Consider the following 56,519-nt stretch of genomic DNA (forward strand, 5'->3'; position numbering starts at 1 on the left):
GATGGTTCTTCTTGGTCGAACAACCCATCTACCAGGGGCTTCACCAGTTCGTCAGCCCAACTGCCAAGCTGACGCAGCAGGTTGGAAAAGCCTCACTGCAATGAACATCGACTCGATCAACACCGACCGCGCACCCGAAAATTGGTTGCCGGCTCCGCCTGGCCGCTGCCCGTTCTGTTTGGATCCACACGGCCAGCCCACGGACGAAGACATCTACCCCAAGTGGCTCGTGCGCGAAATGAAGCGACACGGCATTCGAAATACGGATCCACAGCGACGACGTATCCACTGGCCCACGACACCGGTATGTCAGCACTGCAACAACACGTGGATGTCAGCATTGGAAAACGACATCAAAGAAATCCTCACCCCCATGTTCTTCCAGGTGAGGTCGCTGGACGAGCATGCCCAAAGCCGACTCGCTCTGTGGGCTGCCAAGATGGCCGTCCTCATGGACGCGGTGGGCGGCAACGTCGTCCCGCACGGAGCAGGCCAGGGCCTGGAGATCTATCGCCGCCCCCATCACGGCATGCGAGTTTGGATCGCCGCTTACCACGACCTGAACCCGTTGGCTCTGGTGTCGCGCCCGATCTACATGCCTCCTGGGAAGGATCAGAAACAGGAGTTGCTCGGCTTGTGCGTCACGTTCTCAGTCGTCAAGGTCGCATTCCAAGTCCTCATCCCCTTCTTCGACGGGGACCTCGCCCCACTCGAAGACTTTCGCAGTTCCGTCCTGCAGATATGGCCCTCGACCAGTCCCCTTCTGGACTGGCCGCCTCCGTTCCGATTCGACCACTCGTCTATCCAAGCGCTCGCAGCGCGAATCAACGACAACCGCGAGGACATAACGATGGAGGTGAACCTCAGCGCGGCGGTGCGGACGAGGCAAGCACCTTCGGAAGATCGCGTGTGAAGACCCTCGTCCAGATCCTCGAACGGCATGCAAGTCGAGGGACACCCGAGTCTGGTAAGGCGTCACCCCGCTGGGAGCCAGCCCCCCGAGCCCCTTCGAGACCAGTCGCGACCATCTCACCCCAAGGCCCTGACCAGGCAAAACAGCAGACTGCCCGGCGGCGATCTCGACCGAACATCATTCGGGACGAAGAGGCCGTGGGTTCAAATCCCGCCACCCCGACAGCCGTAACACCAGGTCAGGCCCGGTGCTGAGAGATCAGCACCGGGCCTGACCTGCTGCATGCCTCCGCTGTGGGAGCAACCTCCAACTCGCTCACCCAGGTGCCGAGATCCGCAAGCTCTCCCCCGCCGAGCGCCGCTTCACCGGCCCGCAGCAGCTGACCGGCGCAGCCGCTTCCGGTTGCGGCCGACGTACGGTTGAACTACCGAGGGCATCACGCACTCCGGCCGCCACGCCGGGTCGTCCTCGGCGAGAGACGAATCCGGGCCGCCTAGTGGTCGGCGCGGAGACGGGTCGGCATCATGTCCGCCGCAGTCGAAGCAACTCCGCGCGAGCTCATCATGGCTGGGGCCGCGCTGAGCACCCGCGCGGGTCCGCGCCCCCACCAAGGGGAGGCGTGATGACCCTTTCCCGGCTGGACATTCATAGGCGGAACCGTGGGGAGCGGACGTTCGTCACGCTTGCCGGTGACATCGGGCCGGCCACGACGCCGCTGCTGCGGGCCGCGTTGGAGCAGTGTCTGCTGGACGGTGTCGCCGTGATCGACATCGACCTGACCACGGTCGGCTCCTGCGACGCGGGGGGCCTGGATGTCCTCCGGTCGGCATCACTGCGCGCCGGCCGGGTCCACGCCTGCCTGAGGCTGCAGCACCCGTGCGCGCAGATCACCCGGCTCCTCGACGTCACCGGATCCACTTCGCTGCTCCATACGGCCCCCGTGAGCCCCGTCGCATCCGGCGACCTCCTGAGTACCGCGACGCGGACGCCCGGGGACCCCGCTCGTCGGGGGCCGGTCCTCAAGGATGGGATCCGGCTTCGCCGGCTGACCCGCTGGCAGGCCGAAGACATGCGCGAGGACATCGCGGACCTGGCTGCGGCGTCCGTCGCCGGCACCCCAGGTGAGGCGTACCACGACCGTGGAGACTTCCTGCACCGCCTGGCGGTCACCGCCCACCGCCCCGGCTTCGCCCTGCTGGTCGCGGAGACGACGGTGCTGGTCGGTTGCGCCTTCGGTTTTCCGGTGGGTCCTGACGGTTCGGGCCGCCGGGGGTTCGACGGAACGCTCCAGGGGATCATCCATCGGCTCACCTCCCGCGCACGGTTCGTCGTCCTCACCCAGGTGGTGGCCCATCCGCACGCTCAGCACCGCGATATCGGCCGCCGCCTGCAACAGCGTCTGCTCACAGACCTGCACTCCTGCCTCGGGATCACCCTGCTGCATCCTGCCGACCAGGCAGGACAAGCCGCCTTCTCGTCCTGGGGCTGGCAGAACATGGGTGAGGTCGTCGGGCTGCCCGGCCCCGTCGCCCCTTGCGTGTTGACCCTGTCTGTCGAAGGGCTGCCCTTGGCATGCCGATGATTCGGCAGAGGGGCGATGAGCCAGCGGTCGTACCGGCCCGGGCGGGGGCGGGCACACCCCCTTCGTCCGCCGTACCGACGTGTCTCCACGCGCTGGCTGTCTGCCTCTCCGCCATGGCTGCGCACCAGGCCGCCCTCCACGGCCGGGAGTAGCCTGACAGGTACCGAGAGCTTTCGGGCGCACGACCACGGCGGCGCCGTTCCCGGCGAGTGACAGACTCGGGCGGCCGGAAGTCGCCCGGAACGGGATCGCACGATGAACGCCATCGCAGAGCCCGCCGAAGGCACGGCACCGGGTGAAGGCCGCTCCTACCGGATGCCCTTGCCCCGGCTGCGCCTCACGCCGGGCGTCAGCCATGGCCCGCTGGACGGCGCGTGGTGGCCGCGCTGCGACGCGCTGGAACTGGAGCTGCCCGCGCTGGTCGGCTCCTTGGATCCGAGCATCGGCACCGTCACCCACGTCACCGTGGGGACCGCCGCCTGGCCCGGTGCCCCGCACGAGGTGATGGCGCCCGGCCATGTGATCGAGGTGGTCCTGACCGATCTTGCCGCCGAGGCGCATGCCATCACCGTGGACTGCGGCACCGTGGGACGCTGGGAACTGCTGGTGATCCCCCCGGACGAGCCGGCCGGAGCCGCCAGCCGGCTGCTGATCGCCGCCGCCGACCCCGGGAACCCACTGTCGGCTCCGCGCCTGCTGGCACTCACCGAGAGCGGCCTCGACGGACAGGACACATGGGAGTCGGAAGGAGGGTCCGGACTCAGGTGAGAGGCCCGATCCGGAGGGGGCCTGGGTGACGGGGCCAGTCCCGGAGCGTCTACGACCCCTCGACGGAGCGATGAGACTGGCAGACCCTCCGCCGTCCCCGCCCGCCGCTCCGATCGGCTCGGATCATGGCGGGTGAGGGGATGACGGCCGGACAGCGCGCGGACCGCTCCGAGAGCTTCGGGGAAGCTCTGCTGGGAGAGGTCCTCGATCGCGCGCATGAACTGCCGCCCCATCTCATCGGGCCATTGGTCGCTGACGTGGTGGAGCGGCTCGGGGGCCGCCGGCCGCAGGTGCTGCTGCAGGACTACGGCCAACTGCTGCTCGTACCGCTGCCCGGCGACGGCCTCACGGACGGCGAACCGCAGGTGATCGACGGCTCCGAGGCGGGCCGCTGCTTTCTCGACGCTCAGCCCGTCGAGCTGCCCGAGGACGACGGCGTGCGAATCCTCCTGCCGTTGCTGGACGGCGGCGATCAGGTCGGGGTCATGGCAGTGACGTTGGACAGCGTCGATGAACACGACCGCCGCCTACTGCGCAGGGTCGCCGGCCTGGTGGCCGACCTGCTGGTGACCAAGCACAGCTACTCCGACCTTTTCTTCGGTGTCCGACGCGGTGAACCGATGAGCGTCGCCGCCGAGATCCAGTGGGCCCTGCTCCCACCGCTGGCGATGATCATGCCTCGGGTCGCCGTGGCCGGGATCCTGGAACCCGCCTATGACGTGGCGGGTGACAGCTTCGACTATTCCCTCAACGAAGACGTCCTCCACGTGGCCATGATCGACGCGATGGGACACGGCCTGGACGCGGCCACGATGGCGACCGTGGCCATCGGCGCCTACCGCCACGCCCGCCGCGCCGGCACCGGACTGCCGGAGATCTACGCCTTCATGGACCGCGCAGTGGCGGACCAGTTCGGCCCCGAGCACTTCGTCACCGCGCAGATGCTGCAGCTGGACACCACGACGGGGCATCTTCAGTGGGTCAACGCCGGGCACCCGTCACCGATGCTCGTCCGCGATCACCGCGTCACACTCCGGCTGACCGGTCCGACGACCCTCCCTGTCGGCCTCGGCGGTCCGGAGCCGCAGACGAGCGAGATGAAGCTGGAGCCGGGGGACCGCCTCCTCTGCTTCACCGACGGACTGATCGAGGAGCACTATGCCGGGGAGGAGGAGTTCGGGGAGGACCAGATGATCGACTGGGTGAACCAGTTGGAGAGAACCGGCCGCGGAATCCGGGCGATGGCGCGCTCCCTGTCCCACACGCTCATGCAGGCGCGGGGCGGACACACCACGGATGACGCGACGCTGCTCCTGGTGGAGTGGCGCGGCTGACCTCACTCCGGCGGTACCTCGGCGCTTCCGGTGTCGATGAGGATCTGATTCGCCTGGGTGACGTTGTCGGCCCGGACGGCCTGGGCCATCGCGGCGCGGGCGGCCTCGGGCGCTGTGTCCGGCGGAACCACCAGCAGCGAGAAGATGTCCTGGTCGCCTCGGGTGATCAGTACGGTGTCGTCGCCCAGCGGAAAGGAATCGATGTGCACCACCCGCTCGTCGACGACGATCCGCGTCGGGAGCCCTTCCCAGGCCGTGGTGTCCAGCCCGACGCGCGTGAGGGGGCCGAGGTGGCCGGTGAGGGCACTGAGCAGCGCGGGCAGCTCGGCGGCGATGTCGCGCGACCGCGGCCACCACGCACCGTCGAGGACACCTTCGCGCGACTCCGTGGTCTCCAGCCGGAGCAACGCACACCCCGGCTGCACGGCCTCGTGAACACCGCTGGGCAGATGCCAGGAAACAGGCCGTGCATCGGAGCCGGTCATGAGGATCACCCGTCTTCGGTAATCGGGGCGATCACGGGACTCGCCTCGCCTTTTACACGCTACTCCTCGTGCCACGGGCGCCGATTTTCCGGATTCGCCCCGTCCCGGGCAAGCCAGCCGACCAGAACGGATTCGGCACACATGAGGCCGGAAAACCCTTCCAGGGAAATCCTCAAGCGGGTGTCGCAGGTTCGAATCCTGCTGAGGTGCGATGCAAGACGCCAAGACGCCTCTCCTCCCACCTGCCGCACCACCCTCCGGAAGGCCCCCCGTCGCACCGTCGGTTGGGTTGGATCAGCAAGTCCACGCTCTCCCACAGATCGGGGCATCGCTCACCCAGATTCCGAACACTGCGGCGTGCCGCTCAACGACCGTGGTTCAGCTGCGACCTGCCGATGTGCCGATGCCGCCCGCGGTTCCGGACTCGTTGCCTGTCGGTGAAGTGCCTGCTCGCGTGCACGCTCCGGGACCTCGGAACGGCGTAGAGTGAAAGGAGCGGGAGCACTTCGCACATCGGCCGCCATGCCGGTGTCGTTCCCGGCGAGCAGCAACACCGGCCTCCGGGAGGAGGCTCGGGGACAGGTCCGCGTCATGACCGCGACCATCGAACCTACGATCATCAAAGAGCGCCTGCCTTCGGCGTCGGCCCGGCTGTCCCTGACCCCGACCGGCTCAGTCCCAGGTCTTCTGGACGGCGCCTGGTGGCCCCGCTCCCGTGATCTCCTCCGGGAGATCCCCACTCTGACGGACGCGCTGGACGCGTGCTGGGGCCGGATCACCCACGTCACCGTGAACCCGGCCCACTGGCCCGTCATCCCGCACAAGGTCCCCGTCACGGGGCACACGGTGCATGTCGGCTGGTTCGCCGACGAGCAGGACCCGAACAAGGTGATGCTCCTTTCCTACACCGTGGGCCGCCTGGACCTGCTGGTGATCCCTCCGGAGACGGAGTCGGCCGCCGCCGCCCGGCTGATGGCAGAGGCAACCGTTCCGGAAGGTATCCGCACCGCCAGCGGTCTGATGGCCGACGAGGCCATCAGCCACGATGCGACAGAGGCTCGGACCCGGGAAGAGGAATGGGAGACCGACGGCGGAGCCGCTTCGGCGGCCGGAGCCGCGATCGGGATCTCGACTTCCGCCCCGAGGAGGTGAGACGTGGAGACCGCCGTCACCGCCGCCGTGATCATCTTCGTGATCGTCGCGGGAATGTTCCTGATCCACCGGCTCAACGCGCAGCATGACGACAGGATCGGGGCGTTCCACTACAGCGACGTCCTACCGGGAATCGGCCGGCGGACCCGTAAGAGCCCGCGTGCCACCGTGCCGAAGGATCCTCCTGCCGACGCCACACGCCGTGAGCATCGAGAGGGGAGCCGCCGATGACGCCGACCTGCTTCCGGCCAGGGTCGGGTGTGGGGCCACGGCCGTCACCCACCTGCACGTCGCCCCGGACGCACGTCGCCGTCGGAGAGCAAGGGGTCACCATGAAGTCACCGGAACTGCCGTCGGCCGGGCACGCGAAGGTTCGTATCGTCGCCGCGGACCCGGAGACGGCTCGCCATGTCGCGGAGACTCTCCGCCGTTGTTTCGCCGCCACCGAAGCGCGCAGCTACCCCGCGGGCACCGACGGCGGAACACGCCTCCACCTCACCGTGGACACCACGCGCATGGCGGAGCCGGTGCGCTCCTGGCTGATGACCAGCCAGTCCTCCCGGGACGATCACACGCAGCCGGACGAAATCTGAGGAGGATGCCCCTCAGCGGGGAAGGAGGACACCGCCCCAGACGTACGGGTTTCCGTCAGTGCCGGCACGAGAGGCAGGCGATCATGGCGACACTGCACGAGCGGCAGCACTACCGCGAGGCGATCATGAAGACCCTGTACGAGGCCATCGAAGGCAATCGCCTCCTCGGCCTCACCGGGGCGCAGCTGCGCGAGGATCCCGCCCTGCCCGAGGAGGACCTGGCCGCCGCCTGCACGTACTTGGCGGCCGAGGGACTGATCCAGGTCGACTGGGCGCGAGGAAACACACCCGCGATGGTCACACTGACGCACAAGGGGATCCAGTTCATGGAGACCGAGGAGGAGGACAGTGGCTGACACGGCGCGCACCGTCCGCAGGAGGGAAGGGACCCGGCAGACCACCTGTGCCTCGGAATGAGGTGAGCGAAGGTGGCGGATACCGGACTGCCGAACCGGAGCTGACCGTTCGAATCCTCCGGTCAGCCAGAACCCGTTTCTCGTGAACAGAACCAGATGCGGGTGACCACCTGCTGGGCACGGGGTCAGCTCGGTCGAGGTGAGGTGCTTCTGTCCGAGGAACCTGAGCTGGGCATGGCGGGTGCGGTCATGTCGAGCAGGAGCAGGGCGTCGTGGTCGGGAGTTCCGGGTTCGGCGGTGTAGACGCCGATGCGCTGGCCTGGAGTGCCCTCGACGTGCAGGGACTGGGATGTGAGGGTGAGCATGCCGACCTGGGGGTGCTGGAACGTCTTGTGGGCGGGCTTGCGTCCGGTGACTTCGTAGCGTTCCCAGAGCCCTGCGAAGTCGGGGCTTTTGAGGAGGAGTTCGCCGACGAGGTTGGTGAGGTCGGGGGCGTCGGGGGCTGTTCCGGCAATGGCGCGCAGGCGGGCGACGCAGGCGGTGATCTGCCGGTCCCAGTCGGTGAAGAGGTCGCGGGCTGCGGGGTGGAGGAAGAGGTAGCGGGCGAGGTTGCGCTGTTTGACGGGCCAGTCGTCGAGGCCCGCGTACAGGGCGAGGCCGCCGGGGTTCCAGGCCAGCATGTCCATACTGCGGCTGATGACGTAGGCCGGGTTGGGGCGCAGTGATTCCAGCAGCAGCTTGAGGTGGGGGCGGACCGTACGGCTGGGGGCGGGCGGGGGTTCGGGGGCGTAGCGGGCGGCGCGGGCGGCGAGCTCGCGCAGGTGCTGGTGTTCCTGGTCGTCCATGTGCAGGGCGCGGGCGAGCGCGTCGAGGACGGCGGGGCTGGGGCGGGTCTCCTTGCCGCGTTCCAGGCGTACGTAGTAGTCGATGCTGATGCCGGCGAGGGTGGCCAGCTCCTCGCGGCGCAGCCCGGGGGTGCGTCGGATGCCGGCGCCGACGGTGAGGCCAACGTGTTCGGGGCTGGTCTGGGTACGGCGGGCGCGCAGGTAGCGGCCCAGCTCGGCTCCCTCGCTGTTCGCACTCTCGGATGCCATGACTCCAGTCTCGCCCGCTGGGCACCCGCTGCGCGGGTCAGTGAGGGGCCCTGCCATTACCCCTGAAGAGCCCGCCCTGCCACCCGCGCGCAATCCGGGCCAAGGTGAATGAGCAGGACACCGGCACCCGGCCGCCGCCCGAACCGCAGCAGGCACGACCTGCCGGGCCGGGCGAGAGTGCGGGGCCGGGCAACGACACGAACCGGAGAGAGCGAGATGCGGTACATCAAGCTGCGGGACCTGGAGGTTTCCCGGATCGGCCTGGGCGCGATGGGGATGTCCCATGGCTACACCGGTTCCGGCACCAATGAGGCTGAGTCGATCAGGACCGTGCACCGGGCGCTGGAGCTGGGCGTCACGCTCATCGACACCGCCGAGATCTACGGCCCCTACACCAATGAGGAACTGCTGGGCCGGGCGCTGAAGGGGCGCCGGGGCCAGGTGGTGCTGGCCACGAAGTTCGGCCTGGTCTCCCACGGCGGCGACGGCGTCTGGAACCTGGACTCCGGCCCGGCCAACATCTGCGCCGCCGTCGAGGGCTCCCTGAAGCGATTGGGCACCGATCACATTGACCTGTACTACCAGCACCGGGTGGACCCGAACACGCCGATCGAGGAGACCGCGGGCGCTGAAGCCGAGCTGATCGCCGAGGGCAAGGTGCGCGCCTTCGGTCTCTCGGAGGCCGGACCGGACACGATCCGCCGCGCTCATGCCGTCCAGCCGGTCACCGCGGTGCAGTCGGAGTACTCCCTGTGGACGCGCGGCATCGAGGAGCGCGTCCTGCCCGTCCTGCGGGAGCTGAACATCGGCCTGGTGCCGTTCTCCCCACTGGGCCGCGGTTTCCTGACGGGCACCGTCCGCTCCACCGACCAGTTCGACGCATCCGACTTCCGACGCGACAACCCGCGCTTCACCGGCGAGAACTTCCAACGCAACCTCGCGGTCGCCGACGAGGTGCAGACCCTGGCCGCCGACGTCGGCGCCACGCCCGCGCAGGTGGCGCTGGCCTGGCTGCTCGCCCAGGGCGACGACATCGCCCCGATCCCCGGCACCAAGCGGGTCAGCCGCGTCGAGGAGAACACCGCCGCCGGCGCCGTCACGCTGACCGACGAGCAGATCGACAAGCTCAGCAGCCTGCCGCCCGCCGCCGGCGACACCCACACCGAAGCCCAAGCGCAGATGCTCGAACGCTGATCTCGTCCCCGGCGCGACAGCCCCCCCGTTTGGAGTAACCCCCTCTCATGCATGCAGCAGTGATGTACGGAGCCAGAGACGTCCGCGTCGAGGACCGGCCCGACCCGAAGATCGTCAAGCCGACCGACGCCGTGGTGCGCACGGTGGCCGCATGCGTGTGCGGCAGCGACCTGTGGCCCTACCAGTCGATGCCCGCCACCGACACCGGCCGCCCCATGGGGCATGAGTTCCTCGGCGTCGTCGAAGAGACCGGCGCGGACGTGACCGGCCTGACGACGGGCGACCTGGTCATCGCCCCGTTCACCTACAGCGACAACACCTGCGACTACTGCGCCAAGGGCCTGCACATCTCGTGCCGCAACGGTGGCCGGTACGGCTTCGACGGCGTCGACGGCGGGCAGGGCGAAGCCGTCCGAGTTCCGCATGCGGACGGCACCCTGGTGAAGCTGCCGGTGGCCGCCGACTCCGCGCTGCTGCCATCCTTGCTGGCACTGTCGGACGTGATGACCACCGGCCACCACGGTGCGGTCACCGCCGGCGTCGGACGCGGGGACGCGGTACTGGTCGTCGGGGACGGCGCGGTCGGCCTGTGCGCGGTGATCGCCGCCGAGCGGCTGGGCGCCGAGCGGATCGTGCTCGCGGGCCGCCACGAGGCGCGCACCGGCCTGGGCCGCGAGTTCGGCGCCACCGACGTCGTCGCCGAGCGCGGCGAGGAGGGCATCGCCCGCATCCGCGAGCTGACCGGCGGCGTGCACAAGGTGATCGAGGCCGTCGGCACCCGCCAGGCCCTGGACACCGCCCTGGGCGCGGTCCTGGACGGCGGCACCATCAGCCGCCTGGGCGTCCCGCAGTACGAGCAGGGGCCGATCGGCCCGGCCGAGTTCATGCGGAACATCACCCTGACCGGCGGGGCCAGCCCGGCCCGCGCCTACATCGAGCAACTGCTGCCCGACGTCCTCGACGGCACCATCACTCCCGGCCGCGTCTTCGACCGTACTTTCGCCCTCGACCGGACCCCGGACGCCTACCGGACCATGGCCGACCGCCAGGTCCTCAAGGCCCTCATCCGCCCCTGAAACTTCCCCTCCCACCGCACCGCGAAGGACTTCCCGCTCATGCAGTACATGACCTTGAACAACGGTGTCGAGATGCCGCTCCTCGGCTTCGGCGTCTACCAGATCCCCGCCGAGGACACCGAGCGCGCCGTCTCCGAGGCGCTGGCCGCCGGCTACCGCCTGCTGGACACCGCCGCCGCCTACGGCAACGAAGAGGCCGTAGGCCGCGCCATCAAGGCCGGCGGCATCGCCCGCGAGGACCTGTTCGTCACCACCAAGCTGTGGGTGCAGGACGCCCCTGCCGAGGACAACACCCGCCGTGCCTTCGAGACGTCCCTGAACAAGCTGGGCCTGGACCACCTCGACCTGTACCTGATGCACCAGCCCTACGGCGACGTCTACGGCCAGTGGCGCGCCATGGAGGCTCTCAACCGCGAGGGCCGGGCCAAGGCGATCGGCGTGGCCAACTTCTACCCCGACCGGCTGCTCGACCTGATCGTCAACAACGAGATCACCCCGGCGGTCAACCAGATCGAGACCCACCCGTTCTTCCAGCGCACCGACTACCAGGCCCTGATGCGCGAGCACGGGGTGCAGATCCAGTCCTGGGGCGGCTTCGCCGAGGGCAAGAACGACCTGTTCACCAACCCGCTGCTGGCCGAGATCGGCAAGGAGTACGGCAAGTCGGTCGCCCAGGTCGTGCTGCGCTGGCTCACCCAGCGCGGCGTCATCGCCATCCCCAAGTCCGTGCGGCCCGAGCGCATGGCGGAGAACATCGACGCCTTCGACTTCGAGCTCACCGACGACCAGATGGCGCAGATCGCCACCTTGGACACTGGCAGCTCGCTGTTCTTCGACCACCACGACCCCGAGATCGTCACCTGGCTCGCGGGGCGCCGCCTCGACGCCTGAACCGGACAGACCCCGAACAGAGCCAGCCCGCACAGGGCAGCAGAACTGGGAGCCATCTGGGAGCCAACCCGCTCCCCAAGCCCCTTCGAGACCATCCGAGACCACCGCACCCCAACGCCCTGACCAGGCAAGACAGCAAACCGCCCGGTGGCGATCATGACCGAACCTCATTCGGGACGAAGAGGTCGTGGGTTCAAATCCCGCCACCCCGACAGTGCAGTACAGATCAGGGGCCTGATCCGCTCAGCGGATCAGGCCCCTGATGCGTTCCCGAAGATCGTTTGGGAGAAATCTGGGAGAGGATCTTGGTCGGAGGTCTCCCAGGTGACTGCGTCTCTGGCAGCTGATCCGTGGCGCAGCCAGCCCGCAAGGCCTGTGCGTTCGCCAACGGCCTCGGACTGACCGGCGATTCACGGCGCGGCATGCAGCGCGTCGCTCCGCCGACGGTCGGCTCGCTTCCGCCGCTCGATGCGGCTTGGCGCACCTGAGCCGACTGTCCGGAAACTTCCCGATGGCGGTCGAAGCCGCAGGGACGCCGGGCTGGGAGGGACGGCACCATCGCGTGCTGGGAGACGTGTGGTGGGTGCAGGGCGACATGGAGCGGGCGGTAGCCGCCTTACCTGGCAACCCGGAGCGAAGCTGAGGAGCACGGTGTGGTCGGCGAGACCGCCATGGTCCAGGCACATCTCGCCTTCGCCGTTTCCTTCTCCGACCCGCTTCGGGCCGATGACGAACTCGACCGGGCAGACGGGCTGCTGTCGCGCCTCAGCCTGCGTTCCAGCGAGATGACCGCTCGCATCGCCGTGCTCGTACGCGACGCCGGGATCGCCGCAGACGTGCCCGACCGGGCGGCCGTACTACTCGCCGAAATCGGTGTCTCCGGCATTTCCTACGCAGCGGCGAAACTGCAGCCGGCCCTGTGCTTCCACCACGCCGTTCTCGACGCCCAGGACGACCTCGCCACCGTGATCACCCGCCTGCGCGAACTCACGCAGAGCGGCGCCTACGCCTACTACGTCGACATCGCGCACTTCATGGCCGACCTTCCGCTCCCCGAGTAAACGGCTGATACCGCAGGGGGACGCCGATTCGACAGCTGGAAGCTCCGTCTCGAGGGACCTTAGGGCCACGGCTCATGGCCGGTCATTACTCAGGGTGTCCCCTGCGACCACGCCCATGCCCTCACCCTTTCCACATATGCGCAGATCGCTGTGCGACGAGGCACGACTACGATCGCCGGTCATGGACTGGCTGGAGCGCACCGCGAGGCTGAGGCAGTGGACCAGAAGCGGGACCCGCGCTCCGCACAAGCCACTGCTGTTGCTGTACGCCCTCGGCCGGTTCCAGCAGGATGCCGTCGGCGAACTGCGGTACAGCGCGGTGGAGGAGGATCTGCAGCGTCTGCTGACCGAGTACGGTCCGCCCAACAGGACGACGCCCGCCTACCCGTTCCACCATCTGGTGAGCGACGGCGTGTGGGAAGTGCGCACCGACCGAGGACCGGGCAGTCCCGGCAGTAGCGTGCGGGAGCTGCGGGCCGTCGGTACCGCCGGGCGGCTGGCGCCGGAGCCGCGGGCTGCGCTGCGGCGAGAGCCGTCGCTGCTCGGCCGGATGGCACGGGTCCTGCTCGACCTGCACTTCCCGCCTTCGCTCCACGGCGACCTGTGCGAAGCCGTCGGCCTGGAACTGGAACCGACGGAGACCGGACAGCTCCCGGCCGTGCGGAGGCGGCGGGATCCGCGGATGCGGGAGCTGGTCCTGACGGCCTACGAGTACCGGTGCGCCTTCTGCGGCTACGACGGCCGGATCGGCGCCGTGCCGGTCGGACTGGAGGCCGCGCACGTACCGGGTGCCCACTCCGTCGCGGCGATCCACCGCTCCTGGCACACCAGCCAGGTCTTCCACGGCAGCCCACGCCCCGCCACGGCCGCCTGATCGCCGAGCGTCGATCACGTGACCCACTGGTAAGGAGTGGGATACCAGGAGTATGGTCACTTGTATGGCGACAAAGAAGGTAACCGTGACGATTCCCGAGGATCTCCTGGACGAGATCCGCGCGGACGCGGCAGAGCGGGGCCTGTCGGCGTACGTCGCCGAGGCGCTGCGCTTCAAGCGTGACCGGGACCGGCTCCGGGAACTGGTCGACTGGCTGCAGGAAGAACACGGCCCCGTCACTGACGACGAGCATGCGGCAGCGCTCAACGAGCTGGAGGAACTCGACGCCGAACACGAACGACGTCGAACCACCGGGAAGCACAACGCCGGAGAGGCTGCGTGAAGAAGCGAGCCGGTGAGCGCGGACAAAGGCCGCTCCGTGTCTTCGTCCTGGATTGTGAAGCCCTCTCCCTAGCAGTGCGCGGCGACCGGAAGATGATCGCCTGGCTCGACCTCGCGGCCCAGGGTGAGGCCGAGGTCGTGACGTCCCCGATGACCTTGGTCGAGGCGTACGACGGCAGGACGACCGAACAGCGCTGGGACTGGGTACTGTCCCGGCTCCAGGTCGTCGATATCGGGAAGGACGAGGCCCGCCAGGCACGGCGGCTCCTGGCTGACGCCAAGTTGCACGGCCACAAGTACGCGATCGACGCAGTGCTCGCCGTCATTGCGCGACAGCAGAAGGGACAGGTCACCGTCTTCACCTCGGACGTCGACGACCTGGAGAAGCTGCTCCCGGACACGATCGTCGTCAAGAAGGTGTGACTCGACCCTCGCCCCTCCAGCGCCCACTCCGTCGCAGGTCAGAACGGTCCCGTCCCGCCCGAACCCCCAGACGAACCTGTAGAAAACGTGTTGGGGTCAGCCCCAGCCGATGAGTTCCAGCCGGTGCAACCGGCGCACACTGGCCCATCGGCGGCTCGAACCGCTCCAACGCCGCCGACAGCAGGATGGGGAGGCGCGGACAGAATCCTCACCTCCAGTGGTCCAACCGCTTGCCGAGTAGCGGGGCGGCCTCACAGTCGCCCCGCTCGCGACGGCAACCCTGGCACCACTGCCACGTGGGACACCCGGGCTGTCGTACGTGCGCAGGAGCGGGCCGGCACGGGGGGGACCAGCCCGCTCCTGCGGTCGGCGCCCGCGTACCTCCCCATGAGAGCGGGCGCCTCGATAACCCACATGATCGGGTCACTCCGTCCAGCGCACCCGGACCCTGCAGCATCACCGGCGGCGGTAGAAGTTCACTGACCCAACGCTCTTGTGAAGAACGGACCTTGAGACCGTCACGGCTCAGCCGCGGACCATGCACGGCATCCTTTGGCACCGTCGCGGGGCCGGTACGCTGGAGCCGCTGCGGCACCCTCCACCTTGATCTCAGCCTTCGCGGCGAGTCATGGCCTGCGGCGATCGAGACGTCTTTGGGCATGAGGATGAGGCACAGGTGCTGATAGCGGGCCGGTACCGGCTGCGGGACGCGATCGGGCGAGGCGCGATGGGGGAGGTCTGGCGGGCCTTCGACGAGACGCTCGGCAGACCTGTGGCCGTGAAACTCCTGCTTGCCCAGAACTCCGACGCCACCGCGCTCTCCCGATTCCGCCTGGAGGCGCAGACCGCGGGCAGCCTCAGCCACCCGCACGTCGTCAGCGTCCTCGACTTCGGCGAGTACCAGGACCGCCTCTTCCTGGTGATGGAGCTGGTTGATGGCGACAGCCTCGCCCGGGTGCTCACCGGCTCCGGTCCGCTGCCCGCCGAGCATGTGGCCCGTATCGCCGCCGAGGCTGCCGCCGGACTCGCCGCCGCCCACCGGCAGGGCATCGTCCACCGGGACATCAAGCCCGCCAACCTTCTGCTGGACGCCGACAGCACTGTGAAGATAGGCGACTTCGGGATCGCCCGCTTCCTCGATGATCCCGGCGCGGCGCTCACCGCCACCGGGCAGATCGTCGGCACCAGCCTCTACCTCGCGCCTGAACGGGCCTTGGGCCGCACCGCGGGCCCGGCCTCCGATGTCTACTCGCTGGGCTGCGTGCTCTACCAACTCCTCACCGGCCGGCCGCCGTTCCAGGCGGACACCTCGCTCGCGATCCTCCACCAGCACCTCGACACGTCCCCGGTGCCGCCCCGGCAGCTCAGCGTCGACCTTTCGCCGGCCTTCGAGAGCTATCTGCTCGGCCTCCTGGCCAAGGAACCTGACAACCGGCCCACGGCCCAGGAAGTAGCCGACTGGTTCGGGCGCGGAGCCTGGCGCGGGGCGCCGGAGCCCCTGCCGAGCGAGCACCAGGGCCACAGGCATCCGGGCGGCCCGACTCTCGCCGGTCCGGCGGCGACGGTCTCTGCCACCTCGATGCCGAGTACGTCCGAGCCCGCCTTCGTCGCGGTGGCGGACACCGGGTGGAAGACGAGTGTGCACCGAGCCGCGCCCCGCCGCTCGCGGCTGCCGTTCCTCGGCCGTTCCCGCCTGCCGGCGGTACTGGGTGGCACCGCCCTGTTCACCGTGGCGCTGCTCGTCGGCCTGGCCTGGTTCTCGCCCGGCACCGGCTCGGCGCAGGGGCCGCACGCTGAGCCGTCCACGAGCACCGCGACGTCCCCGTCCTCCACGCAGGACAGCACCGCCTCCTCACCCTCGCCGTCACTTTCCTCATCCCCGGCGCAACCCGCCGGCCAAGAGAACGAGGCGACCAACGGCCGACCAGGCGCCGGGAAGGTTGACAAACACGGAGGCAAGGGCAAGCACTGACCGGAGTTCGGAGCCCTCGCACATGGTCGTGTCCCGCCGCAGACCTGCCACCGCCCGAGTGACAGGGCTCCTTGGGAGCCATCTGGGAGCCAACCCGCTCCCCGAGCCCCTGCGAGACCACCCGAGACCATGACAGCCAGACGCCCTGACCAGGGAAAACGTCATCCACACTGGCAAGATCAGCAACCGAACCTCGTACGGGACGAAGAGGTCGTGGGTTCAAATCCCTCCACCCCGACGTCTCTTGAGAGCCATTCGGAATCCGGTGCGTGCGCTCCATCAGTGATCTGAGCTTGGCTCGGCAGTGCCGTCCGAGGTCGTTTCGGGCTTCGCGAAGAGGACCTCGCGGGCCTGCTCCGCGGCGCGGATCATGCTCTCGCCGACGAAGTCGACGAAGCGGGCGATGTTCTCGAGGCGGACGGCGGCCGGGGTGTCGGGGCCGAGGAGGCTGACGCCCTGCCGTGCGGTCTGGGCGAGTTGGGCGTGGGATCGGGCGCTGGCGATCATCCCCTGGTACCAGACGTCGTTGTCGACGACGTAACGCTCGCGGCGGCCTTCGGCGCGTTCCCGGCGGATGAGGCCCTGGCTTTCGAGGAGCGTGGTCGCTTTGGAGATGGACGCCGGGCTGACCTGAAGGTGCTGGGCGAGTTCGGACGCGGTGTGACTGCCCGTGTCGGAGGTGTAGAGGCAGGTCAGGACCCGGGACATCATCTTGGGCAGGCCCGATTGCATGAGGAGGGTGGTGAACGCCTCCTCGTACTCGCGTACCGCCTCGGGGTCGCGCCCGTGGGCCTGCGGGGGTGTCGTCGATTCCCGGGGTGTGGTCTGCCTGCGGCGGTGGGCGCGGCGTTCGGTGGCGCGGTGGGCCAGGTCGGCGCGGTAGGCGGTGGGGCCGCCGTTGCGCATCACCTCGCGCGTGATGGTCGAGGTGGGGCGGTCGAGGCGTCTGGCGATCTCCGCGTAGGCGAGGCCGTCGGCCAGTCCCAGCGCGATCTGCTGGCGTTCCGGCTGAGTGAGTCTGCCTCCCGGCATCGCGGTCTCCTTCGTGGTCCGTGGTGTCTCCAGCATAGCGTTCACTTCCAATTCATTGCAACGAACAGAGTGGGTTTGTTGCGTTAGATTCAGAACCGTTGCAACGATTTCTCTGCTTCTACCTGCGATGATGTAAATCTTGCGCAACGAGCGTGTTGCCCAATCCATGAACGCAACGTAGCTTTTCCAATGTCAGAAACGACGAGCCGAAGGAGAGCACGATGCAGAAGTTCGACACCACCACCCCGGTGACCACCGTCCTCGACATCCCCGCCGGACGCGTCCAGTTCATCGGCGCCGACCGGTCCGACACCACGGTCGAAGTCCTGCCCGTCAACGCCGCCAAGAGCCGCGACGTGAAGGCGGCGGAGCAGATCGAGGTCACGTACAGCGACGGCGTCCTGCGGATCGTGGCCCCGGAGGCGAAGAACCAGCTCTTCGGCCCCTCCGGATCCGTCGAGGTGACGGTCCAGCTGCCCGCCGGCTCCCGTATCGAGGGCAAGGCCGCCAGTGCCGAGCTCCGCGGCGTCGGCCGCCTCGGCGACGTCGTCTTCGACGGCGCGTACCGCCAGATCAAGATCGACGAGGCCGCGAGCCTCCGCCTCACCGCGATCGACGGCGACGTCGAGGTCGGCCGGCTGGGCGGCCCCGCGGAGATCAGCACCGCAAGGGGCGACATCCGGATCAGCGAGGCCGTGCGCGGCACGGTCGTGCTCCGCACCCAGTCCGGCGACATTTCGGTCGTCGCCGCCGCAGGCGTCTCGGCCGCCCTGGACGCCGGCACCAGCTACGGCCGCATCAGCAACGCCCTCAAGAACGATGGCACCGCCGAACTCGACATCCGCGCCACCACCTCCCAGGGCGACATCACCGCCCGCAGCCTGTAGACACCCGCAGCCACTAAAAAAAGGGGGGCACCTCTCATGACCGACCTGGCCATCGCGGCGAACGGGCTGCGCAAGTCCTACGGCGACAAGACCGTCCTGGACGGCGTCGACCTGGCCGTCGGGGAAGGAACGATCTTCTCCCTGCTCGGCCCGAACGGCGCCGGCAAGACCACCGCCGTCAAGATCCTCTCCACCCTCATCTCCCCCGACCCCGCCAGTGGCCAGATCCGCGTCGGCGGTCACGACCTCGCCACCGACCCGCAGGCCGTGCGCGCCGCGATCGGCGTCACCGGGCAGTTCTCCGCCGTAGACGGCCTGATCACCGGCGAGGAGAACATGCTCCTCATGGCGGACCTGCACCACCTGTCCAAGCGCGAGGGACGACAGGTCACCGCCGGGCTGCTGGAGCGCTTCGACCTCACCGAGGCCGCGAAGAAGCCCGCCTCCACCTACTCCGGCGGCATGAAGCGCCGCCTCGACATCGCCATGACCCTGGTCGGCAACCCGCGGATCATCTTCCTCGACGAGCCGACCACCGGCCTCGACCCGCGCTCCCGGCACAACATGTGGCAGATCATCCGCGAGCTCGTCTCCGACGGCGTCACCGTCTTCCTCACCACCCAGTACCTGGAGGAGGCCGACGAGCTCGCCGACCGCATCGCCGTGCTCCACGACGGCAGGATCGCCGCCCAGGGCACCGCCGAGGAGCTGAAGCGGATCGTCCCCGGCGGACACGTCCGGCTCCGCTTCACCGACCCGGCCGCCTACCGGAGCGCCGCCGCCGCCCTGAGCGAGGCCTCCCGGGACGACGCATCCCTCGCCCTGCAGCTCCCCAGCGACGGCAGCCAGCGCGAGCTGCGCTCCATCCTCGACTGGCTGGACGCGGCCGGCGTCGAGGCCGACGAGCTGACCGTGCACACCCCCGACCTCGACGACGTCTTCTTCGCCCTGACCGGCGGCACCGGCATCCCCAACCAGCCCAAGGAGGCTGTCCGATGAGCTCCCTTTCTCTGGCCGTACGCGACGCCTCCACGATGCTGCGCCGCAACCTCCTGCACGCCCGGCGCTACCCGTCGCTCACGCTGAACCTGCTGCTCACCCCGATCATGCTGTTGCTGCTCTTCGTCTACATCTTCGGCGACACCATGAGCGCGGGCATCGGCGGCGGCGGTCCGGACCGCTCCAGGTACATCGCCTACATCGTCCCGGGGCTCCTGCTGATGACCATCGGCAGCACCACGATCGGGACCGCGGTCTCCGTCTCCAACGACATGACCGAGGGCATCATCGCCCGCTTCCGCACGATGGCGATCCACCGCGGCTCCGTGCTCATCGGACACGTCATCGGCAGCGTGCTGCAGTCGATCGCCAGCGTGGTCCTCGTCGGCGCCGTCGCCGTGGCCATCGGCTTCCGTTCCACCGATGCCGGTGTCCTGGAGTGGCTCGCGGCGTTCGGACTGCTCGTGCTCTTCGCCACGGCGCTCACCTGGATCGCGGTCGGCATGGGCCTGGTCAGCCCGAACGCCGAGGCCGCCAGCAACAACGCCATGCCCTTGATCCTGCTGCCGCTCCTGTCCAGCGCCTTCGTCCCCCTCCACTCGATGCCGGGCTGGTTCCAGCCGGTCGCCGAGTACCAGCCGTTCACGCCGGCCATCGAGACCCTGCGCGGCCTGCTGCTCGGCACCGAGATCGGCAACAACGGCTGGCTCGCCGTCGCCTGGTGCCTGGGCCTCGCGGTACTCGGCTACTTCTGGTCGGCCTCGAAGTTCAACGCCGACCCGAAGTAACCGCCATGACAACGCGGGGCCACCTCCCGCAACTCGTCCCACCCGAGGGCGGCGTACACCGACAACCCGTCGGCGTACGCCGCCCGTTCGTGTGTGCTCAGGGCTGACGTCCCTGCTCCTCGCGCCAGTTGCGCTGGTCGCTGGCGATTTCCTGGAGGGTGGTCTTGAAGGCGGCGTACCGCTCGGCGCCGAGGGTCTGGTGGTGGCGCTGCTCCATGGCCGAGAGGATGTTGCGGGCCTTGTCGATCTCGTCGAGGCCGTGTGCGGTGGGGACGACGAGTTTGGCGCGGCGGTCGGTGGGATCGGGTTCGCGGGTGACGTAGCCGAGGGCGACCAGTTCGTCGACGATCGTGCCGACGATCTGCTTGTGCTGCCCGGAGCGGACCGCCAGGTCGGTGGGCCGCATCCCCTCGGGCGGCAGGAAGGCGAGCACCGAGCCGTGCCGCGGGCTCACATCGGGGTGTCCCTGCTCATTGAGGGTTCCGAAGAGCTCGTCCTGGATGGCGCGCATCAGCTGCCCGGTGAGCATGCCCAGGTCGTCCGTGTTCTCTGGGGTTTCCATGGTCGCCTTCACCTTCACCGCGTATGTAGTCAGGATCTTTGACTATACGTAGGGTCAGCGGGCCGCTGGGTCGTACGGGAGCAGGACGACGTCGAGGATGATGTCGATGGCGTCGGCGATGCCGGGGATGGAGAGGCCGGGCAGGAGCTGGGGCCGGATGCCGTAGTCGGCCAGCGAGATCCGGGCGGTGGCGGAGAAGGCGAGGTGCTCCGCGTCGGAGAGCGGGTCCGGGGCGGCTCCCTGCCAGGACACGTCCAGGGTCACCGGGTGGGTGCTGCCCCGGAGGGTGAGGGCTCCATGCAGACGCCCGGTCCGTTCCGTCTCCTGGTCGAGCCGGTGTGCGGTGAACCGCATCTGCGGGTGGCGCTCGGTGTCCAGGAAGTCGGCGGTGCGCAGGTGCCCGTCGCGCAGGGCGTTGCCGGTGGACAGCGAGGCCGTGGCGATGACGATGTCGGCGCCGATGTCGTCCAGGGGCAGGGTGAGCGTGCCGCTGACCTCGTCGAAGCGGCCACGGACGCGCCCGGCCGCCCGGTTCACGGCGGCGAAGTGCACGCCGGTGTGGAACGGGTCGATGTGCCACACGCCGGTGCGGGCCAGAAGCTCGGCCGGGGAGAGGGACGTGGTCACTGGTGGCTCGCCTTCTGTACGTCGGTACGGTGCTGGAGGAGGTCGCGGACCGCGGGGGCGACCTCGTGGGCGAAGCGGTGGAGCTGTTCGGGGGTGGCCTGTTCGGGCCAGTAGAGGAAGGTCGTGAACGGCTGCTCGGTGGCGAGCCGGGCGATCAGCCGGGCCCACTGCTCCGGGGTGCCGCGCACGGGCGCCGCTCCGGTACGGGCGTCGGCCTCGCCGGGGTGGTCGGTGATGGTGCCGACGAGCTGGGCCATGCGCATGATCCGGCCGGGGTCGCGGCCGGCGTCACGGGCCGCGGCGTCGATGATCCGGTTGGCCTCGTCCCACTTCTCGTACGGGAGATAGCTGGGGATGGGAGCCGCCCAGCCGTCGGCGATCCGGCCGGTCTGCCGGAGCGCCCGTGGGCCCTGGGCGCCGAGCCAGATGCCGATCGGATGCGCGGGGGCAGGGCCGGCCTGCACGCCGTCGATGCGGTAGTGCTCGCCGTCGAAACGGACCGCGTGGTTCGGGCGCCACAGCTCGCGCAGCAGGTGAACGGCCTCTTCCAGCGCTTCGATCGCCTCACCCGGAGTGCGCCGGGCGACGCCCATCGAAGCGATGCCGTCCCAGTAGCCGCCGGCGCCGAGCGCGAGCTCGAACCGCCCGCCGGACAGCAGATCCAGCGTCGAGGCCGCCTTGGCCAGCATCGCCGGCGGACGCAGCGGCAGGCTCGCCACGTCCGGGAAGAACCTCAACCGCTCGGTGCGGGCCATCAGTTGGCCGATGAGAGCGAACGTGTCGACCAGGGCGGGCACGTAGGGATGGTCCTGCACGCCGACCAGGTCCAGGCCTCCGGCCTCGGCCACGTCGACCAGTTCGCGGTGCAGCCCCAAGTCGGTGGTCGGCACCAGCGAGAACCCGAACTCCAGCTGGGACATCACGCGTTCCTCCGCTCCGTCGAGAGCCAGCCGCGCAGCGCCCTGCTCAGGGCCGGCATCGTCACGTAGGTCATGGCGGCGCTGAAGGTCACCGCGATCACCGCGTCCCGTACCGCCATGGGCAGCCCGCCCAGCTCGGGCAGCAGCACCGACTCGGCCGCCAGCGAGATCGGATAGACCGCTCCGGTGGCCAGCACGGTCATCTTCCAGCGCGGGACTTTCGTCTCCGGCATCAGAACCCCCCGGGTTTTCGGAGACGTTCGACTGTTACGACTGCTTGCCGTAGAACTCGCGGAGCTGGCCGTTGAGGACCCCGAAGTCCATGTCCAGCGCGGCGTAGACCTCGGCGGCCTTGGGGTGGGCGTTGTCGGCGAGCATCTCGACCGCCACCGACGAGTAGTCCGTGACGATCACGCCGGCCTGCTGCATGCGCAGGATGCCGGTCGTCCGCTTGGTCTCGTTGAAGGTGCCCGACGCGTCGATGACGCCGTAGACGTCGTAGCCGTCCGCCGTCGCCGACAGCGCGGGCAGCGCGAGGCACACCTCGATGGAGATCCCCGCGACGATCAGCTTCCTGCGGCCCGTCGCCGCGACCGCCTCCCGTACGCGCGCATCGTTCCAGGCGTTGACCGTGCTGCGGTCGATGACCTCCAGACCCTCCGGCAGGGCCTCGGCGAGCTCCGGGGCGAGCGGGCCCCACAGCGAATCGGCGGCGGTGGTGGTCGCCACGATCGGAACGCCCAGCGCCTTGGCGGCCTTGGTCAGTCCGACCACGTTGTGCTTCAACTCGCCAACGCTGTAGTCGCGTACGGCGGCGAACAGCCCGATCTGGTGGTCCACCAGCAGCAGCGCCGCGTTGTCCGCGGTCAGCTGCTCGGTGAACCGGCCGGCGCGCTCGACTGCGGTGATCTGATTCATGATCTTTCCTCCCCTGGTCACTGCCGGTCCCCTCCGAACCGGCAGTAGTCACGATACTTGACAGTCACGATTCTTGACAAGTTTTTCTGCGCAGAAAGTCCGCAGGGCCCTTACCAACTCGGTAAGGGCCCTGCGGAGTTGCTGCGTGCGTGACCTACCGGCTTGCGGTGGGCTACTCGTTGACCAGTACGGGGATGGAGACGGCCGCGGCGGCGGGGGTGCCGGTGAGGTGCTTCGCGGGGACGGTGAAGTCGATGCCGTCGCCCGCGGCGCGCGGGCCCTTGTGCTGTTCGTTGCCCTGCGCGTCCTCGCCTTCCTCCTGGTACTGGAAGGTGCCGGTGCCCAGCAGGCGGCCGTGGGAGTCGTAGTAGGCGGCGCGGAGTTCCAGCGCGAGGACGTCGCTGACGTCGGAGGTGATGACCAGGTGCCCGGTGACCGCGGGCTTGTCCGTGAGCGTCAGGCTCTTGAGGCGCAGCCGGTCGGTGAACGGGCCGTCCTCGATGCGGACTTCGCCCTTGCGTGGGGCCGGGGAGAGCGTGGGCGCCGGGGCCGGCTCGGTGCGCGGGGCGGGCAGGGCGACTCCGGCGGCGGAGGCGCGCGGCTTCGGGTCGCCCGGGTGGTCCGAGTGGCCGCTGCAGCCGGCGAGCGCCACCAGGGCGGGGACGAGGAGGCCGAGCGCGGCGGCCTTGGTGCGGGTGAGCGGGCTCATCGGGCTTACTCCCGGGGCGTCGTCGGCGTCCGGAACGGTCCGTGCGGTCCGTGACGTCGGTCCATGCGGTACGTCGGTACGGGCGCGGGGCCGGGCGTGGGACGTGTGCCCGGCCCCGCGAGTGGCGTCAGCTGGTGCGCGGAGCCATGCCGAACAGAGAGCGGAACATCTTGCCGTACAGCTCGGTGTTGTTCTGGCTGGTGGCGAAGCGCTTGCCGCCGGGGCCGTACGCGTAGATCGGCACGTCGGCGCCGGTGTGGTTGCCGGAGAGGTAGGACAGCCACAGGCTGGCCTCGGGGCTGCCGTCCTTGACGTCCGCCGGGTCGTCGGGCGTACGGAACGTGGCGGGGCCGAAGTTCTTCGGGTCGCCCGCGCCGGCGCCGTTGACGATGCCCGAGGAGCGGGCCGGGTCCTTGACGTTGGCCGCGGCCGAACGCGACGGGGCGGAGTTGTTGGCCGGGTTGCCCGCGTCCATGTTGGCCGGCGGGGCCGCCGCCTCGGCGTTGGTGAAGGAGCCCTTCTCGATGATGTTGAAGCCGGCGCACTCGTGGTCCGCCGTCACGACGACCAGGGTGTGGCCGTCCTTCTTGGCGAAGTCGACCGCGGCCTTCACGGCGTCGTCGAACGCCTTGACCTCGGCGAGGGTCTGCGCGGCGTCGTTGGCGTGCGAGCGCTTGTCGATCTGGGCGCCCTCGACCTGGAGCAGGAAGCCCTTCTTGGAACGGCCGTTGAGCAGGGAGATCGACTTCTGGGTCATCTCCGCCAGGGTCGGCTCCTGCTGCTGCGGGGCGTCCGCGGGCAGCTGGGCCTTGGCCTGCTCGACGGTCAGGTTGCCGCGGTTGAACAGGCCGACGACCTTGCCGCTCTTGACGTTCGCCAGGTCCGCCTTGGTGGCGACCTTCTGGCTGGCGGCGGTCTGCGCGGGCAGCGACGGGTCACCGAAGCTGCCGAGCACCTGGTAGCCCTGCGACTGCAGCGCCTTCTGGTCGTCCGGCTCGAAACGGGCCAGGCCGCCGCCGAGGATCACGTCGGCGGTGCCGTTGCGGGCGATCTGCTCGGCGATCGGCGTGATCAGGGTCTGGTCGGCGGGCTTGTCCTCGAGGCTGCCGTCGGCCTTCTTGGGCAGGCAGGAGGCGTCCGAGTAGACCGGGCCCTGGCAGCCGCGCAGCAGCGCGTGGCTGAACTGGGCGGCCGGGGTCGCGTCGGTGATCTCGGCGGTGGAGACGTTGCCGGTGGCGAAGCCCGCGGTGTGGGCCTGCTCCATCAGCGTCGTCACCTTCTTCTCGTTGGTGTCGACACCGATGGCGGCGTTGTACGTCTTCACACCGGACGACCAGGCGGTAGCCGAGCTGGCGGAGTCGGTCACCAGCGACGGCTGGTTGGTGCCCTTCTCCACGGCGTACGTGGCGACGGCGCCGTAGTTCGGCAGCTGCTCCATGTTCAGCTTGCCGTTCGCGCCGTAGTAGCGCTCCCGGGCGGCGGTGACATGGGTGCGGCCCATGCCGTCGCCGAGCAGGTAGATGACGTTGTGGATCTCGTGGTCCTGACCCCCCTGCTGAGGCGTCGAGTTGGCCGCCACGGCCGTACCGGCGGCGAGCGCGCCGGTCGTGGCGAGGACCGTCAGGAGCCTGACGGATCTGCGCATGCGGATGCTCCTAGGAGGCTGGGCGCCACGACCCGACCCCCCTGTTGCGTGCCGGTCGCGAGCGCGCCCGGACTGGCCGGGCGGAGCGAAGGTAAGAGCAGGGTATGAACACGCCGCGATCTCAACATGTCGCCCAGGGGAACACGTTGACGGTCGGCGGCGATCAGCAGCTGCCCGCCGGGAGCCCGCGCACCCGGCGCTCGATCTCGTCCCGGACCGGCCGGACCGGAGCGCGGCAGCCGCCAGCCGCCAGCCGCCAGCCGCCAGCCGCGCCAGGGCGCCCACCGTCTGCCGGGAGACGGAGGGCGCCCTGGGCACGGCCGTGGTTCAGCGGTCGGTGGCCCGGAAGCGGCGCAGGCGCAGGCTGTTGCCGACGACGAAGACCGAGGAGAAGGCCATCGCGGCGCCCGCGATCATCGGGTTGAGCAGTCCGGCCGCGGCCAGCGGCAGCGCGGCGATGTTGTAGACGAAGGCCCAGAACAGGTTGGAGCGGATGGTGCCGAGGGTCTTGCGGGCGAGCCGGATGGCGTCGGCCGCGACCCTCAGGTCCCCGCGGACCAGGGTCAGGTCGCCGGCCTCGATCGCGGCGTCCGTGCCGGTGCCCATCGCCAGGCCCAGGTCGGCCTGGGCGAGGGCCGCGGCGTCGTTCACGCCGTCGCCGACCATGGCGACCGAACGCCCCTCGCCCTGAAGGCGCTTGACGACGTCGACCTTGTCCTGCGGCAGGACCTCGGCGATCACGTGCTCGGGGGCGATGCCCACCTCGGCGGCGACGGCCTCGGCGACCGCCCGGTTGTCTCCGGTCAGCAGCATCGGGGTCAGGCCGAGGGCGCGCAGCCGGCGGATGGCCTCGGGGCTGGTCTCCTTGATGGCGTCGGCGACTTCGAGGACCGCGCGGGCCTCGCCGTCCCAGGCGACCGCGATGGCCGTACGGCCGGCGGCTTCGGCGGCGGACTTCGCCCGCTTGAGGTCGTCCGGCAGGGACATCGCCCAGTCTGCGAGCAGCTGCTCGCGTCCGACGAGGACCGCGTGTCCGTCGACGATGCCCTGGACACCGAGGCCGGGGATGCTGGCGAAGTCCTCGGGGGCGGGCAGGGTGCCGACGCGGGCGGCGGCTCCGGTGGCGACGGCCTGGGCGATGGGGTGCTCGGAGGAGTGCTCCAGGGCGCCGGCCAGGCGCAGGACGTCCCTCTCCGCGGTGCCCTCGGCGGTGTGCACGGCCAGCAGGGTCATCTTGCCGGTGGTGACGGTGCCGGTCTTGTCCAGGACGATGGTGTCGGCCTTGCGCGTGCTCTCCAGCACCTCGGGGCCCTTGATGAGGATGCCGAGCTGGGCGCCGCGCCCGGTGCCGACCATCAGCGCGGTCGGCGTGGCGAGGCCCAGGGCGCAGGGGCAGGCGATGATCAGGACGGCGACCGCGGCGGTGAAGGCGGCGGTCAGGCCGGCGCCGTTGCCGAGCCAGAAGCCGAGGGTGGCGATCGCCAGGGCGATCACGACGGGGACGAAGACCGCGGAGATCCTGTCGGCGAGCCGCTGGGCGGCGGCCTTGCCGTTCTGGGCGTCCTCCACCATCTTCGCCATGCGGGCGAGCTGGGTGTCGGCGCCGACCCGGGTGGCCTCCACGACCAGCCGGCCGCCGGCGTTCAGGGTGGCACCGGTGACCGGGTCGCCGACGCTCACCTCGACGGGCACGGACTCACCGGTGAGCATGGAGGCGTCCACGGCCGAGGAGCCCTCGACGACCGTGCCGTCGGTGGCGATCTTCTCACCGGGACGGACGAGGAAGCGGTCGCCGACCTTCAACTCCGCGACGGGCACGAGTTCTTCGCGGTCGCCGCGCAGTACGGTGACCTCCTTGGCGCCCAGTTCCAGCAGGGCCTTGAGCGCCGCGCCGGCCCTTCGCTTGGAGCGGGCTTCGAAGTACCGGCCGGCCAGGATGAAGGCGGTCACTCCGGCCGCGGCCTCCAGGTAGATGTTCCCGGCGCCGTCGCTGCGGGCGATGGTCAGCTCGAAGGAGTGCGTCATGCCGGGCATGCCGGCCGTCCCGAAGAACAGCGCCCACAGCGACCACAGGAACGCGGCCGACGTACCGACCGAGATCAGCGTGTCCATGGTGGCGGCGCCGTGCCGGGCGTTGGTCCAGGCGGCCTTGTGGAAGGGCCAGGCGGCGTACGTCACCACGGGCGCCGCCAGCGTCAGCGACAGCCACTGCCAGTACTCGAACTGCAGCGCCGGGACCATCGCCATCGCGATCACCGGCACGGCGAGCACCACCGCCGTGATCAGCCGCTCCCGCAGGGGCCGCAGCTCGTCGGCCTCCGTCGCGGCGGAACCGCCGCCGGACTCCGCCTCGGTGCGGGCGGCGGGCTGGGGCTCGCGGGCGGTGTAGCCGGTGGCCTCGACGGTCGCGATCAGGTCGGCGACGGCTATGTCCTCGCGGAAGGTGACCTTGGCCTTCTCGGTGGCGTAGTTGACGGTGGCCTCGACGCCGTCCATGCGGTTGAGCTTCTTCTCGATGCGGGCGGCGCAGGAGGCGCAGGTCATGCCGCCGATGGCGAGTTCGACCTCGGCGGCACCGGGTGTCGTGGTGGTGGTCATGTCTGCTCCTCGCGTCGGTCTCGGACCGGACGGACTCGAATACCCATGGGGGGTATCCGGCGAACGACTCCATGTATACCCCCCAGCCGTATGCGGCGCAAGGGAATCGCAGGCTTGACTTAATACCCCCTAGGGGTATGTTGAAGTGCGTCGAGCCGCCAGCGGACGGCCGAGAGGCCAAGAGTCGAGGAGTGCCCCATGAACACCGGACTGCGGATCGCCGTCTTCACCGCCGCGCTCGCCGCCACCTTCGGCACCGCCTACGGCGTGGGCAACGGCGTCGGCGAGATCAGCCCCCAGACCAAGCACGCGGCACATGGGAAGCACGCAAGCGCCACGCACGGTGAACACGGTGAGCACGGTGAACACGGTGAACACGGCGGAGGCCACACCTCAGCCGCGCTCCCCGGAGGCCTCCAGATCTCCGACGGCGGCTACACCCTCGCCCTGAAGACCCCCACCCTCAAGCCGGGCAAGAACACCGACCTGCGTTTCACGATCACCCAGGACTCCACCGGCCGCGCGCTCACCGCCTACCAGCGCGAGCACACCAAGGAACTGCACCTGATCGTCGCCTCACGCGACCTGACCTTCTACCGCCACCTGCACCCCACCCGCGCCGCCGACGGCACCTGGTCCACCCCCGTGAACCTCCCCAGGGCCGGCACCTACCGCGTCTTCACCGACTTCGCCCCTCGCGGCGGCGAAGGCCTCACCCTCGGCGCCGACCTCACCGCAGCGGGCACCTACACCCCCGCCCAGCTCCCCACGGCCAAGACTACGGCCGAGGTGGACGGATACGCGGTCACCCTCCGCGGACACCTCACCACCGCCCAGGCCGGCCGGCTGACCCTGACCGTGACCCGCAACGGCAACCCCGTCCGCGACCTCCAGCCCTACCTCGGCGCCTACGGCCACCTCGTCGCCCTGCGCGCCGGAGACCTCGCCTACCTCCACGTCCACCCGACCGGCGAACCCGGCGACGGCACCACCACCCCCGGCCCGGACATCACCTTCACCACCACCGCACCCAGCACCGGGACCTACCGGCTCTTCCTCGACTTCAAGCACGCCGGCAAGGTCCACACCGCAGCCTTCACGGTCCAGACGAGCGAGCCGGCCCCGCACGGTAGTTGAGAGCCGGGGCGGTCTGCCTACAGGCCCACGTCGCGGCTGCGCAGGTCCTCCAGGGACTCCCGGCGGATCAGCAGGCGTGCCGTGCCGTCGCGTACGGCGACGACCGGGGGGCGGCCGAGCATGTTGTAGGCGGAGGCCATGGAGAGGTGGTAGGCGCCGGCGACGGGGACGGCGAGCAGGTCGCCCGGGTGTACGTCGGCGGGGAGCGCCACGTCCGCCGCGAGGACGTCGCCCGCCGCGCAGTGCCGGCCCACCACGGTCACCCGGGCCGGGGCCGCACCGGAGTGCCGGCCGACCAGGAGGGGGGCGTACCGGACGCCGTACAGGGCCGGGCGCGGATTGTCGCTCATGCCGCCGTCCACGGCCACGAACACGCGCTCGCCGCTGTGTTTCACGGAGAGGACGCGGTACAGGGCGATGCCCGCGGGCCCCGCGATCGCCCGGCCCGGCTCGATGATCAGGCGGGGCACGGGGATCCCGGCCGCGACGCACGCCTCGGCGAGTTCCAGGCGCACCCTGCGGGCCAACTCGGTGAGGTCGAGGGCCGGTTCGCCGGGGCGGTAGGCGATGCCGTGGCCACCGCCGAGGTCGAGCTCGGGCAGGACCAGGCCGTGCTGCTCGTGGAGCCGGGCCATCAGGCCCACCAAACGGCGTATGGCGCCGAGGTACGGCTTGACACTGCTGATCTGGGATCCCAAGTGGCAGTGCAGACCCATGAGTTGGAGTTGCGGCTGGTCGAGTATGCGGGCGATGGCGTGCTGGGCGTAGCCGTCGGAGATCGTCAGGCCGAACTTCTGGTCGTCGGTGCCGGTGCGGATCTTCTCGTGGCCGCCCGCGCTGATGCCGGGGACGACCCGGACCATCACCTTCTGGTGCCCGTCGGGTCCGACGGCGGCGGCCAGCCGGGCGATCTCCGAGGGGCTGTCGATGACGATGCGGCCGACGCCGAGGCGCAGCGCGGTGTCCAGGTCGCGCGGGGACTTGGCGTTGCCGTGCAGCACGATCCGCTCGGGCGGGAAGCCGGTGGTGACGGCCAGTTCGAGTTCGCCGGCGGAGCAGACGTCGAGGCCTAGGCCTTCCTCGTCCATCCAGTGGGCCATGGCCCGGCACAGGAACGCCTTGGCGGCGTACAGGACTTCGGCGTCCGGGAAGGCGTCCCGGTAGGTGCGGCAGCGGTCGCGGACCTCGGCCTCGTCCAGGACGTAGACGGGGGTGCCGAAGCGGTCGGCGACCTCGGCGAGCGATACGCCGCCCACGGCGAGGTCGCCCCGCAGGGGCACGGTGGTGGAGGCGGGCCACACCGACAGCTCGCCGGACGCGGTGAAGGCGGTGGTTTCGTGAACCGTGGTCATCGTGGCTGCCTCTCTCAGGCGGTCCGCAGTACAGGGATTTCAGGCGTGACCGGCGTGATCGGCGTGGGCGCCGGGGCGGTGAACTGCGGGTCCACCGTGACGGCGGTGACGCCGAGCGGGGCGGTCAGCGCGCGCAGCGCGGGCTCGGCGAGCCGGATCCACTGCTGGCCTCGGCCGAGTACGGCGGTCAGCGCGCGCTCGGAGGTGAATCCGACGGCCGTGCGCTCGCCGAGCGGTGTGCGGAAGAGCCGGGCCGCACACCCGGAGGGGCCCGGCCGGACCGGGACGTACAGGGGTCCGGCCGGGAACGGATCAGAGGGCTCGGGGTCGTCGCCGTACAGGAGTTCTGTCATGGGAATGCCTTCCAAGAGGCCTGAGGTCCTGAGGTCCAGAAGTCCGGAAGTCCGGAAGTCCGGAAGTCCGGAAGTCCGGAAGGCCCCGGACGCGGGGAGGCAGACCGGGGCTCGCTTCGACGCTATCCCCGCCGCCCCCGGTTCCCGGCCGGGCCCTGACGAGACGCTGACGGCGATCCGTACGACCTTGACGGGACGCTGACGGGGTCGGTGACGGGGTCCACAGGGGCTGTCAGAAGGGCGCCAAGAACTGCCGTACGGGCTGTTCAAAAGCCGGGCGGCGGAGGTGAGATGGAAGCCGTAGCGAGAGAAATCGCCGGCCGGGAGACCCCGGGCTGGGAGCCGCCCGAGGGGGATCTGGCCGCGCGCCGGTTCCCGGCCTCGTCCTACCTGGCCGAGGCGTGGCAGCGGCAGGCCCAGGAGAAGCTGGTCACCGTTCTCGGCGAGGTGTTCGGCAGTGACGGGCCGAACCTCGCCATGCGGGCCCTGGTGGCCCGGAGTGCTCCCGGACGGGCCCTGGTGGAGATCGCCGACGGCGAGGGGGACGTGCTGGTCGTCGGTGCCGGGCAGCGGGGGCGGCTGCGCCGCGCACTGCGGCCCTCGGTGAGCCGGTACTGCCTCGCCCACGCCGCCTGCCCCGTCCTGGCGGTGCCGCCCTCACCGCTGGAGGCCGAACTCAGGGCCGTGCACCGCCGCAATGTGCTGGGGCTGCGGCTGGACACCCGCCGGATCCGCGAGGAGTTCGAAGCGGTCCCGCCGACGGCGTAAGCCCCGACTCGGCCCACCGCGCCTCAGCCCGGGACCACGACAGGCCCGCCTCCGGACCACGGCCGGCCCACCCCGAGCCCACCAACCGCCCCGGCGCTCACTAGGCTCACCCCGCCGCCCCCGGTGCTCAGTTCGCCACCCCCGACGAGGAGAGGTCCGGCCGGCCCGGGGCGGGGGTGCGTTGCGGGGCCGTCGGGACGCTGAGGACCATGGTGAGGCCGCCGCCGGGTGTGTCCTCGGCGTGCAGGGTGCCCCGCATGGCCTCCGCGAAGCCGCGGGCGACCGCGAGGCCGAGGCCCACGCCGGCGCCGCGCGGCGAGTCGCCGTACCGCTGGAAGGGCTCGAAGATGCGGTCCTTGGCCTCGTCGGGGACGCCCGGCCCGCGGTCCACCACCCGGACTTCCACGCGGTCCGCTATCGCGCTTGCCGACACCAGCACGGTGGTGCCGGCCGGGCTGTACTTGACCGCGTTCTCCACGACGTTGGCGACCGAGCGTTCCAGCAGGCCCCGGTCCACGGCGACCATCGGCAGGGTCTCCGGGACGTCGAGGTCCACGCTGTCCTCCGGTACGCCCCCGAGTGCCATCGGGATCACCTCGTCGAGGTCGGTCTCGCGGATGATCGGGGTGACGGTGCCGGTCTGGAGGCGGGACATGTCGAGCAGGTTGCCCACCAGGTGGTCGAGCCGGTCGGCGCCGTCCTCGATGGCTGCCAGGAACTCCGCCTGGTCCTCCTCGGACCAGGCGACGTCGTCGGAGCGCAACGAGGTCACCGCGGCCTTGATGCCGGCGAGCGGGGTGCGCAGGTCGTGGCTGACGGCGGCGAGGAGGGCGGTGCGGATGCGGTTGCCCTCGGCCAGTTCCTTGGCCTCGTCCGCCTTCTGCTGCAGGCGCCGGCGGTCCAGGACGACGGCGGCCTGGGCCGCGAAGGCGGCGAGCACCCGGCGGTCCTCGGCGGGCAGCACCCGGCCCGACAGGGCGAGGGAGAGGCGGTCGCCGACCGGCACCTCGACGTCCGCGTCCTCGGGCGCGGCGCAGGGGCGGGGGCCGACGCTGCCCGCGCAGGTCCAGGGCGCGACGTCGCTCTCGCGCTCCAGCAGGGCCGCCGACTCCATGCCGAAGGTCTCCCGGACCCGCTCCAGCAGCGCCTCCAGGCTGGTCTCGCCGCGCAGCACGTTGCCCGCGAGGAAGGAGAGGATCTCCGACTCGGCGCGCAGCCGGGCCGCCTGATGGGTACGACGGGCCGCCAGACCGACCACGGAGGCGACCGACACGGCGACCCCGAAGAAGATTGCTATGGCGACGATGTTCCGGGGGTCGGCGATGGTCAGCCGGTGGATGGGAGGGGTGAAGTACCAGTTCAGCAGCAGGGACCCGAAGGCCGCCGAGGCCAGCGCGGGCAGCAGGCCGCCGAGCAGCGCCGCGGCCACCGTCAGCGCCAGGTACAGCAGCATGTCGTTGGCGAGGCCGACGTCCGGGAACATGCTGTTCAGCAGCCAGGTCAGCAGGGCGGGCCCGGCGAGGCCGGCGAGCCAGCCCCAGACGATCCGGGACCGGTTGAGCCGCGTGCCCCGGGCCACGGGCAGCCCGCGGCCCTTGCCCGCCTCGTCGTGCGTGATGAGGTGGACGTCGAGGTCGGGGCCCGAGTCCCGGGCGACCGTGGCACCGACGCCGGGCCCGAAGACGTACTGCCAGTCCTTGCGGCGGGAGACGCCGAGGACGATCTGGGTGGCGTTGACGCCGCGCGAGAAGTCCAGCAGCGCGGCCGGTATGTCGTCGCCGACGACGTGGTGGAAGGTGCCGCCCAGGTCCTCCACGAGGGTGCGCTGGACGGCGAGTTCCTTAGGGGAGGCGGCGGTCAGGCCGTCGCTGCGGGAGATGTAGACGGCCATGACCTCGCCGCCGGCGCCCTTCTCCGCCAGGCGGGCGGCGCGGCGGATCAGCGTCCGGCCCTCCGGACCGCCGGTCAGGCCGACCACGATCCGCTCGCGCGAACCCCAGATGGCCGAGACGCGGTGCTCGGTGCGGTACTCCTGGAGGTAGGCGTCGACCCGGTCGGCCACCCACAGCAGCGCCAGCTCCCGCAGGGCGGTGAGGTTGCCGGGCCGGAAGTAGTTGGACAGGGCCGCGTCCACCTTGTCCGGCTTGTAGATGTTGCCGTGCGCCATGCGGCGGCGCAGCGCCTGCGGCGACATGTCGACCAGTTCGATCTGGTCGGCGCGGCGGACGACCTCGTCGGGCACGGTCTCGCGCTGCCGCACCCCGGTGATCGACTCCACGACGTCGCCCAGCGACTCCAGGTGCTGGATGTTGACCGTCGAGATCACGTCGATCCCGGCGGCCAGCAGCTCCTCGACGTCCTGCCAGCGCTTGGTGTTGCGGGAGCCTGGGACGTTGGTGTGCGCCAGCTCGTCGACGAGGGCCACCTGGGGGCGCCGGGCGAGCACCGCGTCGACGTCCATCTCGGTGAACGTGCTCTCCCGGTACGCCAGTTCCGCGCGCGGCACCTGCTCCAGGCCGTGCAGCATCACCTCGGTGCGCGGCCGGCGGTGGTGCTCCACGAAGGCCACGACACAGTCGGTGCCCCGCTCCACCCGGCGGTGCGCCTCGGAGAGCATGGCGTAGGTCTTGCCGACGCCGGGTGCCGCGCCGAGGTAGATCCGGAGCTTGCCGCGTGCCATGTTCATCCTTCGAAGCGGTAGCCCATGCCGGGCTCGGTGATGAGGTAGCGGGGATGTGAGGGGTCCGTCTCCAATTTGCGGCGGAGCTGCGCCATGTAAACCCGAAGGTAGTTGGACTTGTTGCTCTGGGAGACGCCCCACACCTCGTGGAGCAGGTGTTTCTGGGTGATCAGGCGGCCGGGGTTGGTCACGAGGATCTCCAGCAGGTGCCATTCGGTCGGGGTCAGGCGGACGTCCCGCCCGGCCCGTACGACCTTCTTGGCGAGCAGGTCGATGGCGAAGTCGTCCGTCTTCACGAGGGTCGTCTCGGGCGCGAGCGGGGTGGCCTCGGTGCGGCGGACGGCCGCGCGCAGCCGGGCGAGCAGTTCGTCCATGCTGAACGGCTTGGTGACGTAGTCGTCGGCGCCGGCGTCGAGCGCGGCCACCTTCTCGTCGGACGACTGGCGGGCGGACAGGACCAGCACCGGGACACGGGTCCAGCCGCGCAGTGCCTTGATGACGTCGACGCCGTCCATGTCGGGCAGGCCCAGGTCGAGCATCACCACGTCGGGCTGGCGGGCGGCGGCCAGGCGGAGCGCGGTGGCCCCGTCGGGCGCCGCGTCGACGCCGTACCGACGGGCCTGCAGGTTGATCACGAGGGCCCGTACGAGCTGCGGGTCGTCCTCCACCACGAGCACCCTGGTCATGGGTGTGTGCCTTTCCTGTCGTACGGCGGACCATCGGGGGGGCTGGGGAGTGAGGCAACGGATGTCATGACTGCGGGAGCCGGCGGTCCGGGATGGTTCCCGGACCGCCGGCTCCCGCGTGTGTCGCGTAACCCCATCAATGCTTCGCCACGAGGTCCTTGAGCGCGATGTTGAGCTCCAGGACGTTCACGCGGGGCTCGCCGATGAAGCCGAGGGTGCGGCCGGACGTGTGGTCCTTGACCAGCTTCTCCACCTGCGCGACCGACAGGCCGTTCTTGGCGGCGACCCGGTGGGCCTGGAGGTCGGCGTACTCCGTGGAGATGTCCGGGTCCAAGCCGGAGCCGGAGGAGGTCACCGCGTCGGCGGGTACGTCCGCGAGCTTGACCGTGTAGCCGGGGACGGAGTTGTCCTTGACCACGGCGGCCTGGGCGGCGACGACCTGGGCGCAGAGCGTGCCGTCCTCGGGCTTGTCGGGGCACTTGCCCTTCACCGCGCCGCTGTCGGCGGCGAGGTTGGTGGCGCCGGACAGGAGCAGCTTGTACTGCGTGTTCACGCTGTTGCTGCCGAGCCCGTTGGCCGGGCGACCCTGGAACCACTTCAGGTCCGCGTCCGGAGTGTCCTGGCCCTTCTTCAGCGGCAGGTTGTACGACTGCCCGATCAGGGAGGAGCCGACGACCTTGCCGTCCGACTTGATCTCCGAGCCGTTCGCCTTGTCGTGGAACAGTGCCTGGGCCACGCCCGTGACGACCAGCGGGTAGATGACGCCCGTCACCAGGGTCAGTACGAGCAGTGCCCGCAGGCCCGCTCCCAGCAACCGGGCTGTGTTCATAAAGGAGTTGTTCATGTCCTTCACCCGATCCCGGGGATCAGAGAGATGAGCAGGTCGATGATCTTGATGCCGATGAACGGGGCGATCAGGCCGCCGATGCCGTAGATCCCGAGGTTGCGGCGCAGCATCTTGTCCGCGCTCATCGGCCGGTACTGCACGCCCTTCAGGGACAGCGGCACCAGCGCGATGATGATCAGCGCGTTGAAGATGACGGCCGACAGGATCGCGGAGTCGGGCGAGGACAGCTGCATGATGTTCAGCTTGTCCAGGCCCGGGTAGACCGCCGCGAACAGCGCCGGGATGATCGCGAAGTACTTCGCGACGTCGTTGGCGATGGAGAACGTGGTCAGCGCACCACGGGTGATCAGCAGCTGCTTGCCGATCTCCACGATCTCGATGAGCTTGGTCGGGTTGGAGTCGAGGTCGACCATGTTGCCGGCCTCCTTGGCGGCCGACGTACCGGTGTTCATCGCCACGCCGACGTCCGCCTGCGCGAGCGCGGGCGCGTCGTTCGTGCCGTCACCGGTCATGGCGACCAGCTTGCCGCCCGCCTGCTCCCGCTTGATGAGGGCCATCTTGTCCTCGGGAGTGGCCTCGGCGAGGAAGTCGTCGACGCCCGCCTCCTCGGCGATCGCCTTGGCGGTCAGCGGGTTGTCACCCGTGATCATGACCGTCTTGATGCCCATGCGGCGCAGTTCCTCGAACCGCTCCCGCATGCCGTCCTTGACGACGTCCTTGAGGTAGATGACGCCCAGGACGCGGGCGCCCTTGTCGTCCTTGACCGCGACCAGCAGCGGGGTGCCGCCGGCCTCGGAGATGCGGTTGGCGACGGTGTCGGCGTCCTTGGCGACCGTGCCGCCCTGCTCCTCCACCCAGGCGACGACCGAGGCGGTGGCGCCCTTGCGGACCTCACGGCCGTCGACGTCCACACCCGACATACGGGTCTGGGCGGTGAAGGCGATCCACTCGGCGTGCGCCAGCTCGCCCTGGTGGCGCTCGCGCAGCCCGTACTTCTCCTTGGCCAGGACGACGATCGAGCGGCCCTCGGGGGTCTCGTCGGCCAGCGAGGACAGCTGGGCGGCGTCCGCGACCTCGGCCTCGGTGGTGCCCTTGACCGGGACGAACTCGGCGGCCTGTCGGTTGCCGAGGGTGATGGTGCCGGTCTTGTCGAGCAGCAGCGTGGAGACGTCACCGGCGGCCTCGACCGCACGCCCGGACATGGCGAGCACGTTGCGTTGCACCAGGCGGTCCATGCCCGCGATGCCAATCGCGGAGAGCAGGGCGCCGATGGTGGTCGGGATGAGGCAGACCAGCAGGGCGACCAGCACGATCACGGTCAGGTGCGTGCCGGCGTAGTCCGCGAACGGCGGCAGCGTGGCCACCGCCAGCAGGAAGACGATCGTCAGCGACGCGAGCAGGATGTTCAGCGCGATCTCGTTCGGCGTCTTCTGCCGGGCCGCGCCCTCGACCAGGTTGATCATCCGGTCGATGAAGGTCTCGCCGGGCTTCGTCGTGATCTTGATGACGATGCGGTCGGAGAGGACCTTCGTACCGCCGGTGACCGCGCTGCGGTCGCCGCCGGACTCGCGGATGACCGGAGCCGACTCACCGGTGATCGCCGACTCGTCGACCGAGGCGACACCCTCGATGACGTCACCGTCACCGGGGATGATGTCGCCGGCCTCGCAGACCACCAGGTCACCGATGGTCAGCGCGGTGCCGGGCACCTGCTCCTCGGAGCCGTCCTTCAGCAGGCGCCGCGCCACGGTGTCGGTCTTGGCCTTGCGCAGGGTGTCCGCCTGGGCCTTGCCGCGGCCCTCGGCGACCGCCTCCGCGAGGTTCGCGAAGATCACGGTCAGCCACAGCCACGCACTGATCGTCCAGCCGAACCAGTCGCCCGGGTCCTTGAAGGAGAAGACGGTGGTCAGGACGGAGCCGATCCACACGACGAACATCACGGGGGACTTGACCATCACCCGCGGGTCGAGCTTGCGGAAGGCGTCCGGCAGGGACTTGACCAGCGCCTTGGGGTCGAAGAGGCCCGCGCCGACACGGCTTTCGGCCGGCTTGTGCCCGGTGGGGACGTCGCTGTGCGGCGCCCGGGTCGGAGTGGCTGTGGACATGGAGTCCTCTGACTTCTCTATACGGGTGGTCATCACGCAAGCCCTTCGGCGAGCGGACCCAGCGCCAGCGCCGGGAAGTACGTGAGACCGGTGATGATCAGGATCGCGCCCACCAGCAGGCCGGTGAACAGCGGCTTCTCGGTGCGCAGGGTGCCCGCCGTGACCGGCACCGGCTTCTGCTCGGCGAGCGAGCCGGCCAGCGCCAGGACGAACACCATCGGCAGGAAGCGGCCGAAGAGCATCGCGAGTCCGGTCATGGTGTTGTACCAGTCGGTGTTCGCGTTCAGGCCGGCGAAGGCCGAGCCGTTGTTGTTCGACGCCGACGTGAAGGCGTACAGGACTTCGGAGAAGCCGTGCGCCCCGGAGTTCAGCATCGAGTTCGGCGGGGTCGGCAGCGCCATGGAGGCGGCGGTGAAGACCAGCACCAGCGCCGGGGTGATCAGGATGTAGCAGGCCGCGAGCTTCATCTCTCGGGCGCCGATCTTCTTGCCCAGGTACTCGGGCGTACGGCCGACCATCAGACCGGCGATGAACACCGCGATGACCGCCATGATCAGCATGCCGTAGAGGCCGGAGCCGGTACCACCGGGCGCGATCTCGCCCAGCATCATGCTGAGCATGGTGATCCCGCCGCCGAGGCCGGTGAAGGAGGAGTGGAAGGAGTCCACCGCACCGGTCGAGGTGAGCGTGGTCGACACCGCGAAGATCGACGACGAGCCGACGCCGAAGCGGACCTCCTTGCCCTCCATCGCGCCGCCCGCGGCCTGGAGCGCCGGGCCGTGGTGGGCGAACTCGGTCCACATCATCAGCGCGGTGAAGCCGAGCCAGATGGTGAACATCGCGGCGAGGATCGCATAACCCTGCTTCACGTTCCCGACCATCACACCGAAGGTGCGGGTCAGCGAGAACGGGATCACCAGGATCAGGAAGATCTCGAAGAGGTTCGTGAACGGGGTCGGGTTCTCGAAGGGATGGGCGCTGTTGGCGTTGAAGTAGCCACCGCCGTTGGTGCCCACCTCCTTGATCGCCTCCTGCGAGGCCACCGCGCCACCGTTCCACTGCTGCGAGCCGCCCATGAACTGACCGACCTCGTGGATGCCGGAGAAGTTCTGGATGACACCGCAGGCGACCAGGATCACCGCGGCGACGGCTGCGAGCGGCACCAGGATCCGAAACGTGCCGCGCACCAGGTCGGACCAGAAGTTGCCCAGCTCACCGGTGCGCGAGCGCGCGAAGCCGCGCACCAGTGCCACCGCGACGGCGATACCGACGGCCGCGGAGACGAAGTTCTGCACGGCCAGACCGGCGGTCTGCACGACGTGACCCATGGTCTGCTCGCCGTAGTACGACTGCCAGTTCGTGTTGGTCACGAAGGAGACGGCCGTGTTGAACGACTGCGCCGGGTTGACCGCGTCGAAGCCCATCGAGCCGGGCAGGACGCCCTGGAGCCGCTGGAGCAGGTAGAGGAAGAGGACGCTGACGGCCGAGAAGGCGAGGACACCGCGCAGGTACGCGGGCCAGGTCATCTCGACGTCGGGGTTGGCACCGATGGCCTTGTAGGCCCACTTCTCGACGCGCAGGTGCTTGTCGGAGGAGTAGACCTTGGCCATGTAGTTGCCAAGGGGGACGTAGGCGAGCGCCAGTGCGCCTATGAGGGCGACGAGCTGGAGCACGCCGGCAAGTTCGGGACCCATGTCTGTTCTCAGAACCTCTCCGGGAAGATCAGGGCGAGGACGAGATAGCCCAGCAGGGCGACGGCCACGACCAGGCCGACTACGTTTTCGGCGGTCACAGCTTCGTCACCCCCTTGGCGACGAGGGCCACCAGCGCGAAACCCGCGAGCACGGTGACGACGAAGGCCAGATCGGCCATCGTGAACTCCTGGAGAGGTTCGGGGGCGAAACTAGGACGGTTAGAGGAAAGCGTCTCCTTGGCCGGATCCGGTCGCCCGTTGACGACCCTCTTACGGCCCGCATGACGGCTTTGACGGGACTCTTACGGCGACCGCTCGATACCGTCCGGTAACGGTGTGCCGACCCAGCCGGTAGCCGCGTACGGAAGGCGTCAGAGCAGCCGGAAGCGCAGCCGGCAGATCACCGCGTCCGTCTCCCGGCGCACGGCGTGCGCGACGACGGCGCCCCGCTGGTTCTGCAGGAGCCGCTGCCACAGCCGCTCCGGCTCGGTCTCCGGGATCAGCACGGTGACCTGGGTGGCCGGCTCCGCGGCGGCGACCTCACGGACGTAGGCGGCGATGGGGCGGCCCAGGCTGCGCCGCTCGCAGGACAGCCGCACCAGGGGCACCCCCGGGTCCCAGTCGGCCCAGGCGCGCTCCAGGGCGTGCAGCGCGGCGCGGTCCTCCGGGTCCGGGTAGCAGACGGTGACCGCGCGGACCTCGTCGCCCAGGGAGGCGGCGGCCGTCAGGGCCTCGGAGGTGAGCCGGGACAGGGACGACACCGGCACGATCACCAGCGAGCGCTCGCGGTGCGGGGGCTCCGGGATCCGGCCGAGGCCCAGCCGCTCGCCGATCCGGCCGTAGGCGCGGTGGACGGCGATGAACGCGGCGACCATCAGCGGCAGGGCCACCACGATCAGCCAGGCGCCCTCGGCGAACTTGCTCGCCGTGACGACGACGGTCGCCGCACCGGTCAGCAGCGCGCCGAAGCCGTTCAGCAGCGCCTTGCCGCGCCAGCCCGCGCCGCGTTCCAGAAGCCAGTGCCGGACCATGCCGACCTGGGCGATCGTGAAGCCGACGAAGACGCCGATGGCGAACAGCGGCACGAGGGTGTTGGTGTCGCCGCCGGAGAAGACGAGCAGCGCGGCGGAGACCAGGGCGAGGGCGAGCACGCCGTGCCGGTGCACCTGGCGGTCGGCCTTCAGGGCGAAGACGTGCGGCAGGTAGTTGTCGCGGGCGAGCAGCTTCAGCAGGACCGGGAGGCCGCCGAAGGAGGTGTTCGCGGACAGGGCCAGCAGGATCATCGTCGCGAACTGGATGACGTAGAAAGCCCAGTTGTGGCCGAGCGAGGCGTCCGCGAGCTGGGCGAGGACCGTGACGCCCTCGACCGGCTGGAGGTGGAAGCGGGAGATCAGCACCGACAGGCCGATGAGCATCAGGCCGAGGACGGCACCGAGGGCGACCTCCGCGCGCTGGGCGCGCCGAGCGCGCGGGACGCGGAAGGAGGGGACGGCGTTGGCGATGGCCTCGACGCCGGTCAGCGCGGAGCACCCGGAGGCGAAGGCCTTCAGCAGGAGCAGGGTGCCGACGGAGGTGGCGTTGTCCGCGACCACGGAGGCGTGTCCGGCCGCGGTGGCCGTACTGACGGGGGCGGACCGGAAGAGGCCGACCGCGATCAGCACGAAGATCGAGCCGACGAAGACGACCGTGGGCACGATGAACGCCTTGGCCGACTCCACGATGCCGCGCAGGTTGACGGCCGTGATCAGCACGAGCACCACCAGGCACAGCCACAGCCGGTCGTCGTACAGGCCCGGGAAGGCGGAGGTCAGGGCGGCCACGCCGGCCGTGACGGCGACGGCCACGTTGAGCACGTAGTCCAGTACCAGGGAGGCCGCCGCCACCAGGCTCGTGCGCGCGCCCAGGTGCGTCTTGGCCACGGCGTAGGAGCCGCCGCCGTCCGGGAAGGCCGCGATCACCTGCCGGTAGGAGGCGACCAGCACCGCCAGCAGGGCCGCGATGGCGAGGGTGACGGGCAGCGTGAAGCCGAGACCGTGCGCGCCGGCGGCGGCCAGCACGAGGACGATCGCCTCCGGGCCGTACGCCACCGACGCCATCGCGTCCAGCGACAGTGCCGCGAGTCCGGTGACGGCGGTGAGCCGGTGGCGTTCGCCGGTATCCGGGGGTTCCTCGCCGGCGGGGACGGCGTCCGGTTCGGTGGTCAGGACGGACATAGGTGCGTGCTCCTTGGTCAAGAAAGAGCCGCGCACAAAGGCCTGGCTGTGCGCGGGTGCACCCAGGTTCTGTCCGATACCGACCGCACCCGGCAGTTCCTTGCGCCATCTTCGCGCCCATGCGACTGACCTTGATGAGATCTTGACGGGTGACGCCGTCAGAGTCGTGTCAGGACGGCCGTTTCCGCGTCCCGGCGTCGGTACGGTCGCGGGCATGGGACGTCGCGACGACGCAACGTACGACCAGCGCTGGGCGCGCGACGCAGGGGAGTCCGTCGGCTGCGCGGGCGCGCTGCTCGCCCTGCTCCTCCTCTTCGACTGGGGCACGGGCAAGCTCGCCCTGTGGCGCTGTGCCCTCTGGCTGTTCCTCGCCCTGCTGCTCTTCCTCCTCCTGTGCCCCGCCCGGGTCTCGGCCGGCCAGGACTGGCTGTCCGCGCGCCGGCTGCTGCGCGAGCGCCGGGTGCGCACCGATCTGCTGGTGTCGGTCCGGTGCCTGGGTGGCGTCTCCCAACGGCTTCTGCTGCGCGACGTGTTCGGCACACGCGTAGAGCTCGACCCCGAGGTGCTGGTGCGCAACCCGCGGTTGTGGCACCGCCTGGAGGAGGGCGCCCGGAAGTCGGCGGCCGACGGTCTGCTGCTGTGCGGACAGACCGCGGTGCGCCGCCTCTCGGCCCGTGTGGACCGGGAGACGGCGCAGGCGGTGTTCAAGGTGTCCGGACTCAACTGACAGGACGTACAGGGGGTGTCGACTCAGTCCCGCCGCCCTGGGGGATGCGGCTGGACGCCCGTCATCAGGATGTCCAGCCCGCGCCGCGTGGTCGCCAGCACCACCCGGTCGCCCGCCCGCAGCACCCGGCCCTGTGCCGGACGCCAGTCGAAGCCGGGCCGGGCGGGGCGGAGCCCGGTCAGGGTGTCCATGGCGGACGGGGCGGCGGACGGGCCCGCCGCCCCGACGGCGAGCACCCGCCACTCGTTCTCCCGGAACGCCTCGTGCACGGAACGCCCCTCCAGCTCGGGATGGCCGGCCACGTCCACGCAGGTGAACAGCAGCGAGCCCCGCTCCACCGGCATCACGCCCAGCACATGACGGCCCATCATGGCGGCGGCGAAGGACGGCGCGGCCAGCGCGGAAACGCTTCGGCTGCGGGTCAGCGCGTCCGGGTAGGAGGCGCGCAGGGTGCGCTGGACGGTCGCCGCGAAGTCGTCGTCGTACAGCCGCATGACCACGCGGACCTGCGGGTTGATCTCCCGGACCGCCATGACGATGTCGAGGTTCTGGCCGTCGTCGCGGGTGAGGACGAGCAGCGAGCCGCTGGCGCGGACCCGGGCCAGTTCGAGCACGCCGGGGTCGGTGGCGTCCTGCAGGATCAGCGGCACGCCGAGTTCGCGGGCGAGCGCGACTCCCCGGGCGTGCGGGTCGCGTTCGACGGCCACGACCTGATGGCCGGTGGCGCGCAGCCGGACCAGCACCCGGGTGCCGATCTTGCCGAGACCGACGAGGACTATGTGGCCGCTCGTGTCCTCGTCCGGCGGATGGCTCGCGGAGGCGGCGCGGAACGCCTCGGTGGCGTTCAGCGTCGCGGCCACCACGAGCGGCAGCACCGCCAGGCCCACGAAACCGGCGATCAGCTGGAGGACGCGGCGGGCGACCGACTCGTTGGTGGCCGGGTCGCCCATGGTGAAGATGTCCAGCATCGGCAGGTACAGGTTCTTCCACCAGGGATGCTCGTCCGCGAACAGCGCGGTGGCGGCGGCCAGGGCGAGTTCCATCGCGCCCAGCGCCCCGTAGACGGCCGTGACCTCGCGGGACAGGAAGACCTTCCACGGCAGGTGCGCGAGCTTGGCCCGCAGCCAGGCGCCGGCCCGGCGGCCGGACCGGCCGCGCTGGGCCTCTTCCGGCGCCTGGTGGTGGGTGACCTCCTCCAGCATCAGCCGGCCGTGCGTGAACTGGCGGTGGTAGGCGGTCCTGGTGTCCGGCAGCAGCTGCGTGCCGTCGTCGCCCGGCGTCTCCGGGCTGTCCTCGCTCGCCGGGTCGTCCTGGTGGGCGCCGGACAGCACGGCGAGGGTGGCCAGGTCGGCGGCCTGCGCCGGCGCCCCGGCCGGACGTACGACCCCACGGAACACCTGGTCCTCGACCTGAATGGTGTGCCCGTGGCCCATGGCGGCGGCGGCCATGAGTTCGGGTACGGCGGTGTCGGCGTCCGACAGCACCGTGGTGGAGGTGTCCTGCGCCAGGTCCTCGGCACGCTCGGCGGCACGGTCCAGCAGCCGCTCCAGGTGCCGGCCGCGCTCGCGGCGGAACATCCGCACCACCAGCCGCACGGACGGGTTGAGGTTGCGGGCCAGCAGGGCGGCGGTCATGTTGACCTGGTCGTCGCGGTAGGTCAGCGCAAGCGCGGCGGCCCGCTCGACCCCGGCGGCCCGCAGCGTCCGCTCGTCGGGGCGCGCGGAGACGAGCAGCTCCACCGGTGAGCGCGGGTCGTCGTGCAGCGCCGCCATCCCGGCGCCGTACTCGTCGTCGCGGGAGGGCAGCACCACGGTGACGACCTCGCCGCACACCGCGTCCAGTTCGAGGGCGAGCCGGTGCGCGAGGCCGTCGTCGCCGCAGATCACCATGTGCTGGGAGCGCTGGCCGATGTCCCGCCGTATATGGAGAGTTGACGTCACACCGGAAGGAAACGGCGGGACGGACGGTACCGTTCCGTCCCGCCGCCGATCCGAGGTAAGGATCACGTGAGGGAACGCGTCGGGGCTACCCGCGCACCGGCCCCGCCGTGTCCAGCGCCGCGCCCGTCTGGTCCGCCAGGGTCACCGCGACCAGGCGGGCCTGGAGCGGGGGTACGTCACCGGGGCCCGGAGTGAGCAGGAAGCGGCCCAGGTAGTGGCCGTTGCCGAACGCCCGCAGTTCGATCTCGCCCTCGGGCCAGCCGTCGGTGTCCGGGTTCCAGGTGCGGCGGCCCACCGTCACGCTGCCGTCCTGCTCCAGCCGCGGCAGCCGGCCCAGGAGGGTGCCGTACTCGAAGCGGCAGGCGCGCAGGCCGAGCAGGCCGGTCAGTTCGCCGCGGACGTGGTCGACCACGGTGTCGGCGGAGTTGGCGGACTGGACGAGGGCCGCCGTGCGGTGGATCCGGGCCAGGTGGTCCGCGTCCGTCACCGTCAGCACCTTCAGACGGCGGGCGCGGGCCGCGAGTTGGGAGACGATCAGGCCGACCGCCAGCAGCAGCACCGCCGTCCAGATGTCCGCGGACGCCGAGATGGCGAAGGTCCCGTACGGCCGGGTGAGGAAGCTGTGTCCATAGCGGCTGCGCCGCGGGCGAACCAGGCCGCCGCCGACAGCGCGCCCACGGCGCCCGCCGTACGGCTGCCCAGCGCGGCCACCGCCACGACCACCACGACGAGGACCAGCGCGGCGTTCGTGTGCGACAGGCCGGTACGGAACGGGACGAGCGCGAGGGCCACCAGGAACGGGGCGAGCAGCCCCGCGGCCAGCGCGAGCCGGTCGCGCCGCGGCCGGCCCGGGGCCTTGGCGCGGCCCGGACGTCCGTGGTGCGCCCTCCAGATGCCGGTTTCGGTACTCATCACGTACCTCCTACACGGTGTGCTCCGTCGGTTCGGCGGGAACGGTCTGCCGGGTCTGCCCGGCCTGGTCCGCGAACGGCAGCGACACCACCATTGTCAGCCCGCCGCCCGGTGTGTCCTCCGGTGTCAGCGTGCCGCTCATCGCCTCGGTCAGGCCCCGGGCGAGGGCCAGGCCCAGGCCCAGACCGGTGGTGTTGTCGGTGTCGCCGAGCCGCTGGAAGGGCTCGAAGAGGTGGTCCCGGCCGGTCGGCGGGAGGCCGGGGCCGCGGTCCACGACGCGCAGCTCCACCCGGCCCGCCAGCGCGCTGGCGCTGACCAGCACCTGCCGGCCGGGCGGGGTGTGGCGCGCGGCGTTGCCGACGAGATTGGCGATCACCCGTTCCAGCAGCGGCGGATCGGCGAACACCGCCGGGATCCCCTCCAGGTCCCCCACCTCGACGACCTCCGGCACGTCCGACAGTGCCATCGGCAGCACCTCTTCCAGCGAGGTCGCGCGCAGGTTCAGGGTGAGGACGCCCGCCTCCAGCCGGCTCAGGTCGAGGAGGTTCTCCACGAGCCGGTTCAGCTTGGCCATGGACTCGTCGGCGGTGGCGAGCAGTTCGTCGCGGTCGGCGGCGGAGAACTCGACGTCGCGGCTGCGCAGCGAGGTGACCGCGGCCCAGCCCGCCGCGAGCGGGGTGCGCAGGTCGTGGCCGACGGCCCGCAGCAGCGCCGTACGCATCCGGTCGGCGGCCTTGACGGGCTCCACCTCGGCCGCCGCCTCGGCCAGCCGGGCCCGCTCGACCGCGGAGCCGACGTGCGCGGCGAAGGCGGCCAGCACCCGCCGTTCGGAGGAGGACAGGGTCCGGCCGCGCAGCACCAGGTAGGCGCCCGGACCGGCCGGCACGGAGGTGATGCCGGCGGCCGTGGTTCCGCCGGCCGTGGCGCCGTCGGTATCCGGCGGCTCGTCGGCCAGCTCCGCCGACTCCATGCCGAAGGTCTCCCGGGTCCGCTCCAGCAGGGCCGGTATCGTCGCCTCGCCCCGCACGATCGTTCCTGCCAGCGACGACATGGTCTCCGCCTCGGCGGTGGCGCGGGCCGAGCGGCGGGACAGGCGCAGGGAGCGGTCCACGACCGCGGCCACGGTGGCCGCCACGACCGCGAACACGCCCAGCGCCACCAGCGCATTGGGATCGTTCAGGGTGAAGGCGCCGATGGGCGGTATGAACCAGTAGTTCAGCAGCAGCGACGCCGTCACCGACGCGATCACCGCTGAGGCGACACCGCCTATGCAGGCCACCCCCACCACGGCGAGCAGGAAGAGCAGCGCCTCGCTGGTGAGGTCCAGCGTGCCGCGCACCTGGGCGAGGGCTGCCGTCAGCATGACCGGCAGCACCAGTCCGGCCACCGGGCCCGCGATCCGACGGGCCGTGGACAGCGTGCGGCGCCGCGAGGGCAGCAGGGTGCCGCGCCCGGCCCGCTCGTGGGTGACCCGGTGGACGTCGATGTCGCCGGACAGCTCGGTCACGGTCTCCCCCGTGCCGGGCCCGCTCAGGAACCGGGCCAGCCGGCCGCGGCGGCTGGTGCCGAGGACCAGCTGGGTGGCGTTCTCGGCGCGGGCGAACTCCACCAGGGTGGTCGCCACGTCGTCGCCGACCACTGAGTGGTAGCTGCCGCCGAGGTCCTCCACGAGCCGTCGCTGCCGGGCGAGCGAGGCGGCCGAGACACCGCCGGCCAGGCCGTCGCTGCGGGCCACGTGCACGGCCAGCAGGTCGCCGCCGGCCGACCGGTCGGCGATCCGCGCTGCCCGCCGCACGAGCGTGTCGCCCTCGGGCCCGCCGGTCAGGGCGACCACGACCCGCTCGCGGGTCTCCCACACCCCGCCGATACCGTGCTGCGAGCGGTACTCCTGGAGTGCCTCGTCCACCCGGTCGGCCACCCACAGCAGCGCCAGCTGACGCAGCGCGGTCAGGTTGCCGGGGCGGAAGTAGTTGGCGAGGGCCGCGTCGATCTTCTCGGGGGCGTAGATGTTGCCGTGCGCCATGCGGCGGCGCAGCCCCTCGGGCGGCATGTCCACCAGCTCGATCTGCCAGGCCCGGCGGACGACCTCGTCGGGGACCGTCTCGTGCTGCGGGACCTGGGTGATCTTCTCGACCACGTCGTTGAGGGACTCCAGGTGCTGGATGTTCAGCGCGGTGACGACGTCGACACCGGCGGCGAGCAGCTCCTCGACGTCCTGCCAGCGCTTGGGGTTGCGGCCCCCGCCGGGGACGTTGCTGTGGGCCAGCTCGTCGACGATCGCGACCTGCGGGCGGCGCTCCAGCACCGCGGCCAGGTCCATCTCCTCGAAGTCCCCGCCGCGATAGGTGCAGCGGGCGCGCGGCACGGTCTCCAGGCCGTCGAGCATCTCCTGCGTGTGCCGGCGCCCGTGGCACTCCACGAAGCCCATCACCACGTCCGCCCCGCGGGCGGCGCGGCGCCGCGCCTCGTCGAGCATCCGGTAGGTCTTGCCGACCCCCGGTGCCGCCCCGAGGTAGACCTTCAGCCGTCCGGGCCGTACGTCACTCATCGCCGTCGATGCGCTCCGCTCACATGGTCAACTCCCCTTTCCGCAAGGGGGACTGCTCCTAAGGAAGCCCCTCCGCGGGCCACCGCGTTCCGGTGTTAGCGGATCCTTTGCGCCGCTCACGAGGACCTTGACACTGTCTTGACGTGACCTGGGCCGATAGGGTGAAGGCGGTGTGCCGGGAAGTCTGGTCGGCGGGGGAGCCAGGGTGGCTCCCTCTGTACCCCAGGGGGACGGCATGCGGAGCGTCGGCACGGTACTCGCGTTGGTCATTCTGGCCACCGTGGTGGCCACCTTCGCACGCCGGTGGCGCATTCCCGCCCCCTCGCTCCTGGTCGTCGCCGGTCTCGCCGTGGCACTGCTGCCGGGCACCCCGCAGATCGAGATCAGCCCGGAGATCATCGGCCTCGTCGTCCTGCCGCCCCTGCTGTACGCGAGCGCTGAGGAGATGCCCTGGCGGGAGCTGCGGGCAGTGTGGAAACCGGTCGGGATACTCGCCATCGGCCTGGTCCTGGCGTCCGCCGCGGCCGTCGCCGCCGTGGCCGCGGCGGTGACCCCGCTGTCCTGGCAGATGGCGTTCGTGCTGGGCGCGGTGCTGGCCAGCACCGACCCGGTGGCGGTGACCGCGCTCGGCCGCAGGCTCGCCCTGCCGCCGAAGGTGCAGGTCCTGGTACAGGCGGAGAGCCTGTTCAACGACGCGACCTCGCTGGTGCTGGTCCGGGTGGCGGCGGGCATCGCCGTCGCGTCGGCGGCGGCGGACTGGGGCTCGGCGGGCACCAAGTTCCTGGTCCTCGCCGGCGGCGGCACGGTGATCGGGGCCGCCGTGGCCGGTGTGGTGGCGCTGATCCGGCGGCGCACCGAGGAGCCGGTGCTGGAGACGGTGATCGCCCTGGTCACGCCGTACGCCGCGTATCTGCTGGCGGAGGCCGCGCACACCTCCGGGGTGACGTCGTGCGTGGTGGCCGGGGTGGTCCTCGGCGGCCGGGGCGACCGGCTCACCAACGCCCGCATACGGCTCCAGCTGCACGCGGTCTACGGCACGGTCGTCTTCCTGCTGGAGAGCGTGGTCTTCTCCCTCATCGGGCTGGCGCTGCCCGCGCAGGTCCGGGCGCTGGCCGACGGCGACCGGTCCTGGCCGCTGTACGCCCTCGCCGTGGCCGCCACGCTCGTCGCCGTACGCCTGCTGTGGCTCGCGCCGCTGTCGGCGGTCGTGCAGCGCAAGGGCGGGATCAGTCGGCTGAACTGGCGCATCCCGGTGGTGCTGACCTGGGCGGGCACCCGGGGGGTCATGCCGCTGGCCGCCGCGCTGTCCATCCCGGAGGTCACCCGGAGCGGCACCCGCCTGGCCGACCGTCCCCTGGTCCTCGTCCTGACCACGTCCGTGGTGGTCGTGACGCTCGTCGTCCAGGGCTTCACGCTGGCCCCGGTCGTGCGCGCCTCCGGCATCGCCCTGGAGCCCGCGCACACCGAACGCGAGGAGTTCGAGGCCCGCTCCCGTCTCGCCCACGCCGGACTCGGCCGGCTGGAGGAGCTGGCGGAGCTGGAGGCCGTACCGGACGTCGTCCTGGACCGGCTGCGGCGCGGCCTGAACGCCCGCCTGGAGGATGCCCGCGACCGCCTCGCCGAGAACAACGGCGCCGCCGTGGCCACCGAGTCCGCCGACCTGGTCTACCGCCAGCTGCGCCGCGACCTGATAGCCGTGGAGACGGCGGAACTACAGCGCCTGTACGACGACCACCGCATCAGCGACACGACCCGCCGCCGCCTCCAGCGCTCCCTGGACCTGGAGGAGGCGCGGCTCTCGGACGCGTAGGGCGCCGCCCGGGCCCGTTCCGGATTCACCCGAGCGGACGGCGCGGCTGGCCGGGGCATGGGAGCACGTCGAGGCTGGGCGGGGACGGACGGTCGGCGGACACCTACGCGAGAAGGGCCCGGTATGCGTACGGAAGACGTGCTGAAGCGGTGGACGACCCCGCTGGCGGCCCCCGCCTACCCCGAGGGCCACTACCGCTTCCACGACCGCCAGTACCTCAACATCACCTACCGCACCGACCCGGAGGCCCTGGCCCGGGTGGTCCCCGAGCCGTTGCGGGTCCCCGAGCCGCTGGTCCGGTTCGAGGTGATGCGCATGCCGGACGTCACGGGCCTCGGCGACTACACCGAGTCCGGGCATCTGGCGGTGGTCGAACACGACGGTGAGCGCGGCGAGTACAACCTCGCCATGTTCGTCGACAACCACCCCGCCATCGCCAGCGGCCGGGAACTCGGCGCCTTTCCGAAGAAGCTCGGCGCACCAGGGCTGTACGTCGACTCCGACACCCTGATCGGCACCCTCGACTACGGCACCGTCCGGGTGGCCACGGCGACGATGGGCTACAAGCACGCCGTCCTGCACGAGACGGCCGCGCTGGACGAACTGACCGTCCCCACCTTCATGGTGAAGAAGCTCCCCGGCTATGACGGCACCCCGCGCATCTGCGAACTGATCCGGACGCAGATCTCCGACGTCACGGTCAAGGGCGCCTGGACCGGACCGGCGCGGCTCCAGCTCTTCGCGCACGCCCTGGCACCGCTGGCCGACCTGCCCGTGCTGGAGATCGTCTCGGCCAGCCATCTGCTCACCGACCTCACGCTCGGCCGCGCCGAGGTCGTCCACGACTATCTGGCCGCCGGCTAACGGAACTCGGCGAGCCGGGGCCGCAGGCCGAGCGCGGTCAGGAGCATCGCCGCGAGCAGCAGCCCGTCCGCCCAGGGCAGCAGGTCGCCGACTGCCGAACGGCCGTCCGCCGCCGAGGAGTCGAAGTGGGCGCGGTTGATGTCCGTCACCTTGTCCAGGGCGGCCATCCACTCCCCGAAGTGCGCGTTGGAGGTGTCCGGCTTCCAGTCCATGCAGAACTCCACCGCCTGCCGCTCCTTCCCGGCCGCGAGCAGCGCCCGGACCTTGCGGTCGTCGCGTTCGTAGACGGCGTACGTGTCCACGGTCCGCTCGGCGGCGGCACGTTCGCCCGGGAAGGTGATGTTGTCCAGCTCGCGCCGGAACTCGCCGGTGAAGCCCAGGTGTCGGTGGTCGGTGCTGTAGGCGCGCCAGGTGGTGGCGAGCTTCTCGTCGTACGTCGACAGGGTCGCGCCGTCGAGGCCGTACAGCTTCTGCGACTTGTCGAGAAAGGAGCGCGCGTACTGGTCGCGGCGGGCGGGGTCGAGGAGGAAGCGACTCTCGTCAGCGTTGGCGTCGTAGGCGATGGCGCGGGCGCGGGAGAGGGCGACGACGGAGTCGAAGGCGTCGTGGCGGGCCACCCGCAGGTCGTCGGCGTTGGTGCCGAGCAGCTGCGCGCCCAGGATCACCGCGAGCAGGGTGCAGACGGTGGCGCCCAGCACGCCGGGGTTGAGGATCCGCCGGAAGCGGCGGGTCAGGTACCACTGGAGGACGCCGAGCGCGGCGAGCAGCAGCACGCCGAGGGCAATGACGGCGGCGAGCCGGGCGGACAGGGCGGAGTCGGCCGAGCGGTAGGCCGCCTCGAAGTTGGCGTCGTTGGCCGACACCAGTGTGCGCGCGGCGGGCAGGAGCTTGGCCTGGAGGAGGTCGGTCGCCTGGCGGTAGTCGACCAGGGCGGCGGGCTTGCCGCCGGTGTGCGCGTCGTTCTCCAGGGCACGGCCGACGAGTTCCTGGTAGGCGGCGAAGTCGTCGGTGAGGCTCTCCACGGTCTTCTCGGCGGACCGGTCGCCCTGCGCCGCGACGGCGAGGGTGCGCAGGTCGTGGCCGATCTCGCGGCGCGCGTCGCCGTAGAACCCGACGGCCTTGTCGTACGGGGTCTTGAGCCGGTCCTTGCCCGCGTTGCCGCTGGACAGCAGGATGTTGGCGACCTGCGCGTCCATGTCGTTGAGGGCGAGGTTGAGGTCAGCGGCGCTCGTGGTGCGCGGTGCGTCCCGGCCGGTCACGTCGGACCAGGTGCCGTTCGCGGACAGTCCGGCGACGAGCAGCAGCACCGCGACGGCGGTGGTCAGCAGGAGCGTGGCCGCGCGCAGGAGGCGCAGCCGTGCGGGCACGGTGGCCCGGAAACGGCGGCGCAGAGCGGCCCGCACGGCCACGACCTGCCGGCGCGGGCGCAGCCCCGGACCGGGATCGCCCGTCCGCGAACCCCCCCGTTCGCGCGGACCGGGGCTGCTGCCCGCCGGGGCGACCGTCGTCGGCTGTGGCGGCGTCTCCCCCTCGGTCGCAGGACCCTGTGTTGTTCCGGCCGTGATGGCCACGGTCCCTCCAACGTCACGCCACGGACGGTCGCCCGTCCCCCGTTGCCGACCAGTCTGTGACCGAATTCGGCCACCGTTGGCTTGCGTTGACGCGTCCCTGACGGCCGCTCGGCTTTGTTTGACGGCTCTTTGACGCCCCGTTGGGCCGGGCCGTATGAGTGCCGCAAATTCCTTCCGGATCAGGGAGGTTGGGGCCGAATGGGGGGTTAGGTTCCCTTGTCCTACCGCCGTTCGTCGGCATCAAGCGTGCGGTCGGCGGCCCGGTGGCGAGCCGTCACCTCGGCGCGTAGCGGAGAGGGTCAGACGTGCAGCCGGTAGGGCAGCATGCAGACCACGACGTCGGTGCGGGCCCGCAGCACGGTCGCCAGCAGCAGACCCCGCTGGTTCTGCAGCATCTCGTAGCGGCGGTGCCGGGGTTCGACCTCGGGGATCAGCACCGCGACCTGCCGTCCGTCCCGGGCCGCGTGCTGCACGTAGTCGACCATCGGCTGGACGAGTGAGCGGTGCGGGCTGTCGATGACCTCCAGGCGCACCCCCGGGTTCCAGCGTGCCCACGCCTCCTGCAGGGCCCGGGTCTTGTCCGGGTCGTTGTGGACGGCGACGGCGACCACCTCGTCGCCCAGCGCGAGGGCGGCGCCGATGGCGTGCCGGGCGAGTTTGCTGACATCGCCGAGCGGGACGATCACCAGGCTGCCGGGGCGCGGGGCGGGCGGGCCGGGGATGCGGCCGAGACCCAGTTCCTCGCCGACGGCCGTGTAGTAGCGCTCGATGCGGGAGAACAGCAGCATCAGCAGCGGTACGGCGATCACGACCACCCAGGCGCCCTCCAGGAACTTGGTGAACAGGAGGATGCACCCGGCCAGGGTGGTGAGCACCGCCCCGGTTCCGTTGATGAGCGCACGGCGCTTCCAGCCCCGGGGCCGCTGGGTGGCCCAGTGCCGGACGAGACCGAGCTGGCTGAGGGTGAAGCCGATGAACACGCCGATCGCGAAGAGCGGGATCAGCCGGTGGGTGTCGGCATCGGAGGCGATGAGCAGCAGCGTGGCCAGCAGGGCCAGCGCCACCACCCCGTACCGGTAGACGGGCCGTTCGGCACGCAGCCCGAACAGGTGCGGCAGCCGGTGGTCGCGGGCCAGCAGGCTCATCAGCACCGGCAGCCCGCCGAAACTGGTGTTCGCCGCGAGCAGCAGGACCAGGGTGACGATCAGGTTGGTCGCGTAGTACGCCCAGCCGTCGCCGTAGGCGCCCGCGGTGAGCTGGGCCAGGACGGTGACGTCCGAGCGCGGGGCGACGTGGTCGCGCCGGATCAGCACGGCGAGGCCGATCAGCATCAGGCCGAGCAGCGCGCCCAGCATGAACTCGGTGCGCTGGGCACGTCTGACCCTCGGGGTGCGGAAGGTCGGCACGGCATTGGCGATGGCCTCCACTCCCGTCAGCGCCGAGCAGCCGGACGAGAACGCCTTGAGGACGAGCAGCACGCCCAGCGCCTCGTGCGCCTGGACGGGCTGCGCGCCGCCCACCACGGCCGCCGGACGGGAGCGGAAGAGGCCGACGGCGACGATGCCGAGGATGGCCACGATGAACAGCACGGTCGGGAGCATCAGCACCCGGGCGCTCTCGGTCACGCCGCGCAGGTTCACGGCGGTCAGCAGCGCGAGGCCGGCCAGGCACACCAGCAGCTTGTCGTGGGCCAGGGCGGGAAAGGCGGAGGCCAGGGCGTCGGCGCCGGCGGTGACGCTGACGCAGACCGTGAGGACGTAGTCGACGACCAGACTGGCCGCGGCAAGCAGGCTGGGGGTCGCCCCCAGGTCCTTCTTGGCCACGGCGTAGGCGCCTCCGCCGTCCGGGTGTACGGCGATGACCTGGGCGTACGACACGACGAGCGCCGCGAGCAGGAACGTGATGGCCAGCGTGATCGGCAGGGTGGCGGTCAGCGCGCCGGTCCCGGCGGCCACCAGGGCCAGCACGATGGCCTCGGGGCCGTACGCGACCGAGCTGAGCGCGTCCAGCGACAGCGCGGCCAGCCCTTCCATGCTGGTGAGGTGGTGCTTCTCCCCCTCGCCCGGGCGCAGCGGTACCCGCGGTTCCACCTCACGGCGTGCCAGGCCATACGCCATCGGGACCTCACCATGGACGGCAGCACGGTCGCGACCAGTGTCTCCGGGAGACGGCCGTACGGCTTCCCGGGATCGGCCGGCCGTGCGTACGGCAGCCGTCCGCCCCCGCACGCGTAAGGAACCCGTCAGGATCCGCCACCCGGGTGTCAGAAGCCCGTCAGGAACACTGGCCGGGGGTGGTGCGGCGCTTAGCGTCGCTGCCATGCGACGGAGCGGACCGGCAGGACCGGCCGGTGACCGCCACTGGCGTGGCAGCGCCCGGCTCGCGGTGGGCTGCGCCCTGGCGTTCTGCGCCCTGAGCATCCTCGTCGACTGGGACGCGGGAAGCCTGACGCCGCTGCGCGCGCTGCTCTGGGTCACCCTGTCGGCCACGGTGTGCACCGTCCTGCTGCCGCAGCGGGTGAGTGCGGGCCCCGGCTGGCTGGCCGTCCGCACCCCCTGGCGCCGGGTCGTGGTGCACACGGACGCGCTGGCTGCCGTACGGCAGTACGACGGCGTCTCCTCCCACCTCGTCCTGCGCGACATCCACGGCCACCGCCTGGAACTCGACCCCCGGGTCCTCGTCGCCAACCCGCTGCTCTGGCACGCCCTCGACACCGGCGTGCGCCGCTCCCTGGAGCGCGGCACGCTCCGCCAGGGAGCGGACGTCCTCGACCGTCTGGGCCGCCGCATCGACGACGAGACCACGCAGGCGGTTCTGCGGGCGTCCGGGCTCTCCTGAACGCCCGCCTGCCTGCGAGGTCCGCCAGGAATTCGTGCAGGAGCGTCACACACGCTGCACACAGCCTTTCGAATGCCTCGTTAGCGTGACTGACCGCTCGATCTCCTGTGCGGGCGCGTCCAGGCCGTGGCCCCGGTGGGCCGACGGCGCAGTCGAGGCAGGAAGACCCCGAAGATCCCGATGGACTACTGCTCCTCGTGTCGTAGGCACCTCAACGGCGCCCTGGTCTGCCCCGGGTGCGGCGCCTACGCCCCGGACATCGCTCCGCCCAGCACGGCGAACCGCACGGCGGACCGCGTGGATCACGGCCTGGGTGACGGCCTGGATGACGGTCTGGACGACGGCATGGACGACGGCCTGGGCCCGGACCTCTCCGCGGAAACCGCCGGTGTGGCGGTCGCCTCGGAAGGGCGCGCGGCCCGGCGCCGGCAGCGGGCGCGCTGGAAGAAGAACCAGCGGCGGGCCGTGGTCGCGACCGCCGTCGCGCTGGTCGGCGGCGGCCTGACCGTCGCCTCGCTGGACCGGCACTCCCACGACAAGGCGCAGGCGGCCACCGTGCCGGACGACCGGCCCATGGGTGACGCCGTCCTGGCGCCGGGTGCGGGCGGCCGTACGGACTCGACGCCGCCGCCCGCCGCTCACCGGGCGACGCCCACCGCGTCCCGGACGCACTCCCCGGCGAGCGCCGCTCCGACGGGGCGGCACCGCGCGCCGACCGTCCCGGCGGCGCCGGCCATGACCCGCCCGGACGCCGTCGCACCGCCCCGCCCGGTCGCCCCGGTCTCGCACCCGCACACCACCATCCCGTCGACCAGCACCGGCACGGCGACGCAGCAGCCGGCTCCGGCCCCGAGCACGACCACCCCGAGCACGGGTACGGGCACGAGCACCGGCTCCGACTCCCAGCCGAGTTCCACGCCGGCCACCAGCCCCTCCACCCCGACGGCGACCTCCCCGAACCAGAACCAGATCTGCCTGGTCCTGCTCTGCCTGGGCTGACAGGCCCGTTCCTGGAACCACCGGTCTCCTTGGGGCAGTCTTTCCCGTCGTGGGGAGCGTTCCGAATCAAAGCGGGCCCGGCGCACCGCCGGCGCACATGATCGTCTGCGGTGACGACGGGCTCGCGCACCGGCTGGCCGCCGAACTGCGCGGCGTCTACGGCGAACAGGTCGTCCTCGTCGTACCGCCGAACGAGCGCACGGCCCGGCCCCCGGTGGTCGGCCGGGCGCGCGGCGCGACGGCGCTGCTCGACCGGATGGTCAGCGCCGCCGTCGGCCGGACCGGCGGGAACGGTGGAAACGGTGGAAACGGTGGAAGTACCGGCAGTGCCGGGAGTGCGCTCTCGCCCGGCACCAGCGGCAACGCCAACCGGGCCGACGGCGAACGGGTGTTGGAGGCCGTCGAGGTCACCGAGGCCATGCTCGCCGAGGCCGGTGTGGAGCGGGCCGCCGCGCTCGCCCTCGTGTACGACGACGACGAGACCAACATCCGCGCCGCGCTGACCGCCCGCCGCCTCAACCCCAGGCTCCGGCTCGTACTGCGCCTCTACAACCGGCGGTTGGGCCAGCACATCGAGGAACTCCTCGATCAGGCAGCCACGTTGGCGATAGGGGACGGCCTGGACGGGACCGTGGACGTCTCCACGACCGTGCTGTCCGACGCCGACACCGCCGCCCCCGC

53 protein-coding genes (1 of these 53 running past the window's edge) are annotated in these 56,519 nt (G+C 70.9%); 27 read left to right on the plus strand and 26 right to left on the minus strand.

Annotated elements, in window-relative coordinates; translation table 11 throughout:
• Positions 1-100: 100 nt before the first annotated feature.
• From ACWD35_RS36885 to ACWD35_RS36900, 4 genes are all read left to right on the plus strand, one after another.
• Positions 101-913 carry a hypothetical protein gene (locus ACWD35_RS36885; RefSeq protein WP_451355732.1) on the plus strand — a complete coding sequence of 271 codons (813 nt, stop codon included), beginning with the start codon at positions 101-103 and terminating at the stop codon, positions 911-913.
• Between the two features lie 622 nt (positions 914-1,535).
• The gene (locus tag ACWD35_RS36890) at positions 1,536-2,495 is read left to right on the plus strand and encodes an STAS domain-containing protein (RefSeq protein WP_451355733.1); all 960 of its coding nucleotides are present in this window, start codon (positions 1,536-1,538) and stop codon (positions 2,493-2,495) included.
• 255 nt (positions 2,496-2,750) lie between these two features.
• Positions 2,751-3,263, plus strand: a complete 513-nt coding sequence (locus ACWD35_RS36895; protein ID WP_451355734.1) for a DUF5994 family protein — start codon at positions 2,751-2,753, stop codon at positions 3,261-3,263.
• 140 nt (positions 3,264-3,403) lie between these two features.
• The gene (locus ACWD35_RS36900) at positions 3,404-4,597 is read left to right on the plus strand and encodes a PP2C family protein-serine/threonine phosphatase (RefSeq protein ID WP_451355791.1); all 1,194 of its coding nucleotides are present in this window, start codon (positions 3,404-3,406) and stop codon (positions 4,595-4,597) included.
• A 2-nt stretch (positions 4,598-4,599) separates the two neighbouring features.
• On the opposite strand, the gene ACWD35_RS36905 is transcribed toward ACWD35_RS36900, so the two are convergent.
• On the minus strand, positions 4,600-5,082 hold the full coding sequence (locus tag ACWD35_RS36905) for a DUF5994 family protein (RefSeq protein ID WP_451355735.1): 483 nt from the start codon (positions 5,080-5,082) through the stop codon (positions 4,600-4,602).
• A gap of 591 nt (positions 5,083-5,673) precedes the next feature.
• Here ACWD35_RS36905 and ACWD35_RS36910 point away from each other — a divergent pair.
• The 4 genes from ACWD35_RS36910 to ACWD35_RS36925 all read left to right on the plus strand — a co-directional run bounded on the left by ACWD35_RS36910 (position 5,674) and on the right by ACWD35_RS36925 (position 7,183).
• Positions 5,674-6,234 carry a DUF5994 family protein gene (locus ACWD35_RS36910; RefSeq protein WP_451355736.1) on the plus strand — a complete coding sequence of 187 codons (561 nt, stop codon included), beginning with the start codon at positions 5,674-5,676 and terminating at the stop codon, positions 6,232-6,234.
• Between the two features lie 3 nt (positions 6,235-6,237).
• On the plus strand, positions 6,238-6,465 hold the full coding sequence (locus ACWD35_RS36915; RefSeq protein WP_451355737.1) for a hypothetical protein: 228 nt from the start codon (positions 6,238-6,240) through the stop codon (positions 6,463-6,465).
• A gap of 101 nt (positions 6,466-6,566) precedes the next feature.
• Entirely contained in the window at positions 6,567-6,827 is a 261-nt protein-coding gene (locus tag ACWD35_RS36920; protein ID WP_451355738.1) for a hypothetical protein, read from the plus strand.
• An 83-nt stretch (positions 6,828-6,910) separates the two neighbouring features.
• Positions 6,911-7,183 carry a hypothetical protein gene (locus ACWD35_RS36925; RefSeq protein ID WP_451355739.1) on the plus strand — a complete coding sequence of 91 codons (273 nt, stop codon included), beginning with the start codon at positions 6,911-6,913 and terminating at the stop codon, positions 7,181-7,183.
• 185 nt (positions 7,184-7,368) lie between these two features.
• Here the strand turns inward: ACWD35_RS36925 and ACWD35_RS36930 are convergent, their stop codons facing one another.
• On the minus strand, positions 7,369-8,277 hold the full coding sequence (locus tag ACWD35_RS36930) for a helix-turn-helix transcriptional regulator (protein ID WP_451355740.1): 909 nt from the start codon (positions 8,275-8,277) through the stop codon (positions 7,369-7,371).
• A 216-nt stretch (positions 8,278-8,493) separates the two neighbouring features.
• On the opposite strand from ACWD35_RS36930, the gene ACWD35_RS36935 reads away from it, so the two are divergent.
• The 8 genes from ACWD35_RS36935 (at position 8,494) to ACWD35_RS36970 (ending at position 16,110) form a co-directional block, all read left to right on the plus strand.
• On the plus strand, positions 8,494-9,471 hold the full coding sequence (locus ACWD35_RS36935) for an aldo/keto reductase (protein WP_451355741.1): 978 nt from the start codon (positions 8,494-8,496) through the stop codon (positions 9,469-9,471).
• 47 nt (positions 9,472-9,518) lie between these two features.
• Positions 9,519-10,547, plus strand: coding sequence for an alcohol dehydrogenase catalytic domain-containing protein (locus tag ACWD35_RS36940; protein WP_451355742.1), 1,029 nt, complete (start codon positions 9,519-9,521; stop codon positions 10,545-10,547).
• Positions 10,548-10,586: 39 nt separating this feature from the next.
• Complete coding sequence (locus ACWD35_RS36945) at positions 10,587-11,438, plus strand: aldo/keto reductase (protein ID WP_451355743.1); 852 nt, start codon at positions 10,587-10,589, stop codon at positions 11,436-11,438.
• 653 nt (positions 11,439-12,091) lie between these two features.
• Entirely contained in the window at positions 12,092-12,499 is a 408-nt protein-coding gene (locus ACWD35_RS36950) for a hypothetical protein (RefSeq protein ID WP_451355744.1), read from the plus strand.
• 181 nt (positions 12,500-12,680) lie between these two features.
• Complete coding sequence (locus ACWD35_RS36955) at positions 12,681-13,373, plus strand: phosphorothioated DNA-binding restriction endonuclease (protein ID WP_451355745.1); 693 nt, start codon at positions 12,681-12,683, stop codon at positions 13,371-13,373.
• Positions 13,374-13,437: 64 nt separating this feature from the next.
• Positions 13,438-13,716, plus strand: a complete 279-nt coding sequence (locus tag ACWD35_RS36960; RefSeq protein WP_451355746.1) for a CopG family transcriptional regulator — start codon at positions 13,438-13,440, stop codon at positions 13,714-13,716.
• Positions 13,713-14,138 (plus strand): PIN domain-containing protein, encoded by a 426-nt coding sequence (locus ACWD35_RS36965; RefSeq protein WP_451355747.1) that lies wholly within the window; start codon positions 13,713-13,715, stop codon positions 14,136-14,138. Before ACWD35_RS36960 ends, ACWD35_RS36965 begins: the two co-directional genes overlap by 4 nt.
• A 676-nt stretch (positions 14,139-14,814) precedes the next feature.
• Complete coding sequence (locus ACWD35_RS36970) at positions 14,815-16,110, plus strand: serine/threonine-protein kinase (RefSeq protein WP_451355748.1); 1,296 nt, start codon at positions 14,815-14,817, stop codon at positions 16,108-16,110.
• A 279-nt stretch (positions 16,111-16,389) separates the two neighbouring features.
• On the opposite strand, the gene ACWD35_RS36975 is transcribed toward ACWD35_RS36970, so the two are convergent.
• Positions 16,390-17,142, minus strand: coding sequence for a helix-turn-helix domain-containing protein (locus ACWD35_RS36975; RefSeq protein WP_451355749.1), 753 nt, complete (start codon positions 17,140-17,142; stop codon positions 16,390-16,392).
• A gap of 221 nt (positions 17,143-17,363) precedes the next feature.
• Here ACWD35_RS36975 and ACWD35_RS36980 point away from each other — a divergent pair, with 221 nt between their 5' ends.
• From ACWD35_RS36980 to ACWD35_RS36990, 3 genes are read left to right on the plus strand one after another with little or no spacing between them, the layout of a single operon-like run.
• Complete coding sequence (locus ACWD35_RS36980; RefSeq protein ID WP_451355750.1) at positions 17,364-18,029, plus strand: DUF4097 family beta strand repeat-containing protein; 666 nt, start codon at positions 17,364-17,366, stop codon at positions 18,027-18,029.
• 36 nt (positions 18,030-18,065) lie between these two features.
• On the plus strand, positions 18,066-19,028 hold the full coding sequence (locus ACWD35_RS36985) for an ATP-binding cassette domain-containing protein (RefSeq protein WP_451355751.1): 963 nt from the start codon (positions 18,066-18,068) through the stop codon (positions 19,026-19,028).
• Complete coding sequence (locus ACWD35_RS36990) at positions 19,025-19,816, plus strand: ABC transporter permease (protein ID WP_451355752.1); 792 nt, start codon at positions 19,025-19,027, stop codon at positions 19,814-19,816. Before ACWD35_RS36985 ends, ACWD35_RS36990 begins: the two co-directional genes overlap by 4 nt.
• 97 nt (positions 19,817-19,913) lie before the next feature.
• On the opposite strand, the gene ACWD35_RS36995 is transcribed toward ACWD35_RS36990, so the two are convergent.
• The 8 genes from ACWD35_RS36995 to ACWD35_RS37030 all read right to left on the minus strand — a co-directional run bounded on the left by ACWD35_RS36995 (position 19,914) and on the right by ACWD35_RS37030 (position 27,795).
• A complete protein-coding gene (locus ACWD35_RS36995) occupies positions 19,914-20,378 on the minus strand; it encodes a MarR family winged helix-turn-helix transcriptional regulator (RefSeq protein ID WP_451355753.1) in 465 nt (154 codons plus the stop codon).
• A gap of 54 nt (positions 20,379-20,432) precedes the next feature.
• On the minus strand, positions 20,433-21,005 hold the full coding sequence (locus ACWD35_RS37000; protein WP_451355754.1) for a YceI family protein: 573 nt from the start codon (positions 21,003-21,005) through the stop codon (positions 20,433-20,435).
• On the minus strand, positions 21,002-21,925 hold the full coding sequence (locus ACWD35_RS37005) for an LLM class flavin-dependent oxidoreductase (RefSeq protein ID WP_451355755.1): 924 nt from the start codon (positions 21,923-21,925) through the stop codon (positions 21,002-21,004). Before ACWD35_RS37005 ends, ACWD35_RS37000 begins: the two co-directional genes overlap by 4 nt.
• Positions 21,925-22,158 carry a hypothetical protein gene (locus tag ACWD35_RS37010; protein ID WP_451355756.1) on the minus strand — a complete coding sequence of 78 codons (234 nt, stop codon included), beginning with the start codon at positions 22,156-22,158 and terminating at the stop codon, positions 21,925-21,927. The genes ACWD35_RS37005 and ACWD35_RS37010 overlap by 1 nt, the downstream gene beginning before the upstream one ends.
• A gap of 34 nt (positions 22,159-22,192) precedes the next feature.
• Entirely contained in the window at positions 22,193-22,843 is a 651-nt protein-coding gene (locus ACWD35_RS37015) for an isochorismatase family protein (RefSeq protein WP_451355757.1), read from the minus strand.
• A 172-nt stretch (positions 22,844-23,015) separates the two neighbouring features.
• Positions 23,016-23,552, minus strand: coding sequence for a hypothetical protein (locus ACWD35_RS37020; protein WP_451355758.1), 537 nt, complete (start codon positions 23,550-23,552; stop codon positions 23,016-23,018).
• 127 nt (positions 23,553-23,679) lie between these two features.
• Positions 23,680-25,197 (minus strand): alkaline phosphatase, encoded by a 1,518-nt coding sequence (locus tag ACWD35_RS37025; protein ID WP_451355759.1) that lies wholly within the window; start codon positions 25,195-25,197, stop codon positions 23,680-23,682.
• Between the two features lie 327 nt (positions 25,198-25,524).
• Entirely contained in the window at positions 25,525-27,795 is a 2,271-nt protein-coding gene (locus tag ACWD35_RS37030) for a heavy metal translocating P-type ATPase (protein WP_451355760.1), read from the minus strand.
• 198 nt (positions 27,796-27,993) lie between these two features.
• Between ACWD35_RS37030 and ACWD35_RS37035 the strand changes: the two genes are divergently transcribed.
• Entirely contained in the window at positions 27,994-28,932 is a 939-nt protein-coding gene (locus ACWD35_RS37035) for a hypothetical protein (protein WP_451355761.1), read from the plus strand.
• Positions 28,933-28,949: 17 nt separating this feature from the next.
• Here the strand turns inward: ACWD35_RS37035 and lysA are convergent, their stop codons facing one another.
• Positions 28,950-30,284, minus strand: a complete 1,335-nt coding sequence (gene lysA, locus ACWD35_RS37040) for a diaminopimelate decarboxylase (RefSeq protein WP_451355762.1) — start codon at positions 30,282-30,284, stop codon at positions 28,950-28,952.
• A gap of 14 nt (positions 30,285-30,298) precedes the next feature.
• Positions 30,299-30,637 carry an SAV_915 family protein gene (locus ACWD35_RS37045; RefSeq protein WP_451355763.1) on the minus strand — a complete coding sequence of 113 codons (339 nt, stop codon included), beginning with the start codon at positions 30,635-30,637 and terminating at the stop codon, positions 30,299-30,301.
• Between the two features lie 291 nt (positions 30,638-30,928).
• On the opposite strand from ACWD35_RS37045, the gene ACWD35_RS37050 reads away from it, so the two are divergent.
• Positions 30,929-31,405 carry a universal stress protein gene (locus ACWD35_RS37050; RefSeq protein WP_451355764.1) on the plus strand — a complete coding sequence of 159 codons (477 nt, stop codon included), beginning with the start codon at positions 30,929-30,931 and terminating at the stop codon, positions 31,403-31,405.
• Positions 31,406-31,532: 127 nt separating this feature from the next.
• Here the strand turns inward: ACWD35_RS37050 and ACWD35_RS37055 are convergent, their stop codons facing one another.
• The 7 genes from ACWD35_RS37055 to ACWD35_RS37085 all read right to left on the minus strand — a co-directional run bounded on the left by ACWD35_RS37055 (position 31,533) and on the right by ACWD35_RS37085 (position 41,629).
• Entirely contained in the window at positions 31,533-34,085 is a 2,553-nt protein-coding gene (locus ACWD35_RS37055) for an ATP-binding protein (RefSeq protein WP_451355765.1), read from the minus strand.
• A gap of 2 nt (positions 34,086-34,087) precedes the next feature.
• Positions 34,088-34,771 (minus strand): response regulator, encoded by a 684-nt coding sequence (locus ACWD35_RS37060; protein ID WP_451355766.1) that lies wholly within the window; start codon positions 34,769-34,771, stop codon positions 34,088-34,090.
• A gap of 136 nt (positions 34,772-34,907) precedes the next feature.
• Positions 34,908-35,615 carry a potassium-transporting ATPase subunit C gene (locus tag ACWD35_RS37065; RefSeq protein WP_451355767.1) on the minus strand — a complete coding sequence of 236 codons (708 nt, stop codon included), beginning with the start codon at positions 35,613-35,615 and terminating at the stop codon, positions 34,908-34,910.
• Between the two features lie 5 nt (positions 35,616-35,620).
• A complete protein-coding gene (kdpB, locus tag ACWD35_RS37070; RefSeq protein WP_451355768.1) occupies positions 35,621-37,723 on the minus strand; it encodes a potassium-transporting ATPase subunit KdpB in 2,103 nt (700 codons plus the stop codon).
• A gap of 32 nt (positions 37,724-37,755) precedes the next feature.
• Entirely contained in the window at positions 37,756-39,417 is a 1,662-nt protein-coding gene (kdpA, locus tag ACWD35_RS37075; protein ID WP_451355769.1) for a potassium-transporting ATPase subunit KdpA, read from the minus strand.
• A gap of 8 nt (positions 39,418-39,425) precedes the next feature.
• The gene (gene kdpF / locus ACWD35_RS37080; protein WP_009326374.1) at positions 39,426-39,515 is read right to left on the minus strand and encodes a K(+)-transporting ATPase subunit F; all 90 of its coding nucleotides are present in this window, start codon (positions 39,513-39,515) and stop codon (positions 39,426-39,428) included.
• Between the two features lie 272 nt (positions 39,516-39,787).
• A complete protein-coding gene (locus tag ACWD35_RS37085; RefSeq protein ID WP_451355770.1) occupies positions 39,788-41,629 on the minus strand; it encodes an APC family permease in 1,842 nt (613 codons plus the stop codon).
• 214 nt (positions 41,630-41,843) lie between these two features.
• On the opposite strand from ACWD35_RS37085, the gene ACWD35_RS37090 reads away from it, so the two are divergent.
• On the plus strand, positions 41,844-42,356 hold the full coding sequence (locus tag ACWD35_RS37090; RefSeq protein WP_451355771.1) for a hypothetical protein: 513 nt from the start codon (positions 41,844-41,846) through the stop codon (positions 42,354-42,356).
• 23 nt (positions 42,357-42,379) lie between these two features.
• Here the strand turns inward: ACWD35_RS37090 and ACWD35_RS37095 are convergent, their stop codons facing one another.
• The 4 genes from ACWD35_RS37095 to ACWD35_RS37110 all read right to left on the minus strand — a co-directional run bounded on the left by ACWD35_RS37095 (position 42,380) and on the right by ACWD35_RS37110 (position 47,756).
• Positions 42,380-44,296, minus strand: coding sequence for an NAD-binding protein (locus tag ACWD35_RS37095; RefSeq protein ID WP_451355772.1), 1,917 nt, complete (start codon positions 44,294-44,296; stop codon positions 42,380-42,382).
• An 85-nt stretch (positions 44,297-44,381) separates the two neighbouring features.
• Complete coding sequence (locus ACWD35_RS37100) at positions 44,382-44,885, minus strand: hypothetical protein (RefSeq protein ID WP_451355792.1); 504 nt, start codon at positions 44,883-44,885, stop codon at positions 44,382-44,384.
• The gene (locus tag ACWD35_RS37105) at positions 44,831-45,208 is read right to left on the minus strand and encodes a hypothetical protein (RefSeq protein WP_451355773.1); all 378 of its coding nucleotides are present in this window, start codon (positions 45,206-45,208) and stop codon (positions 44,831-44,833) included. The genes ACWD35_RS37100 and ACWD35_RS37105 overlap by 55 nt, the downstream gene beginning before the upstream one ends.
• A gap of 10 nt (positions 45,209-45,218) precedes the next feature.
• The gene (locus tag ACWD35_RS37110; protein ID WP_451355774.1) at positions 45,219-47,756 is read right to left on the minus strand and encodes an ATP-binding protein; all 2,538 of its coding nucleotides are present in this window, start codon (positions 47,754-47,756) and stop codon (positions 45,219-45,221) included.
• 235 nt (positions 47,757-47,991) lie between these two features.
• Here ACWD35_RS37110 and ACWD35_RS37115 point away from each other — a divergent pair, with 235 nt between their 5' ends.
• Positions 47,992-49,566, plus strand: a complete 1,575-nt coding sequence (locus tag ACWD35_RS37115) for a Na+/H+ antiporter (RefSeq protein WP_451355793.1) — start codon at positions 47,992-47,994, stop codon at positions 49,564-49,566.
• Positions 49,567-49,689: 123 nt separating this feature from the next.
• Entirely contained in the window at positions 49,690-50,430 is a 741-nt protein-coding gene (locus ACWD35_RS37120) for an acetoacetate decarboxylase (protein WP_451355775.1), read from the plus strand.
• Here the strand turns inward: ACWD35_RS37120 and ACWD35_RS37125 are convergent.
• Entirely contained in the window at positions 50,427-52,001 is a 1,575-nt protein-coding gene (locus ACWD35_RS37125) for a hypothetical protein (RefSeq protein ID WP_451355776.1), read from the minus strand. The two genes, ACWD35_RS37120 and ACWD35_RS37125, sit on opposite strands and share 4 nt — an antisense overlap.
• A gap of 299 nt (positions 52,002-52,300) precedes the next feature.
• Positions 52,301-54,118, minus strand: a complete 1,818-nt coding sequence (locus ACWD35_RS37130) for an APC family permease (RefSeq protein ID WP_451355777.1) — start codon at positions 54,116-54,118, stop codon at positions 52,301-52,303.
• Between the two features lie 202 nt (positions 54,119-54,320).
• Here ACWD35_RS37130 and ACWD35_RS37135 point away from each other — a divergent pair, with 202 nt between their 5' ends.
• The 3 genes from ACWD35_RS37135 to ACWD35_RS37145 form a co-directional block, all read left to right on the plus strand.
• On the plus strand, positions 54,321-54,839 hold the full coding sequence (locus ACWD35_RS37135) for a hypothetical protein (protein ID WP_451355778.1): 519 nt from the start codon (positions 54,321-54,323) through the stop codon (positions 54,837-54,839).
• A gap of 180 nt (positions 54,840-55,019) precedes the next feature.
• Positions 55,020-55,838, plus strand: coding sequence for an SCO2400 family protein (locus tag ACWD35_RS37140; RefSeq protein ID WP_451355779.1), 819 nt, complete (start codon positions 55,020-55,022; stop codon positions 55,836-55,838).
• A 97-nt stretch (positions 55,839-55,935) separates the two neighbouring features.
• Positions 55,936-56,519, plus strand: partial view of an NAD-binding protein gene (locus ACWD35_RS37145; protein ID WP_451355780.1) — the 5' end (the start) only. 1,291 nt of this gene lie beyond the right edge of the window; 584 of the gene's 1,875 nt are visible here — the first part of the coding sequence; its start codon is at positions 55,936-55,938; its stop codon lies beyond the right edge, outside the window.

Source organism: Streptomyces sp. NPDC002671 (assembly GCF_053592475.1).

Coding starts and splice junctions, on each gene's coding strand:
- ACWD35_RS36885 (WP_451355732.1), top strand. CDS start 101: ATGAACATCGACTCGATCAACACCGACCGCGCACCCGAAAATTGGTTG.
- ACWD35_RS36890 (WP_451355733.1), top strand. CDS start 1,536: ATGACCCTTTCCCGGCTGGACATTCATAGGCGGAACCGTGGGGAGCGG.
- ACWD35_RS36895 (WP_451355734.1), top strand. CDS start 2,751: ATGAACGCCATCGCAGAGCCCGCCGAAGGCACGGCACCGGGTGAAGGC.
- ACWD35_RS36900 (WP_451355791.1), top strand. CDS start 3,404: ATGACGGCCGGACAGCGCGCGGACCGCTCCGAGAGCTTCGGGGAAGCT.
- ACWD35_RS36905 (WP_451355735.1), bottom strand. CDS start 5,082: ATGACCGGCTCCGATGCACGGCCTGTTTCCTGGCATCTGCCCAGCGGT.
- ACWD35_RS36910 (WP_451355736.1), top strand. CDS start 5,674: ATGACCGCGACCATCGAACCTACGATCATCAAAGAGCGCCTGCCTTCG.
- ACWD35_RS36920 (WP_451355738.1), top strand. CDS start 6,567: ATGAAGTCACCGGAACTGCCGTCGGCCGGGCACGCGAAGGTTCGTATC.
- ACWD35_RS36925 (WP_451355739.1), top strand. CDS start 6,911: ATGGCGACACTGCACGAGCGGCAGCACTACCGCGAGGCGATCATGAAG.
- ACWD35_RS36930 (WP_451355740.1), bottom strand. CDS start 8,277: ATGGCATCCGAGAGTGCGAACAGCGAGGGAGCCGAGCTGGGCCGCTAC.
- ACWD35_RS36935 (WP_451355741.1), top strand. CDS start 8,494: ATGCGGTACATCAAGCTGCGGGACCTGGAGGTTTCCCGGATCGGCCTG.
- ACWD35_RS36940 (WP_451355742.1), top strand. CDS start 9,519: ATGCATGCAGCAGTGATGTACGGAGCCAGAGACGTCCGCGTCGAGGAC.
- ACWD35_RS36945 (WP_451355743.1), top strand. CDS start 10,587: ATGCAGTACATGACCTTGAACAACGGTGTCGAGATGCCGCTCCTCGGC.
- ACWD35_RS36955 (WP_451355745.1), top strand. CDS start 12,681: ATGGACTGGCTGGAGCGCACCGCGAGGCTGAGGCAGTGGACCAGAAGC.
- ACWD35_RS36960 (WP_451355746.1), top strand. CDS start 13,438: ATGGCGACAAAGAAGGTAACCGTGACGATTCCCGAGGATCTCCTGGAC.
- ACWD35_RS36975 (WP_451355749.1), bottom strand. CDS start 17,142: ATGCCGGGAGGCAGACTCACTCAGCCGGAACGCCAGCAGATCGCGCTG.
- ACWD35_RS36980 (WP_451355750.1), top strand. CDS start 17,364: ATGCAGAAGTTCGACACCACCACCCCGGTGACCACCGTCCTCGACATC.
- ACWD35_RS36985 (WP_451355751.1), top strand. CDS start 18,066: ATGACCGACCTGGCCATCGCGGCGAACGGGCTGCGCAAGTCCTACGGC.
- ACWD35_RS36990 (WP_451355752.1), top strand. CDS start 19,025: ATGAGCTCCCTTTCTCTGGCCGTACGCGACGCCTCCACGATGCTGCGC.
- ACWD35_RS36995 (WP_451355753.1), bottom strand. CDS start 20,378: ATGGAAACCCCAGAGAACACGGACGACCTGGGCATGCTCACCGGGCAG.
- ACWD35_RS37005 (WP_451355755.1), bottom strand. CDS start 21,925: ATGTCCCAGCTGGAGTTCGGGTTCTCGCTGGTGCCGACCACCGACTTG.
- ACWD35_RS37010 (WP_451355756.1), bottom strand. CDS start 22,158: ATGCCGGAGACGAAAGTCCCGCGCTGGAAGATGACCGTGCTGGCCACC.
- ACWD35_RS37015 (WP_451355757.1), bottom strand. CDS start 22,843: ATGAATCAGATCACCGCAGTCGAGCGCGCCGGCCGGTTCACCGAGCAG.
- ACWD35_RS37020 (WP_451355758.1), bottom strand. CDS start 23,552: ATGAGCCCGCTCACCCGCACCAAGGCCGCCGCGCTCGGCCTCCTCGTC.
- ACWD35_RS37025 (WP_451355759.1), bottom strand. CDS start 25,197: ATGCGCAGATCCGTCAGGCTCCTGACGGTCCTCGCCACGACCGGCGCG.
- ACWD35_RS37030 (WP_451355760.1), bottom strand. CDS start 27,795: ATGACCACCACCACGACACCCGGTGCCGCCGAGGTCGAACTCGCCATC.
- ACWD35_RS37035 (WP_451355761.1), top strand. CDS start 27,994: ATGAACACCGGACTGCGGATCGCCGTCTTCACCGCCGCGCTCGCCGCC.
- lysA (WP_451355762.1), bottom strand. CDS start 30,284: ATGACCACGGTTCACGAAACCACCGCCTTCACCGCGTCCGGCGAGCTG.
- ACWD35_RS37045 (WP_451355763.1), bottom strand. CDS start 30,637: ATGACAGAACTCCTGTACGGCGACGACCCCGAGCCCTCTGATCCGTTC.
- ACWD35_RS37050 (WP_451355764.1), top strand. CDS start 30,929: ATGGAAGCCGTAGCGAGAGAAATCGCCGGCCGGGAGACCCCGGGCTGG.
- ACWD35_RS37055 (WP_451355765.1), bottom strand. CDS start 34,085: ATGGCACGCGGCAAGCTCCGGATCTACCTCGGCGCGGCACCCGGCGTC.
- ACWD35_RS37060 (WP_451355766.1), bottom strand. CDS start 34,771: ATGACCAGGGTGCTCGTGGTGGAGGACGACCCGCAGCTCGTACGGGCC.
- ACWD35_RS37065 (WP_451355767.1), bottom strand. CDS start 35,615: ATGAACAACTCCTTTATGAACACAGCCCGGTTGCTGGGAGCGGGCCTG.
- kdpB (WP_451355768.1), bottom strand. CDS start 37,723: ATGTCCACAGCCACTCCGACCCGGGCGCCGCACAGCGACGTCCCCACC.
- kdpA (WP_451355769.1), bottom strand. CDS start 39,417: ATGGGTCCCGAACTTGCCGGCGTGCTCCAGCTCGTCGCCCTCATAGGC.
- ACWD35_RS37085 (WP_451355770.1), bottom strand. CDS start 41,629: ATGTCCGTCCTGACCACCGAACCGGACGCCGTCCCCGCCGGCGAGGAA.
- ACWD35_RS37090 (WP_451355771.1), top strand. CDS start 41,844: ATGGGACGTCGCGACGACGCAACGTACGACCAGCGCTGGGCGCGCGAC.
- ACWD35_RS37105 (WP_451355773.1), bottom strand. CDS start 45,208: ATGAGTACCGAAACCGGCATCTGGAGGGCGCACCACGGACGTCCGGGC.
- ACWD35_RS37110 (WP_451355774.1), bottom strand. CDS start 47,756: ATGAGTGACGTACGGCCCGGACGGCTGAAGGTCTACCTCGGGGCGGCA.
- ACWD35_RS37115 (WP_451355793.1), top strand. CDS start 47,992: ATGCGGAGCGTCGGCACGGTACTCGCGTTGGTCATTCTGGCCACCGTG.
- ACWD35_RS37120 (WP_451355775.1), top strand. CDS start 49,690: ATGCGTACGGAAGACGTGCTGAAGCGGTGGACGACCCCGCTGGCGGCC.
- ACWD35_RS37130 (WP_451355777.1), bottom strand. CDS start 54,118: ATGGCGTATGGCCTGGCACGCCGTGAGGTGGAACCGCGGGTACCGCTG.
- ACWD35_RS37135 (WP_451355778.1), top strand. CDS start 54,321: ATGCGACGGAGCGGACCGGCAGGACCGGCCGGTGACCGCCACTGGCGT.
- ACWD35_RS37140 (WP_451355779.1), top strand. CDS start 55,020: ATGGACTACTGCTCCTCGTGTCGTAGGCACCTCAACGGCGCCCTGGTC.